Source organism: Microbulbifer aestuariivivens (assembly GCF_039545115.1).
Taxonomy (GTDB): domain Bacteria; phylum Pseudomonadota; class Gammaproteobacteria; order Pseudomonadales; family Cellvibrionaceae; genus Microbulbifer; species Microbulbifer aestuariivivens.
The window spans coordinates 1-57671 of the sequence record NZ_BAABRT010000016.1; the positions used below are offsets into that span (position 1 = coordinate 1).

Below are 57671 nucleotides of genomic sequence, written 5' to 3' on the forward strand. Positions count from 1 at the left end.
AGGAATACCTCGCCGGCACCAATCCTTCTGTGGTGGATACCGATGGCGACGGTGTGATCGACGGCGCGGATATTGCGCCACTGGACAGCCGCTACCGCTTCGACGAGGACGGTGATGGCATGCCGGACGGGTATGAGGCCGCGCATGGTTTCCGCGACTATGAACCCGCTGATGCCTATGGCGATGACGACGGAGACGAGCTCACCAACCTTGAGGAGTACCAGCTCGGGACCGACCCCCGTAACCGCGACAGTGATCATGATGGTGAATGGGATGCCTTCGATCGCTACCCACTGGATGCCCGCTATACCCGTGACGATGACCGCGACACCATGCCCCGTGAATGGGAAGAGCGTTTCGGGCTCTCGGACCAGTACCATGGCGATGCCAGTGAGGATCTGGACGGCGATGGACTGCTGAATTGGCAGGAGTTCGCTGCCGGCACCCGTCCAGACAGCTTCGATTCCGATCGCGATTCCGTGCCGGATGGAGAAGACCTGTGGCCTCTGGATCCGACTCGCGCCCACGACAGTGATGAAGATGGTCTGCCCGATGCCTGGGAGGAGAGCCACGCCCTGTCACCCTACTTCCCCGCCGGTATTAATGACGATAGCGATGGCGATGGCCTCAGCGACCTCGAGGAGTTCGCAGCCGGCACCCGGCCGGATTTTATCGACACCGACGGTGATGGCGTGGTGGATGGTGTTGACGCCTTCCCGGCCGACCCCCGCTACAGCGATGATGTCGACGGTGATGGTCTGCCCACCGCTTTCGAGCAGGCACACCCAGGCTGCCTTTCTGATTATGACCCCGCGGACGGCGGCAGCGACTGCGATGGGGATCGGCGCTCCAATCTGGACGAGTTTACCGCCGGTACCGCCATCGATAATGTCGATAGCGATGGCGACGGCCGGGACGACCGCCTCGATGTGGCGCCCCTCAACCCGTCCTATCAGTTCGATACGGATGGCGACGGCCTGCCCAACGCCTATGAACTGGCCCATGGCTTCGACCCCTACAATCTCCGGGATGCCAGTGACCTTTACGCAGGCGATGACGACCAGCTCACACCGCTGCAGGAATACCAGCTCGGCACGGACCCCAGAAATGCAGACACCGATGGTGACTTCTATTTCGATGGCGACGATCGTTTCCCACTCGACAGCCGCTACCAGCGTGACAGCGATCGCGACTCCATGCCGGATGCCTATGAGGCGTTTTACGGCTTGTCCGGATCCTGGGCTGGGGATGGCGCTGAGGATCCCGATCACGACGGAGTGAGCAATCGCTACGAGTATGCCGCCGGGACCAATCCTCTGGTTGACGAGTTCGGGGATCGAGATGAAGACGGCATGCCCGATTGGTGGGAGCTGCAGTATGGCCTCGATGAGTTCAACAACGATGCCGCCGCAGATGCCGATGGCGATGAGCTGCAAAACCTCGCCGAGTTTACTCTGGGCACTGATCCCACCAACCCTGACACCGATGGCGATACGCTGCCGGATGGTTTTGAGCAGCTGCTCGGCAGCGACCCGCTGATCGACGACGGCAGCCAGTATGGCGACGCCGATGGCGACGGCCTCGAAAATGGCCAGGAGTACGTCTTACAAACCGACCCGCTGAACCCCGACACCGATGGTGACAGCGTGATGGATGGTGCGGATGTCTTCCCGCTCGACCCCGCCGAGTCACAGGACACTGATCAGGACGGTCTTGGCGATATGGCGGATACCGACGACGACAACGACGGCATGCCGGATGTGTGGGAAAGCCAGCACGGGCTCGACCGCCTGAGCGCCGCCGATGCCACGCTTGATCTCGACGGAGACGCCCTCAGCAACCTCGAGGAGTTCCAGGTCGGCACCGATCCCGCCAATAAAGACACCGACGGCGATGCGCTGGCGGATGGCGTTGAGCACGCCGGCCAAACCAACCCGCTCAATCCCGACACCGATGGTGACGGCGTGATGGATGGTGCCGATGTCTTCCCGCTGGATTCCACTGAATCGCAGGACACCGATCAGGACGGTCTTGGCGATATGGCGGATACCGACGACGACAACGACGGCATGCCGGATGTGTGGGAAAGCCAGTACGGGCTCGACCCAATAAGCGCCACCGATGCCACGCTTGATCTCGACGGAGACGCCCTCAGCAACCTCGAGGAGTTTCAGGTCGGCACCGATCCCGCCAACAAAGACACCGATGGCGATGCGCTGGCGGATGGCGTTGAGCACGCCGGCCAAACCAACCCGCTCAATCCCGACACCGATGGTGACGGCGTGGTGGATGGTGCCGATGCCTTCCCGCTGGATTCCGCTGAGTCACAAGACAGTGATCAGGACGGTCTTGGCGATATGGCGGATACGGACGACGACAACGACGGCATGCCGGATGTGTGGGAAAGCCAGTACGGGCTCGACCCAATAAGCGCCACCGATGCCACGCTTGATCTCGACGGAGACGCCCTCAGCAACCTCGAGGAGTTTCAGGTCGGCACCGATCCCGCCAACAAAGACACCGATGGCGATGCGCTGGTGGATGGCGTTGAGCACGCCGGCCAAACCAACCCGCTCAATCCCGACACCGATGGTGACGGCGTGGTGGATGGTGCCGATGCCTTCCCGCTGGATTCCGCTGAGTCACAAGACAGTGATCAGGACGGTCTTGGCGATATGGCGGATACGGACGACGACAACGACGGCATGCCGGACGTTTGGGAAAGCCAGTACGGTCTCGACCGCCTGAGCGCCGCCGATGCCACGCTTGATCTCGACGGCGATGCCCTCAGCAACCTCGAGGAGTTTGTGGCCGGTACCGACCCTTCCGACCACAGCGATCCGGGCAATCCCTTCCTGCACGCGGAAATGTTGCCATCGGTCAGCAGTACTGCCTGGCTGACCGTGACCCTGCCGCGGACTTATGTGGACCCGGTGGTTGTGACCACTCCCCAGTATCCGGCGAATTCTGTGCCGGTGGTGGTGCGGCTTAAGAACGTAGTAGGCAACCAGTTCGATATCCGCCTGCAGCGTGCCGATGGGCTCAGCGGCCCGGTGTCTTTGCCGGTGCACTTTGTGGTGGTCGAGGCCGGTGTCTACAATGTCGCCGACCACGGCATCCTCATGGAAGCGGGGCATTTCAACAGTACCGTTACCGACCGCAAGGGCAGCTGGAGCGGTGAATCATTCACGCCGCAAAACACCTATGGCAGTCCAGTGGTTCTGGGCCAGGTGACCACTTACAACGACAGCCGCTGGTCGGTGTTCTGGAACCGCGGCACCAAGCGCACTAACCCGGCCACAACCGATTCCATCTATCTCGGTAAACATGTGGGTGAAGACCCCGACACCGCGCGCGCCGCTGAAACGCTGGGCTACATCGTACTGCAGGCCGGTAGCGCCTCGGTGAACGATCACCAGCTGGTGGCGGGCCTGGGCGCGGATACCGTAGGCGGGCCATTCAATACCCCCGTCACCTACGCCTATTCAGGGCCTGCGGCCCCACAGGCAACCCTGCTGAGCCAGTCGGGTATGGATGGGGGAGACGGCAGCTGGGCGGTTTTGCGTGATGCCACCACCTCCACCAGCATTGCACCGATGGTGGATGAGGACCAGTTGTCGAACCAGGAGCGCTGGCATACCACTGAGCAGCTGGGGTACCTGGTGATCCAGTAAAACGCCATCTTGTCATTCCTTTTCAGGGGCAGCATCGCTGCCCCTTTTTTATGCCTGAACGCAACGCAATGGTCCGCCTTCCCCGCGCAGTCCCTCCACGCACACCCTCCATACACACCCTCCCCGCAGTCCACTCATAACTGCTGCAAGTGAGCGCTGCCGGCTCCTTGCCGGTTCATCCACTGACAGATCCGGTGCTCGACCCGTTGATTGGCACACCTACCAAAGATTAAACACCGGTGATGCCGGCAGCTCGACAAGAAAGATGCAAAGCCAAACTGCACGACCAGTGCCGGCGGGCTGCGCCCCGCTAACGCTCGGAATTGCGCGCCCCCCCCGCACAGGCTGAGCCGATTACAGCCGGGCCAGGATGCAAGGTGACGTGAACTGCCGGTCGCAAATAAAGCGGCCACGATAGGCATTCAGGTGATCTGCTGCGCACCGCAACCCGTAATGACAATGCGTTTACAAGGAAGGAATGATCAATCTGCGTGAACAGAATGACGTGACTGTTCAGGCAATGTAGTCGGGCGTGTTTTTCCGGTGCAGAAATTCTGCCAGCGCGACTGATTGGCCTAAGTTCCTACTCGCGGACACCACACGCCGGGAAAGACAACCAAAGTCTGCGATAGCAACAAAAACTGGAACCCTGTTTCAATATCACTGAGAAAAAGAAAGACTCTCACTTGCAATACCCATCTTAAAGTTAAGGTCTTCAGCGCAACGATTTTTTTTAGCGTTACTGACAGAGAGCTAAAAAATTCATCAAGAATTTCTCCAGGCTGCGCATCAGTGAGCGGCTTATAGCCCTTTTAAAAAAGCGAAATTCCCGGAATATTTTTGGCCAATTTTTTATTCGTGATTTTTTTGGAAAAGGAATAATTCGCTATTGCATAAGCAGGTTGACGCGCCTATGATCCGCAGCACATTTTGAATAAAACTAAAGTCATCTCGTCCAAAACATTACAGGGAATGGCAACACAGTCTGCAGGGATTTGCAGGTAAGAACTGGCGGTAAGCAGTGACAAAAAAACAGGTCATCACTTACGGCCGCTCTTACTGGGCGAGCAAGCCGGATACAATGATGCCTGACCCTGCAGAGAAGTTGACGGTGGACTTTTTCAGCCCTGCCGACTGTCTTGTTGATATTTTTAGCCGTGCCCTGTCGTACTCGCAGAATATCCACGTAAAAGCCGCCGGCCTTGGCAGCCTGACTTTTTCCGGCTCCAGCCGACGATTCCTCGCCGACACTCAAGACCTCGCTGATTTTTTGCGCCAGCCTCCCCAGCGGGTGCAGGTCAGCGTCCTGTCATCCAAAACCGATCTGCTGGCAGAAAACCCGGCGGCACGCGATGCGGAGGAGCTTCTCTGGCAAGCAGCTTTTTATGGCTCTAATGGCCGACTTCTGCAGGGATGTCACTGGAGTGACGTCGTGCAATTAAAGCGCTGGCCGAACCTGACACGGCTGCCCACAACGAGCAATGCGTTCAGGATTCTGGCCATATTTTACCAGCACCCCACCTCTGTTTACCTGGCTTCGCGCCTGCTGAAAATTCCCGCCGCTGAGGTTTACCAGGTTTACAGCGCCGCACACGCGGCCGGGCTTACCCGCGCGGTCAACCGGGAAATCAGCGAGCCACAGCTCAAGCCCCATCGCCAGCGCGCACTGCTGTCATCCCTACTTGAGCGGTTGTCCATACGGTAGCGAAGTTCATGGAATACAAAATTATATTCGCCGGCCCGGTTGGCGCCGGCAAATCCACGGCCATCAGCACCATCAGCGACGTCGAGGTGGTGAGCACCGAAAGTCGCGCCAGTGACGACGTTTCCCTGCGCAAAGAGACCACAACCGTCGCCATGGACTACGGCCGGCTGGCGCTCGGCAATGGCCAGGCTATTCACCTGTATGGCACTCCCGGGCAAGAGCGTTTCAGCTTTATGTGGGAAGTGCTGACCATCGGTGGGCTGGGGCTGGTGCTGCTGATCGACAACGCCGCCGATGATCCGCTCGCGGATATGGAATTTTATCTCGGCGCCTTTGCAAAATTTATCCGGGAGAACGCGGTTGCGGTTGGGGTCACCCGTATGGACCTGCAGACACAGCCCAACCTCAAACAGTACAACGACAAGCTCATGCAGCTGGGGATTCGCGCACCGGTATTCGAGGTGGACGCGCGCAGGCGCGATGACATTTCCGCACTGCTGCAGGCCCTACTGGTCATGCTTGACCCGAGCATAAAGAGGTGAGCGGTTTAAACGCGAAACCCGCCGATGCAAGCCTGTTAAGCCTGAAGCACTTTGGCGTTGCTTTCGGCGATAAAACCGTACTCAGCGATATCAGCCTGGAGATTGCGGATCGCGGCATTACGGTTTTGCTGGGCCCGAGCGGCACCGGCAAATCGACACTGCTGCGCACCCTGGCCGGCTTCAATGATGCCAACCCGCGCCTGGGCACCTGGGGTTCGGCCCGTTACCTGGGACAACCGCTCGGCGAAGATTCCCGCCCCGCGCTCACCATGCAGAATGCGCGGCTGATGATGGCCAGTATTCTGGACAACCTGATCGCGGAATTGCCCGAGCGCTCCACGCTTTCCCTGCAGCAGCAGCGCGAGCTTGCCTGTCGCCTGCTCGAAGGTGCGGGCCTGGGAGAATTGGTAAGCCGTATTCATGAACCGGTCATCCAGCTCGATCTCGCCCAGCAGAGGCACCTGGCGATCTTGCGCCTGGTGGCGCCGGGGCCGCGCCTGCTGCTTCTGGATGAGCCGACCACCGGGCTGGATGAGCATGCGGCCGAATTGCTGCTGCATTACATCGCCGCCGAAGGTCGCCGCAGGGCCATATTTATCGCCCTGCATAACCAGGCACAGGCACGCCGGCTGGGTGGCAAATCCATTCTGATTGCCGGCGGCGTTATTCAGGAAGCCGGTGATACCCACACTGTTCTGGGCCGACCCACAAGCGCGGCGGCAAAATCCTTTGTGCGCACCGGCTCCTGCTCGGTGGCGTCGCCGGGCGCACCCCCCGAGACCCTTGCGCCGGACTCCTTGCCACCGGCACCGGTGCCGATCGAAAAAGCGCGCTATGTCAGCGACAGTTTCGGCCCCCGTGGTTTTCTATGGCTGATCAAAGGCAAACTCGCCGGCACTCCACGCCCGGGCATTGTGCAGGACATCGCCTACGACCTGAAAGCGCTCAACCGCGTGGGTGTCACCACCCTGATCACCCTGACGAAAACGCCCCCTGAGACAGAATCGATGGCCGAATTTGGCATCCGCAATATCTGGGCGCCAATTCCGGATATGCAGGCACCGCCCATCCCTCTGGCCATCGAGTTGTGCGAAAAAATTGACGCTCTCTGCGCAGGCGACGATGTGGTCGCCGTGCACTGCAAAGCGGGCCTGGGAAGAACCGGCACCATCCTCGCCGCCTACCGAATCTGGCAGGGACATAGCGCCCTCGAGGCGCTCGAGAATGTCAGGCATATAGAACCGAGATGGGTTCAGTCCGAGTGCCAGGTGGATTTTCTGGAAAAATTCGCAAGCTTCCTGGATGAAGCCAGGAGCAACCTTTTTATAAGCAGTAAAAGCAACAACAGGAGTACATCATGTCCAACCTAGATTCAGCCATCCAGGCCGCGCTTTCCACCATCCCCGAGTGTCTGGCCGGTGGCTATGTAGACCTCACCAGCGGCATGCTGGTGGGCGTTAAGACCGTCGATTCTCACCCCGATGAGGTACTGGAAATGCTCGCCGCAGCCACTGCGGATCTGTTCCAGGGCCCCAACGTGGTCACCATCGAAAACATGTTCAAAAAATCCCGCGGCCTGGACCTGGACGACTACCACTACTTCCAGGAAATCATCGTCAACAGCGACAATCTGATTCACATCTTTATGCGTACCCGCACCGAGCAAAACCACGTAGTGTGTTTTGTCTGCCGCCGCTCTGCCAACCTTGGGATGGCGCTGACCAAAGCGCGCGCAGCGTTACCCGGTGTTGAGGCTGCACTTTAATCGTCAGCTCACTGACAGCTTTTTTGTAGAGACAACAACCCAGGATTCTGTGACCGATGAACGCCTTGTACCATTCCGGTGAAGAACAACACCCCATGGCCAGTGTGGCCCGCTCGATTCTAAGAGAGCTGCAAGCTTCCTCAGCGGACATCGAAGCAGCAGCCACAATGACCACGGACGGCTATATCATCGGTGCAGTCCTGGGCAAGGAAACCGATGAGCAGCGTTTCGCGGCGATGTGTGCCTCGCTGCTCGCGCTTGCCGAAAGAGCCGCCGATGAAATTTCACGGGGCTCCATGAAGCAACTGCTGGTTGAAGGCAATCAGGGACTGATGCTGTTGGTGCGCGCCGGTCAGGACAAGGTGCTTGCCGTCGCCGCCAAACCAACGGTCAACCTTGGCAAAATCTTCCTGAGCGCGCGCAGATCCGCGGTGCAGATCGAGCAGAGAATCGGTTGAGCCTGGGCATCAGCCCCTGATCACCCTACGAAGAAGGTCTCCTCTGTCTGGAGTATAATGGGGCGCAAGCTGCGCGATTCCTGAAAAATATGAATCAGGAATAGCGCGGCTACGCTTACGGCATGCCCAGATGGAGTGCTGTATGTTGAGCGGATACATCTGTCGATATTCCCAACGGCAGAGCGCTCTTCATGCCTGCGGGTACATCGCAAAAAAGCGCTGTGCCCGTATTTAAACACCGACAAATGGCATACAGCCCCTGCCGATCTCTGCACACCTGATTGACAGCACCGGCCGGGACGGCGTGTGCAGCGGCTGCCGTGCGGGTCAGAGATTGTCGTAAATCTTCTTGATGTATTTCCACGACCGTATCTGCACCTTACCGGCATTGATGGTTGCCGAAGACAGGCAGGCCAGATAACCGCGGTCGAATATCGGCAATATGGTCACCCCGCCAGATTTGGAACGGATATAAATCTCTTCAATGCTCCCGCGATCCAGCTGGCCGACAATTTTTTCGCAGACGATTTTCAATTCCAGAAAGAGCGCGGCGAAGAGGTCTGTATCAGCAACATCTCCGTGATGGCAAATCATCAGCCCATCGACGGAAACCACCATGGCGAAATGAATGCCCTCATCGCTATCACAGAAATCCTGCAAAAATTTTTTTATCACCATCTCCGACACTTGCTGGACTCCTTCGTTCTCAGGCCAATCTACTGCTGCCGCACTTGCAGGCAAAACTGCGGTGTTCGATCTTATCAGCTTTCCCGGCAAAAGCACTTCCCTCTCCTTATTGCCTCTACCCCCTCAATAGTATTGACCTGTCTCTCAAAACCATCCGGTAACAGCCAACAGCTGACAAGAATTTCCCCATCGCTTCTTGGCTGCCTTAGTGGGTTCACAGTTTTGTGAATCTCGGCCGCATGAACTCCGGGCTTCCGGCTCCATCGCTGAGCATCTTGCCTGTTGCCAGCGGCCAGCCCGATGGCGCTCCGCTTTTATTCCCGCCACTCCTTTGTCTCACTTACTTCCCTCACTTACTTCCCTCCTTCCACTTCGCGCGCGGAAACCCCATCCCCGTCACACTAATTAACCGCGATGCGATGAATAGACGCCTCCCGGCGCAGAGCCGGCGCCTATTGCCGCGCTGTTCCATTTCGCTGTGTTAGGATCGAAGCAGACTATAACTACCCACACTCCGTCTACAGAGCACCCGAAGGGAGTCATCACCACATGCAACGTCCCCTGTTGGCATTACTCTTTACCGTGGCAGCGGCGCTGGTCGCCGCCTGCAGCAAAAGCCCCAATGACACCGACCCGGACTCAACGGCTTCCGCCAGCGCACTGCCCGGCGGCGTGACCCACATCGAAACATTTGCTGGCACTGATGCCGGCGACAGCGCCGGTATCGCCATCCCCTACAGCAAGTACAAACTCGACAACGGCCTGACCGTGGTACTGCACGAGGATGACTCCGACCCGCTGGTCCATGTGGACGTGACCTATCACGTAGGCTCCAACCGCGAAGATCCCGGCCGCTCCGGCTTTGCCCATTTCTTTGAGCACATGATGTTCCAGGGCTCGGTGAACGTCGCCGATGAGGAGCATTTCCGCATTATCCAGGAGGCCGGCGGCACCCTGAACGGCACCACCAACACCGACCGCACCAACTACTACGAAACGGTGCCGGCCAACCAGTTGGAAACGGTCCTGTGGCTGGAGTCCGACCGCATGGGAGTTTTCCTCGACGCGGTCACCGAAGAAAAATTTGAAGTACAGCGCGAGACCGTGAAAAACGAGCGCGGCCAGCGGGTGGATAACCGCCCCTATGGCCGCGCGCTGGAAACCCTGATGGCCGCCACCTATCCGGACGGCCACCCCTACTCCTGGCCGGTCATCGGCTGGCTCGAGGATCTGGACCGCGCCGACCTCAATGACCTCAAGCGCTTCTTCCTGCGCTGGTACGGCCCCAACAACGCCACCCTCACCATCGGTGGCGATATCGACAAAGCCAAAACCCTCGAATGGGTTGTGAAGTATTTCGGCCCCATTCCCGCCGGCCCCGAGGTGAAGGACCTGCCTCCACTGCCCGCCAGCCTCGAATCCGATCGCTACGTCACCCTTGAGGACAACATCCACCTGCCCGCGCTGGCGATGATGGTTCCCACCGTGCACTACAGCCACCCGGACGAACCGGCCCTGGATACCGCGGCACAGATCCTCGGCCAGGGTCAGGACTCCATGCTCTACCAGCGCCTGGTGCAGACTGGCCGCGCCGTACAGGCGAGCGTGTCCCACTCCTGTAAGGAACTGGCCTGTGAGATGTGGTTTATCGTTATCCAGAATCCCGCCTCCGGCGAATCTCTGGCGGAAATGGAACAGGCGGTGCGCGATACCCTCGCCGAGTTCGCCGAGCGCGGCGTCACCGAAGACGACCTGACCAAGTTCAAGGCCGGCTACGAGTCCGGCCGGGTATTCGGCCTGCAATCCGTGGCCGGCAAGGTATCCACCCTGGCCGCGTTTGAGACCTTCACCGGCAGCCCCAAGGGAATCGATGAGGAAATCCAGGCCTACCTGTCGGTGAAAACCGCTGACGTGACCCGCGTGTTCGAGCAGTACATCGCCGACAAGCCGGCGGTGATTTTGAGCGTGGTGCCGAACGGCAAGGCCGAGCTGGCCGCCGCCAAGCAGAACTATGAGTGGAAACGCTCCATTCCGGAAAGCTACAGCGACAAGGACGAGGCCCTGGCCCTGCGCCCGGTGCAGGACGACTTCGACCGCAGCGTGCAGCCGCAAGCCGGCGTCAACCCACAGGTGGAACTGCCGACGATTAAGGATGGCAAACTGGAAAACGGCGTGCGCCTGCTCAGCGTGCAAAACGATGAAACGCCTACCGTCACCGTGTGCGCGGTGTTCGATGTGGGCCAGCGTGACGAGCCCCCCGGCAAGGCCGGCCTCACCGCGCTGATGGCAAGCCTGATGGCAGAGGCCACCACCGAACGCAGCGCCGCCGAATTTTCCGAAGCGCTTAAGCGCCTCGGCGCTTGGATCAGCGTGACCCCAGGGCAGTACGACACCACCGTCACCCTCAACGTGCTGGCCAAGCATCTCGATAAGGCCATGCCGCTGATGATGGAGCGCATGCTCAAGCCGGCCTTTACGGAAGAGGACTTCGCCCGCATCAAGCAGCAGACCATCGAAGGCCTGCAGCAGGCCCGCAAGACCCCGCAGGGCCTCGCCACCCGCGCCGTCGGCGCGGTGATGCGCGGCCCCGAGCACCCGCTCAGCTTCCCCAGCGCCGGCCTGCCGGACACGGTTGCCGAGATCACCCTGGAAGACGTGCAAAACTATTATGCGGCGCACTTCCCCGCGCACCTGAGCGGCGTGACCGTCAGCACCAGCCTGCCGCACGCCACCATCGTCGAGTCACTGCAAGGGCTGGCCAAGCTGGAAGTCAGTGCGGCGTCCCGCGCGCCGCTGGATCTGCACAAACCGGCAATCAAAGGCCGCACCGTTTATCTGGTCAACAAGGAGGGCGCGGCCCAGTCCAGCCTGCGGCTCAGCCAGCACGCCATGCCCTACGATGCGCTGGGCGACTACTTCCTCGCCTATCTCGGCAACTTCCCTCTGGGTGGCAACTTCAACAGCCGCATCAACCTCAACCTGCGCGAAGACAAGGGCTACACCTACGGCGCCCGCACCTACCTGATGGGCGAGCCGGATGTGGGCATCTATCTGTTCAGCTCCGAGGTGAAAAAGGAAGCCACTGCCGACGCCCTCAGGGAAGTGCTTACCGAGCTTGAGACCTTCGACAGCGCGGGCATGAGCGAAGCCGAGTTCAATTACCTGCGCTCCGCCATCGGCCAGCAGGAAGCGCGCAACTATGAAACCCCCGCCGCCAAACTGGGGCTTTTGAACCGCATCCTGCAGTACGACCTGCCGCTGGATTACCGCTCGCAGCAGAACGCCCTCCTGCAGGAGACCGACCGCAAGACCGTCAACAAGGTCATCACCGGTATGCTGGAACCGCAGAACATGGCCATCGTGATCGTGGGCGATGCGACCAGTATCCGCGCAGAGATCGAAGCGCTGGACATGCCCATTGTCGAGCTGGACGAGGACGGATATGTGAAAAAAACCGCGCAGCGCGAAGCGCAGCCGACAGCCGCCGCGGAAGCGGCCAGCCTCTAGGGCAACCGCTCACGGCCGTTGCCGTGCGCATCATCAAGGTTCATCACTGAATCCGTCACCCACCAAGCCCGCCATCCGGCGGGCTTTTTTCGCTTGCCCCGCCACACCTGCCGATACCTGCCAAGCCGCTTTTCCTGAGGCATAATCAGGCCGAAAGTTTTAATGCGGTTGTAAGATGCAGGCCTCCATTGAACGGCTCGGCGCCGAGCGCACGCCCATTGTCGTTATCGACAATGCCCATCCCCAGCCCGAGCTTTTGCTGGAAATGGCCCAGCGGGGCCAGTGGCTGCGGGAAAACCCCTACTACCCCGGCATGCGCGCCCAGGTGCCGGCGGATTACCTGGGCCCATTGCTGGCAAAAGTCAGCGCGGCGCTGCAACAGGCCTATGGGCTGGACACCGGCGCAGGGCTCGCGAGCGCACAGATTCAGAATGCTTTCTGCTGTTTTTCCATGGTCACCAAACCGCCGCAAGCCCTGCTGCCCATCCAGTCCCTGCCCCACTTCGATGCCACCAACGGGCGCCAGTTGGCCATGCTGCACTACCTTTGCGACAAACCCTTCCATGGCACCGCGCTTTTCAGGCATCGGCAAAGCGGCTTTGAAAATATTCTCGATGAGCGCATCAGTACCTATCAGGCGCAGGCGGGTAAGCACCTTGAACAGGTGCAGCCGGGCTATGCCAGCGAATGCGGACAGTGGTACGAGCGCATCGGCGAAGTCGAAGCCAGCTTCAACCGCGTGGCTTTTTACCCCGCCAGCCTGTTGCACTCTGGCATTGTGGAAAATGGCGAGCCGCTTTCCGATCAACCGGCGAGCGGCAGACTGACCATTACCGGGTTTATCGACCTGACAGACAAGCTGGTGTGGTAGGTCGGGGTGGGATAACCACCTTGTAACGCGCCGCGGCGCCCCGGGGCTGCGCGCTCCATTGATCCGCTGAATTGCTACGCTGACTGGTGCCTGGCCGCCCGCGCCGCGTGCAGTTTTTTATAACTCTCGATCAGTCGCAGGTGCTTGTCCAAGCCCTGCAGCTGCATATTGGTCGGCGTCAGGCCGTGGAAGCGCAGGGTGCCATTGACCGAGCCCACCACAGCCTGCATCACTTCTTCTCCGAACATACGCTGCAGGTTTTGCAGGTAATCCCCCAGTTCGAGTTCGTCGTCCAGAGCGATTTCCAGTACGGCATTCACCGCCCGGTAAAACAGCCCGCGCTCAACGGTGTTGTCGTTGTACTGCAGGAACATCTCCACCAGCTCCAGCGCTTCTTCGTGGCGTTGCAGCGCCAGATAGATCAGCAGTTTCAGCTCCAGAATCGTCAGCTGGCCCCACACGGTATTCTCGTCGAACTCGACACCGATCAGGCTGATAATGGTCTCGTAGTTGTCGAGCTGGCTCTCTTCGAGGCGCTCCACCAGCGCTTCCAGCGCACTGTCGCTGAGACGCTGCAGATTGAGGATATCCTCGCGAAAATCCAGCGCCTTGTTGGTGTTGTCCCAGATCAGGTCCTCCACCGGATAGACCTCGGAATAACCCGGCACCAGAATGCGACAGGCGGGCGCGCCCAGGTCGTCGTACTCGGCCATATACACCTCGCGGCCCATATCGTCGAGTATCTGCAACAGCCGCTCGGCTTCGGTCTGGTTGCTGTCCTGGTGCGCGCCGGAAAAATCCCACTCCACGAACTCGTATTCCGCGCTGGCGCTGAAGAAACGCCAGGACACCACGCCGGTGGAGTCGATAAAGTGCTCGACGAAATTGTTCGGTTCCTGCACCGCCATGCTGTTGAACGTGGGCGGCGGCACATCGTTCAGGCCCTCGAAGCTGCGCCCCTGCAGCAGTTCGGTGAGGCTGCGCTCCAGCGCCACCTGGAAACTCGGGTGCGCGCCAAAGGAGGCGAACACGCCGCCGGTGCGCGGATTCATCAGCGTCACGCACATCACCGGGAAACGCCCGCCCAGCGAAGCATCCTTGACCAGGACGGGAAAACCCTGCTTTTCCAGCTCGGCGATGCCTTCAACAATATGCGGATATTTCGCCAGTACTTCCTGCGGCACATCCGGCAATGCGATTTCCTGCTCGATGATTTCCTTCTTTACCGCCCGCTCGAAAATTTCCGACAGACACTGCACCTGCGCTTCCGCCAGGGTGTTGCCGGCGCTCATGCCATTGCTGAGAAACAGGTTCTCGATCAGGTTGGAGGGGAAATACACCACCTCGCCATCCGATCTGCGCACAAACGGCAGCGAGCAGATGCCGCGGTCAATTCGCCCGGAATTGGTATCGATCAGGTTGGAGCCGCCAAGCTCGCCCTCCGGGTTGTAGATCGCCAGTGTGTAGTCATCGAGAATTTCTGCCGGCAGCGCGTCGCCCGCACCGGGCTGAAACCAGCGCTCATTGGGATAATGCACGAACTCGCTGTGGGCGATCTCCTCGCCAAAGTACTGGTCGTTGTAGAAGAAATTGCAGTTCAGGCGCTCGATAAATTCCCCCAGCGCCGAACACAGGGCCGCCTCCTTGGTGGCACCCTTGCCGTTGGTAAAACACATGGGCGAGGCCGCATCGCGAATATGCAGCGACCACACATGGGGCACGATATTGCGCCAGGAGGCGATCTCGATCTTCATGCCGAGGTCCGCCAGTATTTTGGTCATATTGGCGATGGTCTGCTCCAGCGGCAGATCCTTGCCCTCAATAAAGGTGCGGTGCTCGGCATCCGGCTTCACCATCAGCAGTGCCTGGGCATCTTCCGCCAGGTTTTCCACCACCTCGATCTCGAACTCCGGCCCCGTCTGTACCACCTTCTTCACCGTGCAGCGATCGATGGAGCGCAGGATGCCCTGACGATCCTTCGCGGAGATATCCTCCGGCAGCTCCACCTGGATCTTGAAGATCTGGTTGTAGCGGTTTTCCGGGTCGACGATATTGTTCTGCGACAGGCGAATATTGTCGGTGGGAACGTCCCGCGCCAGGCAGTAGACCCGCACAAAGTAGGCCGCGCACAGTGCGGAAGAGGCGAGGAAATAGTCGAACGGACTGGGGGCCGAGCCGTCACCCTTGTAGCGGATGGGCTGGTCGGTGATGACCGTAAAGTCGTCAAACTTGGCTTCCAGCCGCAGGTTATCGAGAAAGTTGACGTTGATTTCCATGGAGGAGACACCCGGATTGGAGAGATTGGCCGGCCACATAGCCTGAGCGCGGCATTATCCAGTTTTCCCCCCGCCGCGTCTTCCCGTCGATGCAACCCTCGCGGTGTTCCTGCGCCCCTGCGGCCCGAGTGGAACAGCGCCGGCACAGTGACCGCACCGGCAACCTGGCGTCTCTGAGTCTGAGTCTGAGTCTGAGTCTGACTCAGGCTCAGGCTCAGGGTCAGGGTCAGGGTCAGGGTCAGGGTCAGGGTCAGGGTCAGGGTCAGGGTCAGGGTCAGGGTAAGGGTCAGGCACTATCCCCGATAGCGACAGCCGAGTCCGCGCGTTGCCAATTCCCGACGCATTTAATCCGGGGCCCACACTGGCCTGCGCCTTAAAAGCTGCTTCGCTGCAAGGCAATCATCTTCTCGAAGGGCAGCAGCAGCGGCGCAAAGTCCTGCTCCGGCTCAAGCTGCGCCAGCGCCATCACGATGCTCTCGATGGTAGACAGGCTGTTGGGCAGGGAAGACCGGCGCACCTGATAGTTGGAGTTCAGCGCGCCTTCAAAGCTGACTCGCGGCAGCCGCTGCAATAATGGCTGTAAATGCAGCATCTTTTTCGACTTGCGCCAGCTGGCATCGATAACCACCAGCTGCTTCAGTTTCTGGGCCGCCGCGTCACCGGCAACAATTTGTTGCACCCGCGGCAGCCAGTCGAGTGACGGATAGAGCAGCGCCGACCCGGGCACCTGCAAAGACGCCAGCTGCGCATCGTTAAGCTGCTCCGCCACCACCAGCTCGCTATTGTCCAGACACAGATTGGCCATACGGCCGGTATTGAACGGATGCCTCTGCTCAAGGGGGTGCTGTATGATCAGCACCCTGATGCGGCTGGCGATATGCACCAGGGCGCCGCAGTAACAGACATTCGGCGGGCGTTGGCAGGTGGGGCAAGTTTGGCGCGGCATAACTGACGGTAGAACAACCCCCACAATAGACTCGGGTACAGGCCTTGGAACCAATCTTCGCGATGCACTGGCTCTCCGAACTGGAGATTCCGCTGGCCAATAAATTTTACCGCACACATAAATTTCGCGGTAAAGCGCGGCGCAATGATCCCTGTGCGGTGGTCCGCGATCAACAGCGGAAGATCATCGCCTGCGGCTATCTGCGCCAGCTCAGCGACGCCCAGCTCCTCGCCGGCGTCGCGGTGGTAGCCGACTTTCGTGGCCGGGGCGTGGCGCGCCTGCTGCTAAACAGCATGGCGGAAGCCTACAACCAACCTACATTCACCTTCCCCTACCAACACCTGATCCCTTTTTACCAGTCACTGGGTTTTGTCGAAGAAGAAGCTGGCCTCCAGCCCAGCGCCATCCTCGATCGCTTTCACACCTATCGTAAACAGGGGCGGGATATTGTGGTGATGCGCTATTGGCCGCAGGGCAGCGTGGAGCATTGATACTGCGCCGGGGGTTTTAGCCTACATATTGTGATGAAAATTGAGTCAAAATCTTGCTCTGACCCCTGTTTTCACATTTTTACCTGTCAATGGTTTTGCCGAAGAAGAAGCCGGCAGCCAGCCCATCGCCATCCTGAATCGCTTTCACACTTATCGCAAGCAGGGGCGGGGGTTGTTGCCACTTTGCACTGAAATGGGGGCCATAACATTATCCTGCCCCCAACTTTTCGTTCTATCTTTCTAACCCGGCAAACTCACCACTGATAACCCATCAAATCAATTTCATCACGAAACAATTCTGAAATAGAACGCCTATCTTCTTCACTGAAGACATCATGATAATCCCTTTTGTCTTTCCGGTATTTTGATTTTGCTTTCGGTAACTCAATTTTCTCTGGCAACCCCACTAGAGTTCTAAATTGATCTAACTCTTCGCTGAGATTTTCAAATTTGCATACCTTATCAACAACAACCTCGCCATTGACTGTGTAATTCCCATACCCCTTGAGCTTCAACCTCTCAATTGCTGTCGACTTTAGAAATTCTTGCATTTCCGGTCTCGGCTCTGACTTATTGACCCAGTAGTATTGGGAAATAACTCTATCCCAAGGATTCCTCTCAAAGCAGAAAGTATAATAATCGTCCCACTTTTCTCTTCCGATGAGATCTATGACCTCTTGCGCTGAGATATGATTATAGAATTTTGGTCTTTTTTTACCCTTGAATACAGAATCCACCGCATCTTTAAATGACATTTTCCATATTGGATTTTTGTAATTTTGTGGCCCCGGGTAACCCAATCTCCTTCTAATCTCTTCATCCTCAGGGGAGATCGGGGTGATAATATCGTCAGGCCCGCAAAACTTGGAAAGCCCTATCTCTATGGACGTCCCAGCTGTCTTGTTAGTCTTAATGAAAATAAACTTATACTTATGGGAGATGATCATACTGCTCTTTTCTCAATTACCTTACGTTAATGTTAACTCACAAAAATTTCTCTCTTAGAAACACAAACCAAGATTTTTGTATTTCTAGCCTTTAATCTTCTAACTTCACAAGAGACCACTAAAAACTAGCAATAGTTTTTGAATAAAAAAATCAACTCAGGGTAACGATATCCTGTACCAAAAACCTGGCAACCTAATTTCTGCTTAGAAAGCCAGGTATTGCCCCAAATCAGAAAGCCAATAAAAATACTATAATCGCTATTTTTCATAGGATTTACTGAGAAGACATACCCTCAATCTCAGCCACCCTTGCTTCATTTTGTTGGCTTATGTATTCGTTAATTTTTGTGTCGAATTCCTGAGCCTCTTTCAGATTAGTGGGCACTTTTGGAGATCCTATTTTTTCCGGAGTCTCCACCCCTCTAGGCTGATTAACTGAATGAGGTCCAATTTGCTGATATACAAGATGTGCAACTATTAGTAGAGAACCAAGAACTATCATAAGCTTCATAAAAAACCCTTAGGATTAGACTTCAGCCTACCCCACTTTATAACCTATAAGTGTGAACATATTCTCTCAGTAATTGGGGGCGCGAGAGGCAATTAGGGCCAGAATCAGATTCAAAATAATTAGCATAATAAGATCAGAGTCAAATTTTAACGCTAGACTTCCCCATATACCGGATACAGATCCCAATGCGTCCACTGTGCTAAGCATTCAGTATGCTTTACAGGTCATCAGGTATTTTTTCGACATAATGAATAAGACACAATAATTTTACTCTGGCTAGGATTATTCTGCGAATTCTAATTATTTGGGACATGCCTCCACTGCGACACATCCCATTCTCGCCTTGTGGGCTGTCCACTTAGCCGTACTGGACTATTTGCAGTGGATTAACCGCGCTGGATATAGCGTGTCAGCGCCTGCACCAGCTGGGAGAAACGCTGGGCCTGCACGCTGCCTGCGGAGGGGGAGAGGTAGTTGGTGTTTGCCTCCAGCTGCACCGCCGGCACGCCGAGGCCGGAGGCGAACTTGGTGATGGTCTCACTTTTTGCTGCGCCGAAGTAGTTGTAGGAGAGGTTATCCAACCCCTCTGCGCGCAGGCTGGCGATCAGCTCATGTAGCAGCGCTTCCTGCCCCAGCAGGGAACGGCCGCCCATGGTCCCCAAGTCGAGGTCGAAGGGGCGGTAGGCGTGGCTGCCGTGAATATCCAGCACATAGCGCGGGCGCACTTCGCCGATCAGGCGGGCCAGCTCGCGCTTGAAGTCGTTGTCATCGTAATAATTGGGGTCCGAGGGGCCCTCGTGGGTGGTGTATATCACATGGGCGCCGGTGAGTTCCGCCACGGCCAGGGCCAGGGCCGCGGTGCCACCGCCATCGGCGAAACGGCGGTTGCCATTGCGCAGCGGCCGGGTGGCGTGGGGCGCGGTGATAATAACCGGAATCCGCCCGGGCACGACCTTGAACCATTCCGCGCCAGCCTCGATGGCGACGCCCTCGCGGGCATCCAGTGCCTGCTCCGTTTCGATGGCCTGGTGGACCAGCTTCGGCTCCACAATGGCCCTCTGCGGCAGCGGCTGCTTTGTTGCACAGGCGCTCAATGTGATGGCTGCCAGCAGCAGCACCCTCTTCTTTATATGCATGATTGTTACTTCCGGTTGAATCCAGCGGGGTTCGCTTCGCCCGTGCGCGATGGCTATGCCTATAGCTATGACTATGGCAAACCGGCATATACCGCGCTGCCGGCGCTGCTCTGCACAGCCTGCAGCGGCAAATCGTATACTTTCTGCCCAGCGTCAGTGGCACGGACGTGCCGATAAGGTACATCTTCCGGTGGGGCGCATGCTAGTATCTGCCCCTCAGCGCTGATGCGCGCACCTAGAAAAATAATCAAGGGCGCCCATGTCTAACGGTATTTTCTCCAATTTTCGCTTCTCCAGCTTTGCCGCGAGCCTGTTGCGGCCCGGCCCGAGTGTCGAGCAGCAGGTCAACGCCCTCTATGGAGAGACCCATGAGCAGTTGCTGGCCAGCCTGTGCCGCATGCTGGAACCGGCCCAGGCGGAAGAGGTGCTGCAGGAAGCCTACCTGAAACTGTTTCTGGCGCTTGAGGAAGACCGCCGGCTGGAGCCCCGCCCCTTCCTGTTCCGTGTGGCCCGCAACCTGGCCATCAGCGTACTGCGCCACCAGAAGGTGGTGGAGCAGCATGGCATGGCCGCCCAGCACCATCCGCAGCCGGCGATTCAGGAGGACGCGGTGGAGAACCGGGTAAGCCGCGACGAAGAGCAGCGCGCGCTGCTGGCGGCCATCAATGCGCTGCCGCCCAAATGCCGGCAGGTGTTTGTGATGCGCAAGATCGACGGCCACTCCCACGAGGAAATCGCCCGCATCCTCGATATCTCTCCCAAGACGGTGGAAAACCACCTGGCCAAGGGCATGCGCCTGTGCCGCGAACATCTGGTGGCCAGCACAGGCGCCCAGCCCGATTCAGCAGCCGCGGAGGGCAGCGAGGAGATCCGACTTGCAGCTGGATGAATGGCTCTGTATCGGCATCCCCGAGGATGTGATGGAGCAGGCCTCCGCCTGGCTGGCACGGCTGGATGCAGACCATGTGAGCCTGGATGAACAGCAGCTGCTGGCGGCCTGGCTGGATGAGGACCCGCTGCACCGCTGGGCCTTTGAGGAGCTGTCGCAGCTGTATGCCCGCGTGGCATCCCTTTCCCATATGCGCGGCCAGATCCACGCGCCGCGGGTGATGATCTTTCCGCAGGTGAGCCCGCCGCCACAACCGCCGGTTACCCAGTACGCCCAGATCCATGCCCCTCACTGGCAATCCGTGCTCGCCCTGGTACTGATTGCCGCTGGCCTGATACTGGCGCTGACGCTGCAGGGGCCCGCCGCCGCCACCGGTAACCCGGGCAATACCTGCACTGCGGACAGCCCCTGCGTCACCAGCGATGCCGCGGGTTCTCATCCAGCCCACCACAACCCACCGACGCCCGCCACCGAACAGTTCCAGATTCACGGCGAATAATCACTTTCCAATAGGGGATTTTCGCGCCTCATGCGTTGAGCTTGTTAGAAGTAAACCAAAAATACCGACTCTAACAATAAAACTGCTCGAAAAATGAGCAATCTGACGATGAGGGAGAAACCCATGAAGCGATCCATGATGCTGCTTTCCGGCATGCTATTGAGCCCGCTGGCCCTGGCCATTCAGGAACAGGCCGCCGCAGCCGGCACCACCCAAGCCCCAGACACCAACGGCAAAGCCCTGGAACAGGTGACCGTGGTCGGCACCCAGATCAAGGGTGCGCAGATCACCGAAGCGCTGGCGGTTTCCGTTGTCGACGCGGAAGACATCGCCAGCATGGGCGTGGACTCCGGTGAGGAGCTGCTGGCGCTGATCCCGGAAAACGGCCAGAACTTTTTCAACGAGGCCGCCAGCATCAGCGGTGGCGTCAACTCCGCCCGCGGTGATATCGGCGCGTTCAACCTGCGCAATATGGGTACCGGCAACACCCTGGTGCTGCTGAACGGCCGCCGGGTGGTGAATGCCGCGGCCTACCAGACCGAAGAAGTGGGCGGCAGCTTTGTGCCGGTGGTGACCGCCAACTCCAACGTGCTGCCCACAACAGGCCTTGAGCGCGTGGAAGTACTGCGCGATGGCGCCTCGGCGATCTACGGCGCCGACGCCGTGGCGGGGGTTGTCAACAACGTGCTCAAGGACGACTTCGACGGCTTCAGCATCTCCGTCAAGCACACCGAGTACGACAACTTCGAGCGCGACACCCAGAATCTGGCCATCGAGTGGGGCGAAACCTTCAACGGCGGCCGCACCAATGTCAGCGCCTTCTTCAACCACTACCAGCGCGACCGCATCGCCGCCTCGGAAGACCCGCGCTGGGCCGACTCCGACATGCGCGACCGCGTCCCGGAAGGCTCCCCCTGGTATGGCGATACCGACTTCCGCAACGACAGCGCCAACTCCCTCTATCCGCAGCTGGATATGGTCAGCGGCAGCATTTCTGGCGTCACCGACAGTCGCGGTGAAATGGAGGTCTACCCGCTGGGCGACGAGCGCTGCCAGTATGTGATCAACGAATATGTCTGTGGCGCCATCGACGGCCAGGGCACCGAACGCTACAACCTCAACGAGTTCCGCGATGTGAGCTCGGAGCTGGAGCGCAGCAACCTGTTCGTATTCGTCAACCACGAACTGGCCAACGGCATGGAGAGCTTCTCCGAAGTCGGCCTGTACAGCTCCTCCACCACCATGCGCCGTCACCCGACCGCCTCTTTCTCAACTTCCGAGCTGATCTTCTCCGCCGACAATCCCTACAACCCCTACGGCGTGGACTTTACGCTGGATAACTATCGCTTCGCCGAGGTACCGCGCATCGTCGACAACGACGGCAAAAACTTCCGCCTGCTGCAGGGCCTGCGCGGCACCTACGGCGACTGGGACTGGGAAACCGCGCTGCTGTGGAACAAGGATGAGAAGTCCGACGTGACCCGCAACCGGGTCTCCAACACCCTGATGCAGGAAGCCCTCAACGACACCACTCTGGATGCCTACAACCCCCTGAGCGGCGGTGTCGACAGCAATATCGAGCGCGCCCTGATCGACGTGCGCCGCGACAGCGAGAGCGAACTCAAGAGCTTCGACGTGAAGTTCTCCAACAGCGCCCTGTTCAATCTGCCGGCGGGCCCGGTAGCGGCTCTGGCGGGCTTCGAATACCGCGAGGAATCTTTCATCGACGACCGCGATGACCGCCTCGACGGCACCATCCAGTTCACCGACGCCGATGGCGATACCTACCCCTTCGTCTCCGATGTGGTGAACTCCAGCCCGACCCCGGACAACAGCGGCGAGCGCACCGTGGCCTCCCTGTTCGGTGAATTGCAGGTGCCGGTATTCGACAATTTCGACCTGCAGCTGGCGCTGCGCCACGAGAATTTCTCCGATTTTGACAGCGCCACCGTGGGCAAGGCGGCCTTCGGCTACCGTCCCAGTGAGATGCTGCTTGTGCGCGGGTCCTGGTCGCAGGCCTTCCGCGCGCCCAACCTGGTCACCATCAACGAAGAAATCATCGCCCGTAACAGCACCACCACCGACTGGGCCTGCGTGTATGCGGCGGAAAACGGCGGCGACCCGGGTCAGGACGTGCTCGACTGCACCTACTCCATCCAGCGTATCGCCGAGGGCAGCGACGAGCTGGAGGCGGAGAAATCCATCAACACCTCCGCCGGCCTGGTGTTCACTCCGCTGGACGGGCTGACCATCACCGCGGACTACTGGACCATCGAGAAGGAAGACACCATCGGCCTGTTTGGCGAGGAGAACCACACCCTGCTGGATCTCTACTACCGCCTGCAGAACGGCACCGCCAACTGCGATGCCGTGGGTAACTCCGCGGTCAACCGCGGCGAGATCGATCCGGACGAGGCGGGCTACTACGAGGCCGCCGGCATCTGTGCCGCCGGCACCATCGACTCGGTCAACGACAAATACGCCAACCTGGACACCCGCACCCTGGCCGGCTGGGACCTGGGCGTCTACTACGACCTGTATACCGACTTCGGTGAGTTCAGCGTGAAGTACAACGGCTCCTTCACCAAGGTGCTCCAGCAGGATGCCGGCGGCGATGCCGCGGTACTGGTCGAGGCGCAGCAGAACGGCGATATCCCCGCCAACTTCCCGGTGGCCGGTTTCGCCAATCTGATCGGCAAGGACGGCAACCAGAAAGAGCGCCACTCCCTGCAGTTGAGCTGGCGCTACGACCAGTTCGGCGCCTCCCTGAGAGGCTTCAATGTCGGCGAGTTCTATCAGGATTCCCTGACTCTGGAAGGCGAAGATGGTGGAATCATCCGCTATAACATCCCGTCCATGACCACTTACGATGCCACCGTCGACTACCGCTTCGACTATGCCGGTGCCAGCAACCGTGTGCGCCTGGGCGTGAAGAACCTGACCGATGAGCGCGCGCCGCTGGCGGACAGCTACTTCGGCTACTTCTCCGACGCCCACAACGACTACGGCCGTTATTACTACCTGAGCCTGAAGTCCAGCTTCTAAAGCCGGGCCTTCACACTCCGGTGTTAAGCCGTCGGTAGCCCGCAGTGCAATGCTGCGGGATACTGGCGGTGACGGTCCGCGCACACTTCCGAGGTAAACTCCATGAGCAATTCCCCAAGCGTTGCCGAAACGTTGCCGAGCGGCGGCGGCAATGCGCAGATAGCCCGCTACCAAAGTATCGGCCTGATACTCGGCCCCGCCCTGTTCGCGCTGATGATGTTACTGGCCGACTATCAGACCACCATGAATCCGGTGGCCTGGAAAGTGGCCGCCATTGGCCTGTGGATGGCCGCCTGGTGGGCCACCGAGGCGGTGCCGGTGCCGGTCACCGCGCTGCTGCCCATCGCCACTTTCGACCTGGTGGGCATCAGCACCATGAAAGAGGCCACCGCCCCTTACGCCAACCCGATCATCTACCTATTTATGGGCGCCTTCGTGCTGGCGCTGGCGGTTGAACGCTGGAACCTGCACAAACGCATCGCGCTGATGATCCTCAGCCGCACCGGCACCGACGGCAAGCGCATGATCGGCGGCTTCATGCTGGTGGCGGCACTGTTGTCCATGTGGATGACCAACACCTCCACCACCATGATGCTGTTCCCCATCGCCATCTCGGTGACGGCGATCATCGTCGAGAATGTGGCCGGCCTGTCGGAGCGGGCCAAGTCCCACTTCCAGACCGCCATGCTGCTGGCGCTGGCTTACGCCGCCACCATCGGCGGCCTGGCGACCCTGGTTGGCACGCCGCCCAACGCCCTGCTGGCGGCCTTCCTCGCCGACAATTACGGCATCGAGATCGGTTTTGCGCGCTGGATGATGATCGGCGTTCCGGTGGCCATGATTCTACTGCCGGTTGGCTGGCTGCTGCTGACCCGCTGGATCTACCGGGTGGACATCCCCGAAAGCGATGAGGTCAAACAGCACCTGCAGAAGCTGCGACAGGACCTGGGCCCGATGAGCAGGCCCGAAGCCCGCGTGGCGATTATTTTCGCGCTGGTGGTGCTGGCGTGGATGCTGCGCCGGCCGCTGGCCACGGCCTTCGGCATCGAGGGGCTGTCGGATACCGGCATCGCCATGGCGGCGGCGCTGCTGCTGTTTCTGGTGCCGAGCGGCGACAGCAAACAGGCACAGCTGATGACCTGGCAGGATGTCAGCCGCCTCCCTTGGGGAGTGCTGGTGCTGTTTGGCGGCGGCCTCAGCCTGGCCGCGCAGGTGTCAAGCTCCGGCCTGGCCACCTGGCTCGGTGAGAGCCTGTCGATGGTATCCGCCATCGGCGTGATCGCGCTGGTGGTGGCTGCCACCGCACTGGTGATCTTCCTCACCGAACTCACCAGCAACCTGGCCACCACCGCCACCTTCCTGCCGGCGGTAGCCGCCATCGCCATACAGGCGGATATTTCGCCGCTGCTGCTGTGCGTGCCGGTGACGCTCGCGGCCAGCTGCGCGTTTATGCTGCCGGTGGCCACGCCGCCCAATGCCATCGTCTACGCCTCCGGCATGCTCACCATTCCGCAGATGGTGCGTGCCGGCGTGGCGCTGAACCTGTTCAGCATGCTGCTGCTGGCTCTGGTGGCCATTCTGTGGGCGCCGCGCGTCCTCGGCTGAACCCGCTGGCGCCCGGCTACGCCTGCTGGCGCTCGGCTATATCCGCTGGCGCTCGGCTATATCCGCTGGCGCTCGGCTTGGCCGGGCGCCCGGGTTTAACCGCTAAACCAGCGGCAACCACACAAAGCCTTGCCAACAAACCCATGAAATAACCATGACAGGAGCCCGATCCACAATGGCAGTCATGCGCAAATTACTTAGCGCCGGGGCCTATATCTGGCTCGCCGGCGCAGCGGCAGTCGCTGCCGCCGGAGAAAAAAACCTCTCCGTGGAGGAGATTTTCTCGGCCGAAAACGAGACGCAAAAGGTACTCGACATCGAGGCCGCCCTCGCCACCGCGCAGGCGCAAGCGGGCATTATTCCCCGCTGGGCGGCGCAGGAGATGAGCGCCAAAGCCAGCACCCGCTACGTCACCCAGGAAGACCTCGCCCACGAGTATTCACTGGTGCGCCACCGCATGGTGGCGCTGCTCAACGTCTGGCAGCGCGCACTGAAACCCGAAGCCGCCGAGTATATGCACTTCGGCGCGACCACTGTGGATATCTACGATACCGCGCTGGTGCTGCAACTGGAGCAGGCCACCCGCGAGCTGATCCGCCAGCTGCGCGGCCTGGAAAAAGTGATGATGCGGCTCGCCGCCGAGCACAAGAGCACCCTCATGGTGGGGCGCACCCTGGGGCAGCACGCATTGCCGATCACCTTCGGCAAAAAGGTCAGTACCTGGCTGGGGGAAAACCGCCGCAACATCGAGCGTCTTAAAGAGGTGCATCGCCGCCTGCTGCACTCCGGCATTCTCAAGGGCGCCGTGGGCAGCTATGTGGGCCTCGGCGAGCAGGGCATCGAGGTGGAGCGCGCCTTCGCCCGCAATCTGGGCCTGCAGGCGCCCTACCCCGATGACTGGCACGGATCGCGGGATGTGCTGGCGGAGTATGCGCTCACACTGGGCCTGATCAGCAAGTCCTTTGGCCGCATCGGCAATGAGCTGTTCCTGCTGCAGATGACCGATATCGGCGAAACCGAGGAAGTGCGCATCAAGACCGCCGTGGGCAGCAGCACCATGCCGCACAAGAAAAATCCCAGCAAATCCGAGGCGCTGGTGTTCTATGCGCGCACGATTCCGCGCACCGCGCAGGTGATCGCCGATGACATGGTCAACGTCTTCGAGCGCGACAACACCTCGCGCACCAATAATCTGCTGGCGGAAATCACCATCGAATTCGATGAGATGCTCTACGCCGCGCGCAAACTGCTCGGCAATCTCAAGGTCAACCCGGAGGTTATGGCCGCGAATCTCGACAAGACCCGCGGCTTGATCCTCTCGCAGCGGGTCACCTTCGCGCTGGCCGACAAGATCGGCAAGACCACCGCCAATGGCGTGCTGCACGAGCTGGCGGTGGAGGCGATGGATAAAAACATCAGTCTGCGCCAGGCCATCGAGGCGTCGCAGGATATTGGCCCGCACTTCAGCGCCGACGAACTGGACCGGCTCTTCGATGCCAGCAGCTATGTCGGCCTCGCCGAAGAGCAGGTCGAGGCGGTGATCGAATACTGCCGCGAGGCCCGCAAGCGGGACTATCCGCTTTAACGGTTTTGTGCAGCTCTATTAACCGTTATCCCGCTTTAAGCGGCTTCTGCTGGCGCAGCCGGCTCTCTTGCAGACGCAGCGCGTTGAAGCGGCATCTGCCCGGCTGAACCAACGTACAATACCCGGCAGCGGCACCCCGGTGCCACTGCCGGGTCGCTCTGCCAATAATTGGCCCCATCACACCACCTTCTTCCCCGCACCGGCTTTGTACCCGCGCCGCCGTCTTCTCATGTTTTCTCTTACCCACCTGCCTATCCATCTCCCCAGCACTTCCCCATGTGCCTGCGCGGGTATTTGTCGCGATCGGCATGCACCCGGCCCGACTATGGCGCACCGCTTTTGTGCAGCCGGGAAAACGGTTACCCACATATTCTCTGGATAGGGTTGTGAATAAGTTTTGAATATCCGCCCCGGGCCACAGGGGCACTGGGCCTGGCAACTTAGGGTAAAAAAACAGCGCACAAAAAAGCACCGGGCAAGCGGAGCCTGGAAAAACTCCGCCAGCAAAGTGCGGCAAGGATCGGGTAGAAAAAGGGTTAGAAAGACGTTCGGGGCGAACTGTGAGAATCACTACGGCGGCAGCTGCCGCCGCGTTTCCCTGTATCAGCGCAGCTGCTGGATAAATGCCGCCAAATGGCGGGCGCAGTCGGCATGCCCCTCAAGCCCCGGGTGCGCGTCGCAGCCATGCAAGGGCACAGAGGGCAGCTCACAATAATGGATACCTCTGCCGAATCCCGGATTATCCGCAACTTCCGCCAGCCACTGCTGCAGTAGCTGGCGCTGGCGGGGGGATTCAGGGTGCGGCACCCCCACCAGCACGAACAGCGGCTCGCCGTGCCACCGGCTGAGGTCGGCGAGGAAGTCTTCCAAGGCGCGACACCAGGCTGCCGCCAGCGCCCCGGCATCGGCGAAAGGCTCGGTGCGGTACTCGTGTAAGGATGTGGAAAAATCGTTGCTACCCAGATTGATCGCGACGATATCCGCCGGGAAATCGTTCCGCGCCGGCGCTGCTGCGTTCTGCCCGCTCTTTCCCATGCCGCGGGTCTGCGCATAAATTTCCGGCATGCAGCGACCGCCGACGCCGGCGTAATTGCGCACCAGGCCGCGGCCGGAGACCGCGCTGATTCGCCAGTCCATCGCCAGCGCGTCGCCGCACAGCGCCGCCATGCCCCGCTGCGAGTCGGTGTGGCTGGAGACGGTGGCCGCCGGCAGGCCATCGCGTTCCGGCGCTTGCTCGGGCAACAGGTTGCCGTAGCCGACAAAGTAGGAATCGCCGATAAATTCGATACGCGCGCGCTGCTGCTGTGGCGGCATTGCCGGCACAGGCAGCAGGCAGCCCGCGCCGATCTCGATTCCGCGCAGCACCATGGGCGTGCCGGCACTTTCCGAGCGCTGGCGCAGCTCCACATTCACCTCGACACCGGCGGGCAGTGGCAGGGTGACAACGCCGCGCGCAATACCCACAAATGAAGCGCAGTCTGCACTGCTATCGCCTTTGGTCTGGCTTCCAGGCTCGGCCCCGGCCAACATGCTGGCTGGAGTCATGCCCCTGGGCGAAAGCCACTGCTTTTCACCATCGATCAGCAGATCAAAGTGCACCCCGTCGGCATCGAGGTGCAGGGCAATACGGTCGCCGCGGCAGCGCAGGCGCATGCGCGCCGCCGGCCCGCAGAAGCGCCGGTGGCCGGCACTATCGATACTGTGACAACCGAGAAATTGTATGGCGGCGTCGCCACCGGCATAGAAGCCCACGGATCAATCACCAGCGCGGCGGAGGATTTCTAGCACCTCCCAGCAGGCGCCGAGGGTGTGGTAATCACACTTGCCGCCGGCGATGCTTTTTTCGTTCGAGTATTTTTCATTGCGACTGTTGAGCAGCCGGTACCAGGCACCGTGGCTGTGGTCGACAAAGTGCTGCCAGCAGTACTGCCAGATGCGCTGGTACCACTGCCAGTAAACCTCTGCGCCGGTGGCCTCGGCCAGAAGCGCGGCGGCGGCGAAGGTCTCCGCCTGCACCCAGAAATATTTATCGTCATCACAGATGCTGCCATCCGGGGCGTGGCCGTAGAGGATGCCCCCGCACTCGTTGTCCCAGCAGGTTTCCAGCGCGCGGTCGAAGAGCTCCCGCGCCCGCTTCAGCATCCACGCCTCGGGCCGCTGTCGGTAGAGCAGCAGCAACAGCTTGCTCCACTCGGTCTGGTGACCGGGCTGGAAACCCCAGGGGCGGTAGAGGTTTTTCGGGTCGTCGCGGTTGTAGTCCCAGTCCACCTCCAGCTTGTCGGTGTAGTGCTCCCACACCAGACCGCCGGCCTTGCCGGCCAGCTCCACCGCCACGGTGTTGGCGAGGGTGTACGCACGGTCTAAAAACTGCGCGTCGCCAGTGGCGGCGTGGGCGGCCAGCAGCGCCTCGCAGCAGTGCATATTGGCGTTCTGCCCGCGGTAGTCGCTAACGCTTTGCCAGTCCGGCGTGGCCTCATCGGCATACAGGCCGGCATGCGAGAGCCAGAAGTGCCGGTTCAATATTTCCCAGGCCCGGTAGAGATCGTCGCGGGCGCCGTGCAGCTCGATCTCCACACAGGTGGACAGCGCCAGGATTACAAACGCCAGACCGTAGCAGTGGTTGGTCTGGTCTTCCGGCACATTGTCCCGCAGCAGCCAGTGATAACCCTGCCGCGCCGGGTCCCAGTGCGCGCTGCGCAGGTAATCCAGGCCATGCTGTGCCTTGGCCAGGTGCGCGGGGTCGCCACTGTGCTGATAGGCCCTGGCGTAGTTGAAGATCATGCGCGTGGAACTGACCAGGTGCTTGAAACCCGGGTCGAAGACCTGGCCATCGTCGAAGAAGTTCTGGTGAAAGCCGCCGCGCTCGCTATCCACCACGTTGGGCCGGTAAAAGGCCAGAATGCTGTCAATGTGCTGCTGGAGAAATTCCGCGCTTTTGAAATCCGGCATATCAACTCCTGTGTGTAAACATGGCCGCGAGGGATTCCTGGCTGGGCAGGGACGGGAAAGCGCCCGGCAGGGACGCGGCGTGGGCACCGCAGCGGCAGGCAAATGCCAGCGCCTCGGCAAAGCCGCTGCCATCGAGCCACTGGCCCAGTGTGTCTGCGGCCACCTGTTGACGGCCCAGCTGATAGATAAAGCCGCCGATAAAGGCATCGCCGGCGGCGGTGGCGTCCACGGTGGTCACCGGCGGTGGCGTCACGCTGCCCTGACCGCCGCGGCTGTGCCAGCGCAATGGACGACCGCCATCGGTGATCAGCAGCAGCTGCGCGCTGCGCAGCAGTTCGCGCTGGTAATCCGAGCGGCCGGCGCTGAGATAATCGAATTCCTCCGCGCTCATCTTGAGCACGTCCGCCATGGCGGCGACGGTCTGCACCCGCTGCCGGTCCGCCCTGCCCCCGGCCCAGAGGTTGTGGCGCAGGTTCACGTCGAAACTCACCAGCCAGCCCGCCGCGCGCGCGCGCTCGATGGCGTAGCCCGTCGTGCCGGCGATCTCGGCCTCGGTCAGGCTGTTGGAGCAGAGGTGCAGAATGCCGCTTCCGGCGAAGGTGTCGGGGTGGAAGTCCATGCGGGTAAAACACAGGTCCGCCGCCGGCGGGCGGTAAAACTCGAAACTGCGCTCGCCCTGCGCATCCAGCGAGACAAAGGCGAGGCCGGTTTTGGCGGCAGCGGTAAAGCGCACGTAATCCGTATGCACGCCCTCGCGCTGCAGCGATTGCAGCAGGAAGCGACCGAACATGTCCTCCCCCAGCATGCCGGCGAAATAGGCATCGCCGCCGAGCTTGGCCACCGCCACGGCGGCATTGGCGGGCGCGCCGCCGGGGAATTTCTGGAACTGCTCTATAGCTCCGCCGGCGCTGCCATTTTGATTGCCGCAACTGCCGTCAGCGCTTGAGAGCATGTCCACCAGCGCCTCGCCAAAGCAAACCACTTTCATCACGGTGCAGCCTTTGTCTTGGTCAGCTCGGGAAAGCGCACCGGCTGGGCGCGATAGGATGCGCGGATGGCATCGGCAAAGGGCGCCAGCCCCTCGTAAAAAAAGAACACCTCGCCCAGCAGTCCGGCACGGCGGTTGGCGGCCAGCATCCCGCTGAACATCGCCTGGCTCGGTAGCTGATCGCCGACACGGATCAGCACTCCGGGGGCAAACTTTTGCCGCTCGGTCTCGGGCACCAGCGCCAGGGTCTGCTGCAACGTGGCTTCATAGGCAGCGAGATCGTGACGGTAGGCCTGTGGAATCAACAGGTCCACATGTCCGGCCTGCAGCCACGCCGGCCAGTCCTGCAGATATTCGCGCTTCGACCAGGGGTAAATGGAGGGTGAAAAGGACACGATCAGGTCCGGACGCACGGCTTTGACCTGCCGGTAAAGGCTGCCTGCATAGTCATTGAGAATGTTCGCCCGCCAGTCGACCCAGCCCGGCTCCTGGCTGTCCTGCGGCGGCTTTGCGCCATTGTGCTCGCGCTGGTAGCGGGCCACCACACCCGGGTTATAGCCTCCTTCAGATGGCATGGCCGGCAGGCGGTCGTCGCCCTGGATACCGTCCACGTCATAGCGGCTGGCCACTTCCAGCACCAGCGAGGTCATAAAGTCCTGCACCTCGCTGTCGAGGGCATTGAGCCAGTCGAAGCCGTTCTTGGTGACCAGCTCACCGCGGCTGTTGAGCGCCTTCCAGTGCGGCTTCAGCTCGCCGATGCGGCCGCCGGCCGCATTGTGGGAAGAGGCAAAACCAAACTCGAACCAGGCGATCACCTTGATGCCCTGTGCGTGTGCCGCGTCGATGACTTCCTGCAGAGGATCGCGGCCGCCGCCCTGCGGGTCCAGCGCCGGGTCCATGGCCACGCCGGTGAAATTCTCCATGACCTGCGACGGATAGAGGGTCTGCCCCTTGTTCCAGGTGACCACGAAGATGGTGTTGAGGCCCAGCTCTTTACACAGCGCCACGGCGCGCTCGATCCCCTCGCGGCTGTAGAGCACATCGCTGGCCACATTGGTGAGCCAGACCCCGCGCACCGCCTGCGGCAGCTGATCCCGCGGTGACGCCGCCGCTGATTCGGCGGCGGCGATACTGCCGGCAAAAGTCAGCCCTACAAAGGCCAGCCATAGAGTGAGTATCCGGTGCACAGCGTCTATCCTTTTCATCCTCAGTGCGCCTCCGCTACCGGTTTGTCCGCCGAGATACGCTTGTCGTTGCCGTCGAACAGGAACAGCTGTGACGACTGCAGCCGCAGGCCCACCGTTGTGCCGGCGCGGGGCAGGCCGGCACCGTGATGCTCGACGCAGAGTTCCTGCCCCGCCAGATCGCAGTAGAGATAACTGGTGGCGCCGAGCCGCTCCACGGTTTTCACCGTCGCCCGCAGCGGGCTGTCATCGGCGAGATCGATATGCTCCGGACGCACGCCGAGGATGAGGCTTTCGGGGCTGGAGGGCATGGCGGTACACGGGATGGTGAAATCCGCCGCGCCGCCGTCACCGGCGAGGGTGACGGTCACCTGTTCGCCGCAACTTTGCCCGAGGCCTGTGCGCAGGAAGTTCATTTTCGGCGAGCCGATAAAACCGGCCACAAACCGGTTGGCCGGATTGGCGTACAGCGCCATCGGCGCGCCCACCTGTTCAATGCGGCCATCCCGCAGCACCACGATGCGATCCGCCAGCGTCATCGCCTCGGTCTGGTCGTGGGTGACATAAATCATGGTGGCGTCGAGGCGCCGGTGCAGGTCGGCGATTTCCGCGCGCATTTTCACCCGCAATTCCGCATCCAGATTCGACAGCGGCTCGTCGAACAAAAACACATCCGGTTCCTGCACCAATGCCCGGCCGATGGCGACCCGCTGGCACTGACCGCCGGACAACTCCCCGGGTTTGCGCTGCAGATAGGGCTGCAACTGCAGAATTTCGCTGGCGCGCTGCACCCGGCGCTGGATCTCGTCCTTGTCCACCCTGCGCATGCGCATGCCGAAACTAAGATTCTGTTCCGCCGTCATATGCGGGTAGAGGGCGTAGGACTGGAACACCATGGCGATTCTGCGCTGGCTCGGCGGCAGGTCGGTGACTTCGCGGCGGGCGATGTGGATGCTGCCCTCGGTGACGGTTTCCAGCCCGGCGATCATGCGCAACAGGGTGGACTTGCCGCAGCCGGAGGGGCCCACGAAAACCACGAACTCCCCCGGCTGAATCTGCAGGTCGATGCCGTGGATGGTCTGTGTTTTGCCAAAGGTTTTCTTGATGGAGGCCAGCTGTAAATCTGCCATTGACTCTTTCCTCAACCGTTCGCGGTTTCTGTGATGGCCAGTGTTTGCGGCCAGTGCAGCGGTATGCCGCTGTCGCCGAGCTGTTGCTGCAGCGCCACGACTTCTGTGGGGTCTTGATACAGGTCTGCCGGTGTCAGCCCGCGCTCCAGGCACTGCGCCGCCAGCTGGCCGGCCACCTCGCCCACCAGCCACTCGATGGGGTGCACCCGCGTAGCCGCATTGACCAGGTGGGTAACGCTGATGTTCTTGCAGGCCGGCAGCAGGTTGTCGGCATCCGCCGGAATAAAAATCCCCAGCGGCAGTTCAAACGGCCGCACCGTGGCATTGCTGCCCATGCCGGAGGTGCAGGTGGGGTGAATATCCATGTTGTAGAGGCCGATGCCGACGCTGCGCTCGCAGCCGGCCGGCTGCCAGGCTGCATCCCCAAGCAGTTCAATATCGCCCTGACTGAGGGTGTCGAGGCCGACGATGCGGCGCGACTCGCGCACATAAACCTGCTGGGCGAAACCGTCATCGCTGCCGAGCAGGTCGGTGGCCAGCGCCAGCTCGGGGAAACCCTGCCCGGTCTCGCCGATCCAGCTGCGCGGCGCCTCGTGCTGCAGCCAGTACACCAGGCAACGGGTCTGCTGTTTGGCCGCGGCGATCACTTCGTCCATCGAGCGCCCGGCGCCGTCCAGCAGCGGGTGCAGGGCGTAGTCGTTCTGCGCCCAGTTGATCAGGCTCGCGTCGGCGCGCGCATCGCGCCAGTTGTGCGCGGCGACCACGCGCCGGTAGCGCCACAAATCCAGGGTCTGGCCATCGCCGAACAGCGGCAGCACCACCGAGGAAAAACCCTCGTGGCCGGGAATGTGTTCGCTGAACAGCGGGTAGTCGTAATGGGGCAAGCGGTAGCTGCGCCAGAATTCGTAGCCCTCGGGCCTGGCCAGCAGGTGCGCCGGGTCCGGCTCGGTTTTGCGCAGGGCGACGACAAAGGTCACCGGTTGCTGATCGGTGATATCCGCCTGTTGTGGCGCCTGGCGTTCATTGAAGGCACTGCGGGATTCCTTGCCCAGGCGGTAGGGCAGGTCCGCCTGCGCCAGCAGTTCGCCGGTGTCGGTGGCATCGAGAAAATAGCCGGCGCGGATCTCTCTTACTTCTTCACCTGTTCCGCCATTCCCTGCATCGCCATTCCCTGCCACCAACGTCACAGACTGAATGCGGCGGCCATCGCGGCGGGTTTCCAGCGGGCGCACGCCCTCGATCAGCTGCAGCAGGCCACTGGCGAGAAAAGGCTGCAGCAGGTCGCGCAGGTAGCGCTCGGCCACGGCGGGTTCGAAGCACAGGCGGCTCACCCAGCCGTCGCCGGGATTACAGCCCTCGGTCATGACGCTGTTGTCGATAAACTGCGGCTGCGCCAGATAGTGGGCGCGCACGGCGTCGCGAAAGCGGTAGTAGCTGGCACTGGCGCCAAAAGATTCGATATAGCGGTGCTCGTCCGGCGGCACCCCCTGGCTGGTGAGCTGGCCGCCGATCCAGTCGAATTCGCTGGTGAGCACTGTGGGAATTCCGCGGCAACACAGCTGGTAGGCGGCGAGCACGCCGCCGAGGCTGGCGCCGATCACCGCCGCGCGGGTTTCAATCACGCTCACAGGGCACCCCCGGCGCTGTCGCCAACCAGCGAAGTGCGGAGGCCGATCTCGAAGCTGCGCTGCCAGGGCAGGTAGATATCTTCCAGCTCTATTTCCGCCAGCTGCTGTTGCCGCAGCCACTGCCGGGCGCGCTGCAGATACAGTGCCTTCAGGCTCTGCAGCAGGGTTTGCGGGTCGGTTTGCTTTTCCACATGCTGGCGGCGCAGCGCCTGGCGCACTTCGGCCTGGTACAGGTAATCGTCCAGCAGGCGGATGGCGAGCAGGTGGCGGTTGTGCGCGCTGTGGACTGTATCGGCCGAGTTGCCGCTGTTGGCGCCAAGCGCCAGACACACCTGCGCCACCAGGCTGCCGATACTGTTGCTGGCGGTGTTCCAGGCGGCGTAGGCCAGCAGCCGCGACAGTTCGATGGGCAGTCCCGCCAGCAGTTGTGGGTCGCCGCCGTTGGCGTAGGCCAGGTCCAGCAGCGCGACGGGTTTGTTGATCGCCGCCAGTTGCGACAGCCAGCGCTCATCGAGCGCCTCCGGGTCCGGCAATGGCGCCTGCATGGCCCAGTCGCCCTGGGCGCTACCGCGGCTGTGCACCGCGATCACCGCATCGGCGGAGTCGATATCTTCCACCAGCACCGCGCCGGCGGCGGCGATCTGGCTGCGGATGGATTCCAATAGCGGCCGGTCCTCGTAGCGGGCCACCAGCCCGGCGATGCTGTGCGGCTGATGCAGGCTCAGGGCCAGGCGCACCGGTGCCGCCGCGCCGAGACCCTGCAGCTGGTGCGCCAGCAAGGTGTAAATCACCTCGTCGGCGCCCGGGTAAATCAGCACGCGGTCATCGAGGCCGTGGCTGGCCACCCGCGCCTGCAGGCGGCGCCGCTCGGCAATATTGAAACCGTATTCGGCGGTGTCGTCCTGGGGCAGGATCAGGCGGTCGATGACCCCGTCCGCCACCAGCTTCAGCACCTGTTCGGTGACGGTAAAGTTGCGCGCGCGGGTATCCAGGTAATCCCGGCGGATGTCCTCCGGGATCAGCGCCTTGGCCATGCTGGCCCACTTCTGGTCTTCCTCTTCGCCGAGGCATTCGAAACGGTCGCTGTGATAGGACCAGCGCCAGATCAGCTCGCCGTACTCGGACCAGTAGAGTTTTTCCTCTTCGTTTTCATTGTTGTTGGACAGGCGCATGGTGGCGCAGAAGCCGTAGATGGGCTTGTCCGGGTAGCGCGTGCGCAACTCCCGCAACAGTTGCAGGCGTTCGATCAGCGCGGCGGCGCCATCGTCGATAAAACGCGACGGCACCAGCCCGCCGTAGACGAGCATATCCACGGAAAAAATAAATCCGTCCGCCTGCGGCGCCTGCTCGCGCAGCCAGCGCGCCAGCGCGTTGCGGTCTGCCGGTTCGCGGAAATAACCCAGCTCACTGACGGCCGGGCACAGCACCTCACAGCCGGCAATGCGACCGAGCAGTTGCACCTGCTCGCGGGTCACCGGGCGACCATCCACCGGCAGGGCGATAATATTGCGTTCAGTCATCGATCCGGCCTCCCGCCGCTACATCTTGTTGAAACCCCACGGGAATGCGGAAAGTGGCGATCTGCCGTGGCGCCACTGTGCTGTCAGCGCTGATGGCGGCACCGGCGAGGTCCGTGCGCACGACGCCGTCGCGGTCGAAATCCGCCCTTACCGGCTGATCGCTGGGATTCCACAGCCGCACTTCGATGCCGGTACCGCGGCGGCGCACGCTGGAAACCTGCAGAGCCCCGCAGTGCAACTGCAGCGTCTGCGGTTCCCGCGCACAGCGGCCGCGCAGCTTCTGTACCGGCCTGCGGAAGTTGGCGGCGCTGTTGAGCAGCGTCACCGCCTCCGGATCGCACAGGTTCAGGGCAAACTCGTAGTCGTACTCACCCAGGCACTGGGCAGCGGGGGTTTGCATATCCGGCCCGGCGCCGAGACCGCGGGTTTTGAGGTCGCGCCGCGACAGCCAGCCGACACTGCGCAGCAGCGTGATGGCCAGCAGGTCCTCGCTGCCGGCGTCGATCACTTCCGCTTCCTGCAGCCCGCGGTGCACAAAACCGGCGCGGCCGGCTTTAATCGCGGAATAAGTGGGCAGCACCGCCACCGCGGTTTCCTGCTGCCCCTCCACCGGCGCCGAGGAGCGATAGACGGTATCCCGCCGCACCCAGTCGAAGGCGGAATCGGCGGCGCTTGCCGGCGCTTTTTCCTGCAGCGGGATATGCAGGCGCAGGCGCTGGTCGCGGGCGCGGTTGTGCCAGTGCAGCTGGCAGAGGGCCATGGGCTCGTCCGGCAGCAGGCGGATACTGAGCACACCGCTGCTTGCCACCGTTTCGCCCTCGCGCAGCTGGCGCTCTGCATCCAGGCCGGCGGGCTGACGCAGGCACAAATCCAACTGCAGTTCACTGATGCCGCCACCGTACCGCTGCACCCGCGCTGCGCTGATGGCCGCCCGATAGCGGGCGTCCCCCAGCGGGGAGAAGTTATAGCTGTCGCCTGCATCCACTTCGCTGACCAGCGCCAGCACGTCCCGGTAGATGCGCCCGTCGCGCTTGTTCTGCCACAGCAGGCGCTGCTCGCCGTCCACGCCGATGCGATAAAAATCGTTTTCGATTTCCACGCTGTCGGCGCTGGGGGCTTTGCGCGCTTGCCTGCCCTGCGCTGCCGGTTTTGCTCCACCCTCGCGCTGTGCGCGGCAGGCGAGTATCTGCAGTCCATCCAGTTGCGTACGAATGGCGACGGTGTAGCGCTGTCCCTGAACAAAATCCGGGAAGTCGTCGGTGGGGGAGTGGAATTCGCTCGCGTCCTCGCGCTTCAGCACCACCGCGTCCAGTGCGCCGCCGTCGACGCGCTCGACCACCAGCCCGTCGTTACTGTCGTTACTGTCGCCACTGTCGCCGTTGCCGGCGAGGAAAATTTCCACCGTGCTCCAGCCCGAGAAAGCCTTGGGGGAGGGATTGAACAGGCTGAAGTCACTGTCGTCGGCGAAGGGGCTGGGGCGGCCCTCCTCGCGATGCAGGGCCAGCCGCTCGTTGACCATGCCCAGCGCCGCCTGAGCCCCTTGCGCCAGCACCGCGAGACGCTGCTGCAACTGGCGGAAACGCACTTCCATTTCCTCGTGCACCGCGTCCACACTGCAGCCGCAAATCGAGTCGTGCGCGTGCTGCTCGATCAGCAGCTTCCAGGTCTGCTGCAGATAATTGGCCGGGTACTGCTGCGGGTCACTGACCGCCAGCAGCGGTTCCACCAGGCCGTTGAGGCGGTCTTCGATCAGCTGGTTGGCCTGCTTCAGATACACCCGCGTGGACAGCACATCGGGCAGCACGAAAGCGCGCTGGTTGCCGCGCAATTCGCCGCTGATCTCTGCGGTCCGGTCGGCGGTGTTTTGCCGCAGGCGCGCGATATGTTCGGCCAGAGTGGTCTGCCGCAGCCGGTAGCGCGACTGAGCACTGTTGAACGACTCCATGCGCGACTGCAGGGATTCGCTGGTCAGCAGGTGGTCGCCGCCCTGGGTCAGCAGCAGTTCGCCGTCACTGCGCGTGGCGATCTTGTCCAGGTAGCTGGTCAGGTTGGCCTGCCAGTCGGCGGTGTTGAACGGGTGCTGGTAATAACCCTCGGTCAGAAACACGGTAAACACCGCGCTGCCGTCCGCCGCGCGCCACTGCACTTCCGCCCGCTCGGCGTCGATTCCGCGCCAGGCCACGGCATTGTCGATGCCGAAGCCGCGCAGCAGTTGCGGCATCTGCGAAATATGCCCGAAGGTATCCGGCAGATAGCCCACCTTCTGGCAGTTGCCGTGGGCGCTGGCCCGCGCCGTACCCAGCTCCAGGTTGCGCACCAGCGATTCGCCGCTGCATAAAAACTCGTCCGCCATGATGTACCAGGGGCCGATAATGATTCGCCCCTCGGCCACATAGGCGCGCACCTTGCGCGCCAGTTGCGGCTCCGCCTCCTGGTAAAAATCATCGATGGCCGATACCTGGCCGTCGAACAGAAAATAGTGCAGCTCGCCGCACTCCAGCTGCCCGACCACCTGCTCCATCACCACCAGCAGGCGGCCGAGGAATGTCTGGTGGGGGAAGTACCACTCCCGGTCCCAGTGCGTCTGCACTACGACGGCCACATCTCTGGTCAATGCTTGCTGATCCACTGGTTACCCCTTGACCGCACCGCGCATGGCGCCTTCGATAAAATATTTCTGGCTGAATATGAACACCACCAGAATCGGAATAATGGAAAAAATGGCCCCGGCCGCCACCAGCCGCCAGTCCATGGAGAAGGTGTTGGCGAGGCGGTTGACGCCCAGCGGCAGGGTGTAATATCCGGGGTCGTCGAGAATGATCAGCGGCCACAGGAAATCCCCCCACACCGCGATAAAACTGAACACCGCCAGCGTGGCCAGCGACGGTTTCACCAGCGGCAGCATCACGTGCCACCAGATCTTCAGGCGGTTCACCCCCTCGATCATGGCGGATTCCTCCAGCGCGCGGGGAATGCCGAGAAACGCCTGGCGCATCAGGAAAACCCCGAAGGCGGTGCAGGCGTGTGGCAGCACCAGGCCCAGATAACTGTTCTGCAGGCCCAGGTTGATGGCGATGTTGTAAACCGGAATCATCAGCAGCTGGAACGGAATCATCATTGAGCTGAGCAGCACGATAAAAATCAGGTTCTTGCCCTTGAACTCCATGCGCGCGAGCGGGTAGGCGGCCAGTGAAGCGAGCAGCAGGTTGGCGGCAACTGACAATACCGCCACCAGCGCGCTGTTTTTCAGGTAGAGCAGAAACGGCTGCGTGGCCAGTACGCGGGAAAAATTTTCCAGCGTCGGCGATTCCGGCAGCAGCGCCGGCGGGTACTGGAAAATATTTTCGCTGCCGGATTTCAGCGCCGTGGACAGCAGCCACAGGAAGGGGCCCATGGTCAGGAGTGCCACAGCCAGCAGAGCGGCATAGCGCCCGACAATGGCAAGGGGTGTGCTTCTCATCGGTCTTTCCTCAGTACCAGCAGGTTGATCAGTGACAGGCACAGGGTCAGCAGGAACAGCACCACCCCCGCCGCCGAGGCATAACCCATTTCAAACTCCTCGAACGCGCTCTGATAGATGAAATACACCAGCGTCTTGGTGGCATCCAGCGGGCCGCCCTGGGTCATCACATACACTTCCTCGAACACTTTCATGGCGGCGATCGAGGACATCACCGCGACCACGGCGATGGAGGGTTTGAGCAGCGGAATGGTGATATACAGGGTCTGCCGCCACTTGGAGATGCCCTCCACTTCGGCGGCCTCGTACAGATGTTTTGGAATCGACTGCAGCCCCGCGAGATAGATCACCATGTAGTAGCCGAGACCGGTCCAGATGGTGACCGCCATCACCGAAAACAGCGCGTTGGCCGGATCGGTGAGGAAGGCCACCGGGTTATCGGTGATGCCGCTGGCGGTAAGGAAATAATTGAGAATGCCCTGCTCCTCGTACACCCACTTCCAGATCAGCCCGGTCACCACCAGCGAGGTGATCACCGGCAGATAAAAAATCGCGCGGAACACTTTCACCCCCGCCAGGGATTTATTCACCAGCAGGGCGAGAAAGATCGGCGCGATTACCAGAAACGGCACCACCACCAGCAGATACAGCAGGGTGTTCTTGAGGCTGTTCCAGAAAAACGGATCGCGGGACAGCTTTTCATAATTGGCCAGCCCCACGAAGCGGGATTCGGTGATCATGTTGTAATCGGTGAGACTGGCGGCGATGGCGTGCAGCATCGGGTACAGCACAAAGGCACCGATAATCGAACAGGCGGGCACCAGAAACAGGTAGGGGACCAGGCTGAACTTTCTTTCCATCAACCTTCTCCGAGTTGTTGCCAGATAAGCTGGGCGGCACCCTGGGTACCGGCATCGTTAGCGAGTGCGGCGGGCCGCAAGGGGAGGTTGCACTGGCGCGCGGCGAGGGCGGCTTGCAAAGCCGGCCACCAGTGCGCGCGGGCTTCCGTCAGGCCACCGCCCAGCACCACCGCGGCCGGGTCCAGTGTCCAGTAAATGTTTTCCAGCACCATGGCCAGCAGGGCGGCGAATTGATCCCGCGCCGCGGCGGCGTGGCTATCGCCTTCCGCCAGCGCCTGCAGTACCTCGTGGCCATTTTCGAACTGCTCCTGCCCACACAGGTGGTTGGCGATATTGGCCAGACCGGTGCCGGATACCAGCGCGTCCAGCGGCGTCATCAGCCCCGGGGTCCAGGGGTCCGGGACGCGGCTGCGGCCAAAATGCCCGGCCACGAACTGCCGACCCGCCCGCAGGCGCCCGTCTTCGGCGATGGCGCCACCGAGGCCGGTACCGAGCGTGAGCATCACCACCATGCCGCGGCGCAGGTCCGCGTCCGCTGCAAGCTCGCCCGACTTACACAATTCACCTAACAGCGCCGCTTTTACATCGTTCTCCACCGCCACCGGCAGGCCAAACGCCTCGCGCAAAAGCGCCGCCAGCGGCGTGCCGCGCCACTGCGGAATGGCGTCGGTGGCATCGGCAATCACCCCGCGGCCCGCATCCACCACACCGGCGGTGGAAATGCCGATGCCGGCGGCGGCGAGGCCCTGCGCCTCGGCCCAGGCAGCCGCCTGTTGCAGCGCCGCGCACAGCGAGTGCACCACCGCGTCGCGGCCGGCACTCACATCAGTAGGCCGCTGCAGGGCAAACAGGCAGCGGTTGTCGCGCCCGAACACGCCGGCGCGAATCTTGGTGCCGCCCAGATCGGCGGCCAGCACGCAGTTGTGCCGCTCAGTCATGATCATTCCCCAGGAACAGCTGCCAGGTCTGTGCGGTTTCCGCCAGGGCCTCATCCACCGGTGCGCGCCCCACCATGGCGGACTGCAGGTTGAAGACGAAACTGGTTCTCAACTTGCTGTAGTTGGGCAGCGGTGTTACCAGCACCTGGCCCTGCAGCACCTGCTGTGCGGAGATCTGCCGCGCGCGCTGGAACAGCGAGGGTTCGCTGCCGAGGCGTTCGGCCTGGTCATCGCGGTAACCGCCATCGGCATAACCGCCGGCGGTGGACGGCAGCAACGGAATGCGCCGCGCCAGCGCCATCTGGTTTTCGTTATTGGTGACAAAGTGCGCGAAGCGGAAGGCGGCCTCTTTATGGGCGGAGCGCTTCGGTACCGCCAGGTTCATGACCGCCACGTTGTAGGCGCTGCTATCGGCTTTCAGCTGCGGGGCCACACTCACCTTGCGGAAAAGATCCGGCGCGTTGATGCGGATGGTTTCGAGAAACTGCATGCCGGTGGTGATCAGGGCCACCTCGCCGGACTGGAACAGCTCCACCGCCTTGTGATGCCCTTCGGTCAGCACATTGCGCGGCACCAGCTCCTGCTGGTAGAGGTCGCGGTAGAAATTGAAATAGGCGCTGCCGATGGCGTTGTCGAAGCCCACGCGGCTGCCGTCGCCGGCCACCAGCTCACCGCCCATCGCCACCAGGCCTTCCAGCGGGCGGCTGCCATCCATGGCCGGGAAATAGGCGTATTTGCCCAGCTCGCTCTTGATGCGCCGCGCCGCCACGAGCAGCCCGCGGTAATCCCGCGGCACTTCCGCGCCGGCGGCCTGCAGCAGCTCGCGGTTGTAGATGGTGATGGCGGTGGACAGGTACCAGGGAATCGCAAAGGTCTCGCCACGGAAGCGGTTCGCCGTCCAGATATTGGGCAGGTACTGGGCGACCTCGCCTTCACTCAGGTAGTGCTCGGGATTGGCCAGCGCGCCGTACTGGGCCAGCTTGGCGGAAAACTGCGGGTTGAGGTTCACCACATCCGGCGCCGTGCCCGCCGCCACCGAGGCGAGCATTTTCTTTTCCATTTCTTTCCACGGCACATCCACCCACTTGACGCGGATATCCGGGTTTTGCCGCTCGAACTCGGCGATCACCCCGTTCACGTAATCATCGTGAAAGGGAGACAGTTGCATGGTCCAGAACTGGATCTGGGTCGCCGCGCTGGCCGCGCCGGCGGTCAACAGCGGCGCGATCAGGGTGATCAGCTTTAACGGCTTCGACAGGAGAGCCTTCAGCCATGCAGACTGAAAAGCCCTCAACCGCGTCGAAAGGAAAGTCTTCATTATTCTGTTTCCGGCTGGCTTCCGGTTGATGTTGGCACGACTTTAAACAAATTATTTTCCCCTAGCAAACCATTTGGTATGGTCTTGAAAAAATTGGAATGATATTATGCGACCAAATTGTGGTATTGGTCGTTTATCGCCCGCTGGAGCCCACCTATGGCCATGACGCGCAAACAACAGAAACTGCACCAACAGCTGCTCGAGCTGATCGAACAACAGGCACCGGGGACCAGACTCCCCGGTGAGCGCGAGTTGAGTGAGCGCATGGAGGTGTCCCGCGATACCCTGCGCCGCGCGCTCAAGCACCTCGAAGAGCTGCAGCGCATCGAGATTCGCCAGGGTGCCGGTATCTTCGTGCTGGCCACACCACTGGCCAACCAGCTCAAGCTGATGTCTTTCAGTGAGGAGATGCACCAGTTGGGGCTCAAGCCCTCCAACAGGCTGCTGTTTAATGATGTGGTGCAGGCGGACGTCAAGCTGGCCAGCAAGATGAACCTGGCACCGGGCGCCGAACTGTTTCTGGTGCGGCGCCTGCGTCTCGCCAACGATGCGCCGGTGGCCATAGAAAGGGTCTACCTGCCCAAGGCCATTTTTCCCGATCTGGCAATCCACCAACTCAGCAACGGTTCCCTCTACGAACTGCTGCACGAGCAGTATGAAATCGTTGTCGATCAGGCCAGACAGCAGATCAGCGCAACGGTGGTCAACGAAGAAGAGGCAGCGCAGTTGCAGATTCCCCCGTTCAGCCCCGCATTGATCGCCGAGCGCACCGTCTACGATGAACAGGGCCGCATTATCGAGCTGGCCAAAAGTCTCTATCGCGCCGACCGCTATCGCTTCAACGTGCTGGTGCAGCGCAACGGCACCCGCCTGGCAACGGCGTACGAATCATGAGCGGCGACAAAAAATTATCCATCGCCGAGATCGACCGCCAACTGGCCTGCGGGCTGATCGTCTCCTGCCAGCCCGTCGACAACGGTCCCCTGGATGACGATGAGATCGTTGTCTGCTTTGCCCGCGCCGCCCTCGCCGGTGGCGCCGACGGCCTGCGCATCGAAGGCGCCAGACGGGTGGCCAAGGTGCGCGCGGCACTGCCACAGGCACTGATCATCGGCATCGTCAAACGCGACCTGCACGATAGCCCCGTGCGCATCACCCCCCTGCAAACCGATGTCAGCGCACTGGCCGAGGCCGGCGCCGACATCATCGCCGTGGACGCCACGCGCCGCCCCCGCCCCGCTGCAGTGCGCGCGCTGATCGACGAAATCCATCGCCACAGCAAACTGGCCATGGCCGACTGCAGCTGTTTCGAGGATGCCGCACAGGCACACGGTTGCGGTGCGGAAATCGTCGGCACGACTCTTTCCGGCTATACCGGCGGCGAGGTGCCCGAGCGCCCGGACTTCGCCCTGCTGGAAAAAATGGTGGCGGCATTCCCCCGGGTCATGGCCGAAGGCCGCTTCAATACCCCCGCCGACAGCGCCCGCGCGCGGGAACTGGGGGCCTGGGCGGTCACCGTCGGCACCGCCATTACCCGCACCGAGCTGGTCACCCAATGGTTTGCCGAAGCGCTCAAAGTGCACGGCAAGGACAGCGCTCCCGCCTGACCCAATCGCCAGTTCCAATTCGGCCGTTCCAACCCGCGCCGCAGTGAGCGGTCGCGTCGGCGCCTTAGCCCGCGCTGTTCAAAGCCGCTATAACCCACAACAAAAAGGCCGCTCACCAGGCTAGTGAGCGGCCTTTTGTCTTTATTGATCTCTATATCGGCCTTTATATTGACCTCTATCGGTGCGCATAAAGGACCTGCGATTCACAAGGCCCACAGCGCTGACGCCAGCGCTGCGCGCCCAGCCGGCTTCAGTTCACTTCCACAATCAGTTGCTGGTTGGTGGTGATCAGGCCCGGCACATACAGCTCAAGGTTGATGGTTTGCGCACCACTGGCAGGCAGGGTGTAACTGGCCAGTGTCTGCGCGGGCTTCTGCGGCGTGACATAAATGTTTTTCAGCTGTCCGTTCAGCAGCGCGGGACTGTTCCAGGTAAACGAGGGCCCGCTGCCGGTGAGATTGGAAGCAAAGGTAAAGGTGGCCGTGCGCGCCACGCTGGCCGGATTTCTGAGATGCAGGGTCACCTTGTAGTGATGCCCGTAATTGCCGTGGGTGCGATCGGAGGAATCCCCCAGATGCATTAGCGCCGCGGAAGTCTGGTCCTGCAGGTAGGTGTAGATTTTATTGGTGGTATTGAAATTAAAAGCGATATGCCCGGGGCCCTGGGGCAGCTCCACCACCTGCACGGCACTGATGCCTGAGCCCTGATAGATACCCGCCTCACGACCAAATTTGTCCACGTCCGGTCGGGCAATATAGCCCGGCGCCCGACCGCTTTGCGACAGGTTGATGGCATCGTTGCTGTCGCCGGTGCTGGTGGCCACGGTATACAGATAAACCCCCTGATCGGTGCACAGCTCGTAGCGTCCATCGATCATGCTGCTGAGGGGAACACGCACCAGCTCGGTGGCGCTCAGGGGCGGGATGCTGCTATTGAAAGTGCTGCGCGGCGTGTCGAACAGCCAGTCATAGGCCACCTGATAATTCAGCCCGCCGCCGATGCCTACCAGGGGTTCTTCGCTGTTGTTGTACATGGAGCCGCTGCCGGTCAGGGTCACACTGCTGCTGTTGGGGTTTGACGCCAGCAGGTGCACATACTTGGCCGAACCGGAATTGTTGATGTGGAACAGATAAACGTCGAAGCAGCCGCTCAGGGGCGTGGCTGCGCCGCCTCTCTGCGCATCTGCGCGGCTGTTCTGCATTAACCAGCCATCACCGTCCACCGTCTCCGGGTTGTTGCTCTTCCAGATTTTGCGCTGATCGATCTCCAGCGCCAATGGCTGCAGCAGGGTCGGATCGACAATATCCCCGGACAGGGAGCCAGTCTGCCAGTCCGAAGCGCTGGTACAGGGCTGGTCACTGATAATCACCGTGCGCCAGAGGCCGTTCCAGCTCACATCGGCGCCGGTGGCCTGGGCGATAAAGGCCACAGGCACCATGGTGCGATTGTAGGGCGTGGCGATAAATGGCGCGGCATCGAGAGTGACGGCAACGCCATCGACGTAAGCCGTGGTACTGCCGATCCACAGTTCAATCGTGGTGCCATCTTTGCTGCCGGTGACTTTCTGGGTGGCGCCGTCCCACTGCAGGCCGATGCCCATAGCCGCGAAAATCCCGTTGAGCTCGACGAAGGTACGCCCTTCGACAATCAGCGGCGGCACATCGAAGCTCAGGCTGCTGCAATTGTAATTCACCGCGACCGGCTGCTGAGTGGCGAGAATGGCATCCGCATCGCGGCTGGTCACCTGCGCCACGCTGGGCAGGCTCCCCCAGGCCAGAAGAAGTGTGAGCATTATTTTTTTCATTATGGATTCCTCATCGGGACCTTTTTGGTTTTTTTGATTTTTTTACCAAGCCCGGCGGCCGCTGGCTGGGCTGGGCTGGGCTGTGAAATTTTCTAACTGGTTATACACAGACCTGATAGTGCATCTGGAAACAATCGCGTTCAGACAGGGTGATAAAGCCCGGCTTGGCACTGATCTCCAGTGGCGCATCGCGGCTGTCGTCGGTGGTGAGCCAGGGCTCAACACACAGATAGGGCGCGTTGGGTTTCGCCCACAGACCCAGATGCGGCGCGCCGCCGGTATCGAAGGTCAATAACCGCTCGCCGGCGGCGTAAAGCGACAGCCTGCGCGAACGCAGATTGCGCAGAATAATTGCGTCTTCGGCGAAGGTGTCAGCCCGCAGCATAAGCCTCCGCTCTGCCAGGCATAGCGGCTCCGCATCTCCCAGCAGTCCGTCGCGAATGCGGTGGCAAACCCCCTCTTCTTCCCGATCAAAATGCAGCTGCGCCGCTGCCTCGCCCATGCTTGCGGCGGGCAGCGCGAATGCCGGATGTGAGCCGAGGGAAAAGATCAGCGGCTCAGCGGCCGGGTTTGTCACTGCATAGTCGATGCGGATGGTGTTTTCGATCAGCTCAAAGCGCACGCGCAAATCAAATGCGAAGGGATAGACCGCGCGGGTGGCGGCAGTGTCCGACAAACGCAGGGTGACGGCGCTCGGCGAACGGGACTCGATGGAAAAATCCCTCGCGGCGGCGAAGCCGTGTATCGGCAAGTCATAAAACTGCCCGCGGTAGCGGAAACCGCTCTCGCGCAATCGCCCAACCGCCGGGAATAGAATCGGCGCTGTGCCCGACCAGACCGCGGGATCTCCCCGCCACAGCAATTCCCGCTGGCGCACAGTGTCGTTGAGGCTGCACAGTTCGGCACCGCGCAGACGAATGCGGGCGCTCAAATGCGGATTGGCGATGGAAATGGTTGGCATCGAAGTTTGAAACCCCGTTTGCTCACAAACCGGTCTCAATGCTGCTTGAAGTTGTGGGCAGGTCAGTGCCGGTTGATGAAAAAGATGGGCTGAAAAAAAGGGGGCAAATGCCCCCCAGCGAGGAAGCCTGAGGCCCGTAAACAGGCCTCAGTGAGAGAACAACAGATCAGTCCAGCTGATAGGTCACACCCAGCACAAAGCGGGTGTCGTTCTCGTACAGGGACGCCAGCTGGCTCTTCTCGATGTGGTACTGACGGATTTTCTCTCCGGTCAGGTTCACGCCTTCGAAGTTGACGGTGATCTGGTCGGTCACGTCGTAGTTCGCGGAGAAATCCACCTGTCCGTAGTCGTCAGTCCAGTACTCATTGCCATAGAAATGGACATTGTCGAGATAGGAGGAGCGGAAGTTATAGGACAGCCGCGCACTGAACTTCTCGCTCTCGTAGAAGGGCGCGATGTTGAACATGTGCTCGGAGTTACCCATCACCACGCCGGAGCCGGGCTTGTTGAGCGGATCACGCTTTTCGGAACTCTGCGCGTCGGTGTAGGTGTAGTTGGTCACCACGCCGAAATCGCCGAAGGTCTGCTGGTAGCTCAACTCCAGACCCTGAACTTCCGCACCGAGTCCGTTCTGCAGCTGGGTGAACTCGACATCGATATTGGAATCGGTCATCGGGTCGTAGCGTTGCTCGATGCTCTTGGTCGCGGTCAGGTTGTTGCTGATGTCCTTGAAGAAGTAGGTGGCGGACACATAGGACGCATCGCCGAAATACCACTCGTAGGCGAAGTCATACTGGTTGGCCACAGTGGGGTCCAGCTGCGGGTTGCCGCGGGTGCCACTGCCGGTGAGGGTCGAGTAGCTCTCCTGAAAGGCGATGTCGTTGAAGGTCTGACGGGCCATGGTGCGGCTGGCGGAGAAGCGCAGCTTCATGTCTTCGTTCAGCATGAACGACAGGTTCAGGTTCGGCAGCAGGTTCCAGTAGTCGTGGTCGACGGTTTCCCACTGCAGGTTGTATTCCTTGTCAGCGGTATCGAGGTTTGTATCGTAGCCGCCCACCAGCTGCCCGGCGACAAAGACATCATCGCCGTTCTGCCAGGAGTAACCACTGGAGGCCAGGTCGGTGTACACCAGTCGCACACCCAGATCACCGGAGATGCGCTCTTGCAGATCGAACTCGGCTTTCACGTAGGCCGCGGAAATCTTCTCGTTCATCTCCCAGGTCTGGGCCAGCACCGGCACCCGCGCACCGGTAAACGGCGCGGTTGGATCGAAGCGCTTATAGGCCTCCGCCACATTAAATACCGGATAGCCGTCGATCACGTCGCCGCCGGCGGTCAAACCGCCAAGGGTGGTTTGCTCGCCGTTCCACTCGGTGAACCAGCGGCTTTCACCGTCCTTGATCTCGCCCAGCTCGTCGTACTGGTCATCGCGCCACCAGTGGAAGGAGGTCAGGTACTGCTCCTGGCCTTTGGTGCGGTCGCGCAGGAAGATACCGGTTTTCAGGTTGCGGAATACCTCGCCGTCGAAGCGGAACTCCACATCGACACCGCCGTAGGTTTCCTCGTCCTCATAGAGGGTGCCGATCTCGTTGAACCAGGCCAGGGCGCGCTGGTCGCGCTCTTCCGCGGATTCCTGGCGGTCGGGCTCGATATACAGGCCCAGGTTCAGGTTCTCATCGAAGGTCACGTGATCCATGTAGTTGCGCATCAGCATATAGCGCTGGCGCGGGGTGCCGCCGTCCGAGGCGCTGTGGCCGAGGCGGCCGCTGACTTTGTAAGCGTCGGTGTCGTAGTCGAGGGTGAAGTCGTAGGAGCTGGTCTCCATGGAGGAGTCGCGACCGAACCACTGGGTATGTGCTTCCGGGCCGTTACCGAGGCTGTCATCTTCTTTGACACTGGGGATGGCCTGGCCGGCCACCACACCGCCGTCCACTACCTTGGCACTGTCGACGTCGAACATACGATCGCCGCCGTCATTGAAGGTGGCCAGATAGGAGTAGTTCTGGTTGTTGGCGTCGAGTGAGGTATTGAGGATATTGAGGGTCGATTCCAGATTCTCGGTGGGCCGCCACTGCAGCGACGCCAGCGCCGTTTCGCGCTTGCGGTCCTGTACGAAGATCGCGTGGTTGACGGTCTTCGGGTACCAGACCTTGCCATCCGCGGCATCCCCCTCCACGCCGGGGATTTCTGTGCGCGCATAACCCAGAGTCTCGCGGCCCAGGCGCGTGAGGGAGCGCTCCTGCTGCGTCAGCGAGATCAGGGCGCCGAAGGTCTCGTCGTCATTTTTCCAGGAATACAGGCCGGTCAGCTGCGGATCCACCTCACCGGAGATATCCGAGTACTGGGCCTCGCTTTTCAGGGACAGGGTGTTGGCCTTGAGGTCCAGCGGCTTGCGCGTCTTCAGGTACACGGTGCCGCCCAGAGAGCCCTCCTGGATATCCGCCTGCGGGGATTTGTACACCTCAAGAGAGGAGACCACATTGGAGGGCAGGATCGAATAGTTGAAGGCCCGTGTGGCGCGATAAAGGGTAAACCAGTCCACGGAGGTGACAGAGGCACCGTTCAGCAGCACGCGGTTCTGGCTCGGGTCGGTACCGCGCACGGCCACCTTCTCCCCTTCACCGAAATCCCGCGTAACGGCAACACCGGTGATGCGGGAGAGGGACTCCGCCACGTTCTTATCCGGGAACTTGCCGATATCTTCAGCGGTAATGGCGTCGACGATGGAGCTGTTGTTCAGCTTGCTGTTGACGCTGCTCTGCAGGCTGCCGCGGATGCCGGTTACGGTGATCTCTTCCAGAGAGGCGCCCTGTTCGCCTTTGTCGTTACTCTGGGCAAACGCCAGCGGGCTGCCCGCAATCGCCAAAGAGATACAGGCCGACAATATTGTTCGTTTACTGGTTGGAATGGTCACGGTTCTTCTCCCATTGCAGCTGAAGCTGTTGTTATTCATTAGTCCTAGCCAACTCTTTTGTACCATCGGTATTACCAAGACCTCATAAAAATACCAATTGGTCTGACTCAAGAGTGCCACAATTTTCGCGGAATTCAACCGGGTTTTTAGCCCCCTCACCGCTGGGATTCGTCCAATTATCCCCCCCGCTGAATTGCCACAGTGCCCACCCAGCCTGCACGACACTTTAATTCACTGAAATATATAGTTTTTTTATGACTTCACCCGACAAGAATAAGGGTTATCCACTGGTCTAAAAAAATCTGCAACGGCTTGTCCGCTATCAACCAGAATCCGGGGCCTTTAGGACAGTTTCGACACACTGGACCGAGTTTGCACATAAAACAAACCGTTATCCGGGAGTTTTGGTGGGCCAGATCCACTTGCCGCCCCATTAAAAGCGGGTTGCTGGTGGGGTTTGGCCGTTGCCGCCAACAGGCGGCGCAGCTGATAACAGGATCAGACGGTTATTTTCATACCAACTGACCTGCCCTAGGCGATGCGACCTGCGCGCCAAACCTGCTTGCGAGCCCTTTCTCGAACCCCTCTTGCGATCCGCACGGGAATAACCCCCGTGGGAATAAACCCAGAGGAAGACAACCCGGGGAGGACAACGGGATGCGCAAGCCGACTCAACACACCCCTGAATGCTTCCGTAACAGCGCGCAGATAAAGCCAACAGAGGCAACAAACATCAGGCAAAGATACGGCGGTGGCAGAGAGATACGGCCAGCGAGAGCGGGTAGAAAGCGGATAGAAAGCGGATAGAAAGCGGGTAGAAAGCGGGTAGAAAGCGGGTAAGGAGAGCCCAAAGAGAAGCCAAACCTCCAGCCCGTCAGGAATAACCCCTGCAGTGCAGCCGGTGGCCAAATTGTGGGGCCGGTTGCCGCCCTGTATGCTGGCTGGCAACATTCTCCGCCCCATCGCCACCGCCTTCGCCGGCGCCCGGATTGGGCGCTATCCCTCTGTAGCCAGGCAAAGTTCTGCGGTCGGGAAATCTTGAGAGGGCAGCGCATATGCAAGAGACACACTCGTGAAAGATATTGTTGTCAGCGCCATACAGATGGTCAGCGGCGATTCCGTCGCGCACAACCTTGCCCGCGCCAGGGCGCTGCTGCAGCAGGCGGCCGCCGGCGGCGCGCAGCTGGCGCTGCTGCCGGAAAACTTTGCCCACCTGTCGGGGCGGGGCAGTTATGCGGTGGCCGAGACTTTTGCCGGGATCGATGACGCAGGCTCAGAAGGCTCCGGTGGTATACGCGTCGGCGAAAACCGGGCCAGCGCCGAGCAGCAGCCAATCCAGCATGCGCTGCAGCGCTGGGCGGCGGAGCTGGGAATCTGGCTGGTGGCGGGCTCGGTGGCGCTGCGCGAGCGCGCCGACGGCTCAGCGACCGAGGGCTCGCGCAGCCGCTCCGCCTGCCTGGTCTACGACGACCGCGGCAGGCTGCGGGCCCGCTACGACAAGATCCACCTTTTTGATGTGGAGGTGGACGATGCCGCGGGCCGCTACCGGGAATCCGCCAGCATCGAAGCCGGCAATGCCATCCGGGTGGCCTCCACCCCCTGGGGCGATCTCGGCCTCAGTATCTGTTTCGATCTGCGCTTTCCCGAGCTCTACCGGGCGCTGGCCATGGCCGGTGCGGAAATGCTGGTGGCGCCCTCCGCCTTTACCCACACCACCGGGCAGGCGCACTGGATGACGCTGCTGCGCGCCCGCGCCATCGAGAACGGCTGTTTTGTGATCGCCGCCAATCAGGGCGGCCAGCACTCGCCCAACCGGCGCACCTGGGGACACTCAGCGATTATCGATCCCTGGGGCCAGGTCCTCGCCGAAGCGGACGAGGGCGAGGCGGTGGTGACGGCCAAACTGGAGGCGGAGACCCTCGCCAGAATACGGCGGCAGATGCCGCTGCTCTCCATGCGCAGGCTGTAAGCCTGCTCCCAGCGCAACGGCATGCCCGGCACAATTGCGAAGAAACCGCACAAATAACAAAGGCCACCCAACCGGGTGGCCTTTGGCATTGCCGGCGGTTTTCAGGTTTTTTCAGGCTTTTTCCACCACCTGCTCGATACGCCCGAAGATGGAGCGGCCCTGATCGTCGAACATCTCGATGGCGATGCGATCGCCGAAATCCATAAACGGCGTGCTCGGCGCGCCAGTGCGGATGGTTTCGATCATGCGGATCTCGGCGATGCAGCTGTAGCCCACGCCGCCCTCCGCCACCGGTTTGCCGGGGCCACCGTCGAGCTGATTGGACACGGTGCCGGAGCCGATGATGCTGCCGGCGCCCAGCGGGCGGGTTTTGGCCGCGTGCGCCACCAGCTGGCCGAAATTAAAAGTCATGTCCACGCCGGCGTCGGGGCGGCCGAAAATCCTGCCGTTCAGTTCCGACACCAGCGGCCGGTGCAGCTTGCCCTGTTGCCACTGATCCCCCAGCTGTTGCGGCGTCACGCACACCGGTGAAAAGGCACTGGAGGGCTTGGACTGGTAAAAGCCGAAGCCCTTGGCCAGCTCGCCGGGGATCAGGCCACGCAGGGACACGTCGTTCACCAGCATCACCAGCTTGATATGGCCGAGGGCCTGCTCCGGCGTCACCCCCATGGGCACGTCGTCGGTGATCACGGCGATTTCCGCCTCGAAGTCGATGCCGAAGCCCTCGCTCTGCGGCATGGTGATCGGCGCGCGCGGGGCCAGAAAGGTATCGGAACCGCCCTGGTACATCAGCGGGTCGCTCCAGAAGCTCTCCGGCATTTCGGCATTGCGCGCCCTGCGCACCAGCTGCACATGGTTCACATAAGCGCTGCCATCCGCCCAGTGATAGGCGCGCGGCAGAGGCGAGTGGCAGCGGTGTTGGTCAAACGGCTCGCCCTCGACTTCAGCGCGGTTCAGTTGTCCCTGTAACGCCTCCAGCCTGTCTGAGACCGCCGCCCAGTTGTCGAGGGCGCTCTGCAGGGTCGGGGCGATGGCGGCCGCGGAGGCCATGCGGGTCAGGTCATCGCTGACCACCACCAGTTGGCCGTCGCGGCCGGATTTCAGGCTGGCTAACTTCACGCTGCCCTCCTCTTGCGTTCAGTCGGTGAATTAAGGGTCCAGGGGTTTGAAGTCGGCGTCGCCGTGCATCCACGCCGCGTGGCGCGGCGCTTGTTTGGTGCGCGACCACTCATCCAGCATCTCTTCCGCCACGCGCTTCAATTCTGCGTGCATGCCAGGCCTGGCGGTGTTGGCGGCCAGCTCGATGCGGTGGCCGTTGGGATCGAAAAAATAAATCGACTGGAAGATGGTGTGGTCGACGGGGCCGAGCACATCGATACCCGCGTCTTCGAGTTTGCGCTGCATGGCGATGAGTTCGTCCACGCTTTCCACTTCCAGGGCGATATGCTGCACCCACTCCGGCGTGTTCTGGTCGCGGCCCATGGGCGGCGAGTTGGGCAACTCGAAGAAGGCCAGTACGTTGCCCTGCCCGGCGTCGAGAAAGATATGCATATAGGGGTCCGGCGCGCCGGTGGAGGGCACCCGGTCTTCGGCGATGGCCAGCTGGAACTCCATGCCGAGCAGGTCGCGGTAGAACTGCACCGTCTCGCGGGCGTCGCGGCAGCGGTAGGCCACATGGTGAATGCGCTGGATGCCCATTTCAGGCCTCCGGCTTGTTTGCGGATTTTTTATTCTTGTCAGCGATCACACCGCGCTGCAGCTGGTCCCGCTCGATGGACTCGAACAGCGCCTTGAAGTTGCCCTCGCCGAACCCCTCATCCTGCTTGCGCTGAATAAATTCAAAAAACACCGGGCCGAGCATATTGGCGGAAAAGATCTGCAGCAGCAGGCGCGGCTGGCCGCCCTCGGTGGTGCCGTCCAGCAACAGGCCGCGTTTTTGCAGCTCGGCGGTGGGTTCACCGTGTCCGGGCAGGCGCTCTGCCAGCATGTCGTAATAGGTCGCCGGGGGCGGGGTCATAAACTCCATGCCGCGGGCCTTGAGCCGGTCCCAGCAGGCGATCAGGTCGTCACAGGCCAGGGCGATATGCTGGATGCCCTCGCCGTTGTATTTCATCAGGAACTCTTCGATCTGCCCGCCTCCCCCGGCCGCCTCTTCATTCAGGGGGATGCGGATCTTGCCGTCCGGCGCGGTCATGGCCTTGGACAGCAGGCCGGTGTACTCGCCCTTGATATCGAAGTAGCGGATCTCGCGGAAATTGAACAGGCGCTCGTAGTAATTGGCCCAGTACTCCATGCGCCCGCGGTAGACGTTGTGGGTCAGGTGATCGAGGGTATGGAAGCCGCAGCCCTGCGGATGGCGGTCGACGCCGTCGAGCCACTCGAAGTCGATATCGTAAATGGCGCTGCCGTCCTCATAGCGGTCGATCAGGTATAGGGTCGCGCCGCCGATGCCCTTGATGGCGGGCAGGCGCAGCTCCATCGGTCCGGTGTGCACTTCCACCGGCTGCGCGCCCTTTCTCAGGGCCTCCGCATAAGCGAAGCCGGCGTCGCGCACCCGGAAGGCCAGGCCGCAGGCGGAGGGACCGTGCTCCTGGGCGTAGTAGTCGGCGTGGCTCTTGGGCTCGTAATTGGTGATGAAGTTGATATTCCCCTGGCGCCACAGCTCGACATCTTTGGAGCGGTGGCGGGCCACGCGGGTAAAGCCCATGGCGTCGAAGACGTTTTCCAGGATGCCCTTCTGCGGCGCGGTGAACTCCACGAACTCAAAGCCCTTCAGCCCCATCGGGTTTTCAAACAGGTCCGCCATCGGTGCCTCTCTCTTGCGTTGGGTTCTATCGCACTGGGTTCTATTGCATTGCGTTCTATGCCGCTGCTATGTATCGCCCTGCCGCCAATACCGCTGCATTCAAGCGCGGCGCTCGCTCGGTTGCCTCAGTTGCAGTGCGTTCTGCTGGCTGCCGCAGCCGCCCCGGTGCAGGTGCAGGTGCCGGTGCCGCGCGCAGATTGGTTGCAATTGTAACCATAATGGTTGCATCTGCAACTAACTCATTGGGCGCCAGCTGAACCAGGGCGGCGCCATGCATGACCCAAAGTGACCAGTTTTGCCGGCAGGGGGCCGATAGAATGCGCCGGGCCAGCCTGCGCTAGCCGCTGAGGCCGCCGCCCCAGACCCAGACCCAGACCCAGACCCAGACCCAGACCCAGACCAGATCCTCATGAAAAAAATCATCGCCACTCCACTGCTCACCCTGATCCTGCTCGCTCTGCTGGGCTTGGGCGCCGCCCTGCTGGCGCCGCGCCTGCTGGGTTTTTCCATCACCGAGCTGGGCAGCGCGGTGCGTGTCGCCACCGGCATGGGGGCCAAGCTGGCCTGTTCCGCGCGCTATGTGTCGGGCTTTGAACCGGCGCGGATCGTCGACGACCTGGCCTCCTACTCACCGGCCAACCGCCTGCTGAATCTCGACTACGACGACAGCCGCAAGCGGGTGCGCGCGGACCTGCTGGGCCTCGCCGCAGTGAGCGCCCGCTACCGCGACGGCCTCGGCTGCGCGCTGGAAATCGGCGATACCACGGCCCTCGACCGGGTGACCGCGGCCCCCATCAGCGGCAGTGACCAGCCCTGGCCCCGGGGCGGCGCCACACCCGCCATCGACCCCATGCTGCAGCAGCAGCTCGACAGTATGCTCGCCGCGGATAACGCCGCCGGCCGTGAAACCCGCGCCCTGCTGGTAGTGCAGGATGGCAAGCTGGTGGCGGAATCCTACGGCGCGGGTATCGGCCCGGACACACCGCTGCTGGGCTGGTCCATGGGCAAGAGCGTGACCGCCATGCTGCAGGGGCGGCTGGAGACCCTCGGCCACGGCGAGCGGCAGGCCAGCGGACTCTTTGCCGAATGGCTCGACGATGAGCGCCGCAACATCACCCTGGAGCAGCTGTTGCAGATGTCTTCCGGGCTGGACTTCGACGAAACCTATGCCCCGGGCAGCGACGCCACCCGCATGCTGTTCCGCGCCCACAGCGCCTCCGCTGTAGCGCTGGCGAGTCCGGCCGCCTTTGCCCCGGGCACACATTTTTCCTACTCCTCCGGCACCACCAACCTCATTGCCCGCTGGCTGCACGGGCAGCTGGGTGACGATGTGCAGGCCAGCATCGACTTTCTCCAGCACCAGCTGCTGCAACCGCTGGGCATGGCGAATACCGTCTTTGAGGTGGACCCGAGCGGGGTGCTGGTGGGCAGTTCCTACGTCTACGCATCGGCGCGGGACTGGGCGCGGCTGGGCCAGCTGATGCTGAACCGGGGGGAGTGGTATGGCCAGCGGCTGTTGAGCGAGGAGTGGGTGGCGCGCGCCTCGGCGCCCAACCCCAGCGACAATGACCCCCGCTACGGTTACCAGTTCTGGCTCAACGGCCATGGCGCGACAGGTGGGGCCGAGGCGCTGCGCTTTCCGCAGCTGCCGGCAGACGCCTACTTTATGCTGGGCAACCGCAAGCAGGTGGTGATGATCTCGCCCTCCACCAACACGGTGGTGGTGCGGCTGGGCTGGTCGGCGGGCGACTACCCCACCGGCAGTCACTTTGCCGGGCTGTTGCCCGCCCACTAGCGCCTCCGCCGAGGCTTGTCCGGGGCCATGCACGACAAATCAGGCCCGGCTGCGGCGCGCTAAACAGAAGCCGCCGCAGAGTTACTTAAGCGCGGCGACTAGGGCGCATCCCCGCATTTGCCCGCTTCAATATCGCACGCCTTGCCCTCGTGGAATTCACCATCGGTCTGCAGGCATTCCTGCTTGTAGGCCGGTGACGCGCAGGCATCCGGCCCCTCCTGACAGCAGCCTACCGGGCCACTCTCCATACCTTCCGCCTGAGGGGCGGACAGGGGCGCCTCCGCCTCAGTCAGCGCCTCTTTCTGTTCCTCCTTCTTCGGGCTGCAGGCGCCAACCGCCAGCCCGAGGACACAAATGGCGAGAATACTGGTCTTCGTCGGAAATTTTTTCATGGGTAACACCTGCTCACTGCGAGATTTCAATTACTCCTTCAGCTTAGTTCAACTGCGGTGGGCGACAGGCGGCAACACCCCCGCCTGAGAAGCAGAAAAACCGGGTTTCAGTCAGAACCGGGCTCTGAGGGTGAGGCAAAAAACGCGAGTGGATGACTAAACGGTGATAGCGGCGATCGCGGCGACCACACCATGGGCAGCAGCGCCGGCGGCTTGAAAAAAGCGCTTATTGCAATAAAAGAGGGGCCACAAACGCCGGAGGAATCAGGCCGGAGAAATTAGACCGGAGAAATCAGACCGGACTCTCAA

General features: G+C 61.3%; 42 protein-coding genes and 1 pseudogene (1 of these 43 running past the window's edge). 18 read left to right on the plus strand and 25 right to left on the minus strand.

Annotated features, from left to right (window positions below; all coding sequences use genetic code 11):
- The 6 genes and pseudogenes from ABEA58_RS10265 to ABEA58_RS10290 form a co-directional block, all read left to right on the plus strand.
- Positions 1–3674, plus strand: a pseudogene (locus ABEA58_RS10265) (hypothetical protein); the annotation flags it as partial.
- 1021 nt (positions 3675–4695) lie between these two features.
- Positions 4696–5379, plus strand: a complete 684-nt coding sequence (locus ABEA58_RS10270; RefSeq protein WP_345551213.1) for a hypothetical protein — start codon at positions 4696–4698, stop codon at positions 5377–5379.
- Positions 5380–5387: 8 nt separating this feature from the next.
- Positions 5388–5921 carry a GTP-binding protein gene (locus ABEA58_RS10275; RefSeq protein ID WP_345551215.1) on the plus strand — a complete coding sequence of 178 codons (534 nt, stop codon included), beginning with the start codon at positions 5388–5390 and terminating at the stop codon, positions 5919–5921.
- The gene (locus ABEA58_RS10280; RefSeq protein WP_345551217.1) at positions 5918–7291 is read left to right on the plus strand and encodes a phosphatase domain-containing putative toxin; all 1374 of its coding nucleotides are present in this window, start codon (positions 5918–5920) and stop codon (positions 7289–7291) included. The genes ABEA58_RS10275 and ABEA58_RS10280 overlap by 4 nt, the downstream gene beginning before the upstream one ends.
- Positions 7279–7686, plus strand: a complete 408-nt coding sequence (locus ABEA58_RS10285; RefSeq protein WP_345551219.1) for a hypothetical protein — start codon at positions 7279–7281, stop codon at positions 7684–7686. Before ABEA58_RS10280 ends, ABEA58_RS10285 begins: the two co-directional genes overlap by 13 nt.
- Positions 7687–7781: 95 nt before the next feature.
- On the plus strand, positions 7782–8144 hold the full coding sequence (locus ABEA58_RS10290; protein ID WP_345551221.1) for a roadblock/LC7 domain-containing protein: 363 nt from the start codon (positions 7782–7784) through the stop codon (positions 8142–8144).
- A gap of 327 nt (positions 8145–8471) precedes the next feature.
- On the opposite strand, the gene ABEA58_RS10295 is transcribed toward ABEA58_RS10290, so the two are convergent.
- Complete coding sequence (locus ABEA58_RS10295; RefSeq protein ID WP_345551223.1) at positions 8472–8921, minus strand: roadblock/LC7 domain-containing protein; 450 nt, start codon at positions 8919–8921, stop codon at positions 8472–8474.
- A 459-nt stretch (positions 8922–9380) separates the two neighbouring features.
- On the opposite strand from ABEA58_RS10295, the gene ABEA58_RS10300 reads away from it, so the two are divergent.
- Positions 9381–12338 carry a M16 family metallopeptidase gene (locus ABEA58_RS10300; protein WP_345551225.1) on the plus strand — a complete coding sequence of 986 codons (2958 nt, stop codon included), beginning with the start codon at positions 9381–9383 and terminating at the stop codon, positions 12336–12338.
- Positions 12339–12513: 175 nt separating this feature from the next.
- Complete coding sequence (locus tag ABEA58_RS10305) at positions 12514–13209, plus strand: DUF6445 family protein (RefSeq protein WP_345551226.1); 696 nt, start codon at positions 12514–12516, stop codon at positions 13207–13209.
- Positions 13210–13283: 74 nt separating this feature from the next.
- Here the strand turns inward: ABEA58_RS10305 and ABEA58_RS10310 are convergent, their stop codons facing one another.
- Together ABEA58_RS10310 and ABEA58_RS10315 are read right to left on the minus strand one after the other, a co-directional pair.
- A complete protein-coding gene (locus ABEA58_RS10310; RefSeq protein ID WP_345551227.1) occupies positions 13284–15485 on the minus strand; it encodes an OsmC domain/YcaO domain-containing protein in 2202 nt (733 codons plus the stop codon).
- A gap of 373 nt (positions 15486–15858) precedes the next feature.
- On the minus strand, positions 15859–16431 hold the full coding sequence (locus ABEA58_RS10315) for a tRNA-uridine aminocarboxypropyltransferase (protein WP_345551228.1): 573 nt from the start codon (positions 16429–16431) through the stop codon (positions 15859–15861).
- A gap of 44 nt (positions 16432–16475) precedes the next feature.
- On the opposite strand from ABEA58_RS10315, the gene ABEA58_RS10320 reads away from it, so the two are divergent.
- Entirely contained in the window at positions 16476–16922 is a 447-nt protein-coding gene (locus ABEA58_RS10320; protein ID WP_345551229.1) for a GNAT family N-acetyltransferase, read from the plus strand.
- Between the two features lie 254 nt (positions 16923–17176).
- On the opposite strand, the gene ABEA58_RS10325 is transcribed toward ABEA58_RS10320, so the two are convergent.
- Positions 17177–17869 (minus strand): sulfotransferase family 2 domain-containing protein, encoded by a 693-nt coding sequence (locus ABEA58_RS10325; protein ID WP_345551231.1) that lies wholly within the window; start codon positions 17867–17869, stop codon positions 17177–17179.
- A gap of 897 nt (positions 17870–18766) precedes the next feature.
- Positions 18767–19516 carry a hypothetical protein gene (locus ABEA58_RS10330; RefSeq protein WP_345551232.1) on the minus strand — a complete coding sequence of 250 codons (750 nt, stop codon included), beginning with the start codon at positions 19514–19516 and terminating at the stop codon, positions 18767–18769.
- A 259-nt stretch (positions 19517–19775) separates the two neighbouring features.
- Here ABEA58_RS10330 and ABEA58_RS10335 point away from each other — a divergent pair, with 259 nt between their 5' ends.
- The 5 genes from ABEA58_RS10335 (at position 19776) to ABEA58_RS10355 (ending at position 27139) form a co-directional block, all read left to right on the plus strand.
- Positions 19776–20405, plus strand: coding sequence for an RNA polymerase sigma factor (locus tag ABEA58_RS10335; protein WP_345551233.1), 630 nt, complete (start codon positions 19776–19778; stop codon positions 20403–20405).
- Positions 20392–20904 (plus strand): FecR/PupR family sigma factor regulator, encoded by a 513-nt coding sequence (locus tag ABEA58_RS10340; protein WP_345551234.1) that lies wholly within the window; start codon positions 20392–20394, stop codon positions 20902–20904. Before ABEA58_RS10335 ends, ABEA58_RS10340 begins: the two co-directional genes overlap by 14 nt.
- A gap of 123 nt (positions 20905–21027) precedes the next feature.
- Positions 21028–23949 carry a TonB-dependent receptor domain-containing protein gene (locus ABEA58_RS10345; RefSeq protein ID WP_345551235.1) on the plus strand — a complete coding sequence of 974 codons (2922 nt, stop codon included), beginning with the start codon at positions 21028–21030 and terminating at the stop codon, positions 23947–23949.
- Between the two features lie 102 nt (positions 23950–24051).
- The gene (locus ABEA58_RS10350; protein ID WP_345551236.1) at positions 24052–25554 is read left to right on the plus strand and encodes an SLC13 family permease; all 1503 of its coding nucleotides are present in this window, start codon (positions 24052–24054) and stop codon (positions 25552–25554) included.
- A gap of 175 nt (positions 25555–25729) precedes the next feature.
- Entirely contained in the window at positions 25730–27139 is a 1410-nt protein-coding gene (locus ABEA58_RS10355) for a lyase family protein (protein ID WP_345551237.1), read from the plus strand.
- Positions 27140–27742: 603 nt separating this feature from the next.
- Here ABEA58_RS10355 and ABEA58_RS10360 read toward each other — a convergent pair.
- From ABEA58_RS10360 to ABEA58_RS10415, 12 genes are read right to left on the minus strand one after another with little or no spacing between them, the layout of a single operon-like run.
- Positions 27743–28891, minus strand: a complete 1149-nt coding sequence (locus ABEA58_RS10360) for an SGNH/GDSL hydrolase family protein (protein ID WP_345551238.1) — start codon at positions 28889–28891, stop codon at positions 27743–27745.
- Between the two features lie 3 nt (positions 28892–28894).
- Positions 28895–30088 carry an AGE family epimerase/isomerase gene (locus tag ABEA58_RS10365; protein WP_345551239.1) on the minus strand — a complete coding sequence of 398 codons (1194 nt, stop codon included), beginning with the start codon at positions 30086–30088 and terminating at the stop codon, positions 28895–28897.
- Between the two features lies 1 nt (position 30089).
- Complete coding sequence (locus ABEA58_RS10370; RefSeq protein ID WP_345551240.1) at positions 30090–31076, minus strand: carbohydrate kinase family protein; 987 nt, start codon at positions 31074–31076, stop codon at positions 30090–30092.
- Complete coding sequence (locus ABEA58_RS10375; protein ID WP_345551241.1) at positions 31076–32281, minus strand: glycoside hydrolase family 10-like protein; 1206 nt, start codon at positions 32279–32281, stop codon at positions 31076–31078. The genes ABEA58_RS10370 and ABEA58_RS10375 overlap by 1 nt, the downstream gene beginning before the upstream one ends.
- A 2-nt stretch (positions 32282–32283) precedes the next feature.
- Positions 32284–33390: an ABC transporter ATP-binding protein gene (locus tag ABEA58_RS10380; RefSeq protein WP_345551242.1), complete on the minus strand. Its 1107-nt coding sequence runs from the start codon at positions 33388–33390 to the stop codon at positions 32284–32286.
- 11 nt (positions 33391–33401) lie between these two features.
- Positions 33402–35018 (minus strand): FAD-dependent oxidoreductase, encoded by a 1617-nt coding sequence (locus ABEA58_RS10385; RefSeq protein ID WP_345551244.1) that lies wholly within the window; start codon positions 35016–35018, stop codon positions 33402–33404.
- Positions 35015–36538: a DUF4127 family protein gene (locus ABEA58_RS10390; protein WP_345551246.1), complete on the minus strand. Its 1524-nt coding sequence runs from the start codon at positions 36536–36538 to the stop codon at positions 35015–35017. The genes ABEA58_RS10385 and ABEA58_RS10390 overlap by 4 nt, the downstream gene beginning before the upstream one ends.
- Positions 36531–39167, minus strand: coding sequence for a glycoside hydrolase family 38 N-terminal domain-containing protein (locus tag ABEA58_RS10395; RefSeq protein WP_345551248.1), 2637 nt, complete (start codon positions 39165–39167; stop codon positions 36531–36533). Before ABEA58_RS10395 ends, ABEA58_RS10390 begins: the two co-directional genes overlap by 8 nt.
- Before the next feature lie 3 nt (positions 39168–39170).
- A complete protein-coding gene (locus ABEA58_RS10400; protein ID WP_345551250.1) occupies positions 39171–39998 on the minus strand; it encodes a carbohydrate ABC transporter permease in 828 nt (275 codons plus the stop codon).
- Positions 39995–40858, minus strand: a complete 864-nt coding sequence (locus ABEA58_RS10405) for a carbohydrate ABC transporter permease (RefSeq protein ID WP_345551251.1) — start codon at positions 40856–40858, stop codon at positions 39995–39997. Before ABEA58_RS10405 ends, ABEA58_RS10400 begins: the two co-directional genes overlap by 4 nt.
- Positions 40858–41796 carry an ROK family protein gene (locus ABEA58_RS10410; RefSeq protein ID WP_345551253.1) on the minus strand — a complete coding sequence of 313 codons (939 nt, stop codon included), beginning with the start codon at positions 41794–41796 and terminating at the stop codon, positions 40858–40860. The genes ABEA58_RS10405 and ABEA58_RS10410 overlap by 1 nt, the downstream gene beginning before the upstream one ends.
- The gene (locus ABEA58_RS10415) at positions 41789–43114 is read right to left on the minus strand and encodes an ABC transporter substrate-binding protein (RefSeq protein WP_345551254.1); all 1326 of its coding nucleotides are present in this window, start codon (positions 43112–43114) and stop codon (positions 41789–41791) included. The genes ABEA58_RS10410 and ABEA58_RS10415 overlap by 8 nt, the downstream gene beginning before the upstream one ends.
- Positions 43115–43270: 156 nt before the next feature.
- Between ABEA58_RS10415 and ABEA58_RS10420 the strand changes: the two genes are divergently transcribed.
- A complete protein-coding gene (locus tag ABEA58_RS10420; RefSeq protein ID WP_345551256.1) occupies positions 43271–44008 on the plus strand; it encodes a GntR family transcriptional regulator in 738 nt (245 codons plus the stop codon).
- Entirely contained in the window at positions 44005–44721 is a 717-nt protein-coding gene (locus tag ABEA58_RS10425) for an N-acetylmannosamine-6-phosphate 2-epimerase (protein ID WP_345551258.1), read from the plus strand. The genes ABEA58_RS10420 and ABEA58_RS10425 overlap by 4 nt, the downstream gene beginning before the upstream one ends.
- Before the next feature lie 250 nt (positions 44722–44971).
- On the opposite strand, the gene ABEA58_RS10430 is transcribed toward ABEA58_RS10425, so the two are convergent.
- The 3 genes from ABEA58_RS10430 to ABEA58_RS10440 all read right to left on the minus strand — a co-directional run bounded on the left by ABEA58_RS10430 (position 44972) and on the right by ABEA58_RS10440 (position 50370).
- Positions 44972–46513: a DUF3370 family protein gene (locus ABEA58_RS10430; RefSeq protein ID WP_345551260.1), complete on the minus strand. Its 1542-nt coding sequence runs from the start codon at positions 46511–46513 to the stop codon at positions 44972–44974.
- Positions 46514–46625: 112 nt separating this feature from the next.
- Positions 46626–47486: an aldose 1-epimerase family protein gene (locus tag ABEA58_RS10435; protein WP_345551262.1), complete on the minus strand. Its 861-nt coding sequence runs from the start codon at positions 47484–47486 to the stop codon at positions 46626–46628.
- Positions 47487–47652: 166 nt separating this feature from the next.
- The gene (locus ABEA58_RS10440; RefSeq protein ID WP_345551264.1) at positions 47653–50370 is read right to left on the minus strand and encodes a TonB-dependent receptor; all 2718 of its coding nucleotides are present in this window, start codon (positions 50368–50370) and stop codon (positions 47653–47655) included.
- Between the two features lie 1102 nt (positions 50371–51472).
- Between ABEA58_RS10440 and ABEA58_RS10445 the strand changes: the two genes are divergently transcribed.
- Positions 51473–52369 (plus strand): carbon-nitrogen hydrolase family protein, encoded by an 897-nt coding sequence (locus tag ABEA58_RS10445; protein ID WP_345551266.1) that lies wholly within the window; start codon positions 51473–51475, stop codon positions 52367–52369.
- Positions 52370–52480: 111 nt separating this feature from the next.
- Here the strand turns inward: ABEA58_RS10445 and ABEA58_RS10450 are convergent, their stop codons facing one another.
- Genes ABEA58_RS10450 through hppD form a run of 3 tightly spaced genes read right to left on the minus strand, consistent with a single transcriptional unit; the run spans position 52481 to position 55175 of the window.
- On the minus strand, positions 52481–53488 hold the full coding sequence (locus ABEA58_RS10450; protein WP_345551268.1) for a fumarylacetoacetate hydrolase family protein: 1008 nt from the start codon (positions 53486–53488) through the stop codon (positions 52481–52483).
- A 30-nt stretch (positions 53489–53518) separates the two neighbouring features.
- The gene (locus ABEA58_RS10455; RefSeq protein ID WP_345551270.1) at positions 53519–54067 is read right to left on the minus strand and encodes a VOC family protein; all 549 of its coding nucleotides are present in this window, start codon (positions 54065–54067) and stop codon (positions 53519–53521) included.
- A gap of 1 nt (position 54068) precedes the next feature.
- Complete coding sequence (hppD, locus tag ABEA58_RS10460) at positions 54069–55175, minus strand: 4-hydroxyphenylpyruvate dioxygenase (RefSeq protein ID WP_345551272.1); 1107 nt, start codon at positions 55173–55175, stop codon at positions 54069–54071.
- Positions 55176–55584: 409 nt separating this feature from the next.
- Here hppD and ABEA58_RS10465 point away from each other — a divergent pair, with 409 nt between their 5' ends.
- Entirely contained in the window at positions 55585–56970 is a 1386-nt protein-coding gene (locus tag ABEA58_RS10465; RefSeq protein ID WP_345551274.1) for a serine hydrolase domain-containing protein, read from the plus strand.
- A 98-nt stretch (positions 56971–57068) separates the two neighbouring features.
- On the opposite strand, the gene ABEA58_RS10470 is transcribed toward ABEA58_RS10465, so the two are convergent.
- Both ABEA58_RS10470 and ABEA58_RS10475 read right to left on the minus strand, forming a co-directional pair.
- Positions 57069–57362, minus strand: a complete 294-nt coding sequence (locus ABEA58_RS10470; RefSeq protein WP_345551276.1) for a hypothetical protein — start codon at positions 57360–57362, stop codon at positions 57069–57071.
- Between the two features lie 292 nt (positions 57363–57654).
- A protein-coding gene (locus tag ABEA58_RS10475; protein WP_345551278.1) for a tyrosine-protein phosphatase crosses the window boundary here: on the minus strand, positions 57655–57671 show its 3' end. 868 nt of this gene lie beyond the right edge of the window; the window shows 17 of its 885 coding nt (coding positions 869–885); its start codon lies off the right edge, out of view — the gene reads right to left on this strand; its stop codon occupies positions 57655–57657.

What these genes read in the sequence shown, in the direction of transcription:
- ABEA58_RS10410 (WP_345551253.1), bottom strand. Translation starts at nt 41,796, where the DNA reads ATGACTGAGCGGCACAACTGCGTGCTGGCCGCCGATCTGGGCGGCACC.
- ABEA58_RS10330 (WP_345551232.1), bottom strand. Translation starts at nt 19,516, where the DNA reads ATGCATATAAAGAAGAGGGTGCTGCTGCTGGCAGCCATCACATTGAGC.
- ABEA58_RS10335 (WP_345551233.1), top strand. Translation starts at nt 19,776, where the DNA reads ATGTCTAACGGTATTTTCTCCAATTTTCGCTTCTCCAGCTTTGCCGCG.
- ABEA58_RS10285 (WP_345551219.1), top strand. Translation starts at nt 7,279, where the DNA reads ATGTCCAACCTAGATTCAGCCATCCAGGCCGCGCTTTCCACCATCCCC.
- ABEA58_RS10290 (WP_345551221.1), top strand. Translation starts at nt 7,782, where the DNA reads ATGGCCAGTGTGGCCCGCTCGATTCTAAGAGAGCTGCAAGCTTCCTCA.
- ABEA58_RS10465 (WP_345551274.1), top strand. Translation starts at nt 55,585, where the DNA reads ATGAAAAAAATCATCGCCACTCCACTGCTCACCCTGATCCTGCTCGCT.
- ABEA58_RS10345 (WP_345551235.1), top strand. Translation starts at nt 21,028, where the DNA reads ATGAAGCGATCCATGATGCTGCTTTCCGGCATGCTATTGAGCCCGCTG.
- ABEA58_RS10300 (WP_345551225.1), top strand. Translation starts at nt 9,381, where the DNA reads ATGCAACGTCCCCTGTTGGCATTACTCTTTACCGTGGCAGCGGCGCTG.
- ABEA58_RS10365 (WP_345551239.1), bottom strand. Translation starts at nt 30,088, where the DNA reads ATGCCGGATTTCAAAAGCGCGGAATTTCTCCAGCAGCACATTGACAGC.
- ABEA58_RS10380 (WP_345551242.1), bottom strand. Translation starts at nt 33,390, where the DNA reads ATGGCAGATTTACAGCTGGCCTCCATCAAGAAAACCTTTGGCAAAACA.
- ABEA58_RS10435 (WP_345551262.1), bottom strand. Translation starts at nt 47,486, where the DNA reads ATGCCAACCATTTCCATCGCCAATCCGCATTTGAGCGCCCGCATTCGT.
- ABEA58_RS10430 (WP_345551260.1), bottom strand. Translation starts at nt 46,513, where the DNA reads ATGCTCACACTTCTTCTGGCCTGGGGGAGCCTGCCCAGCGTGGCGCAG.
- ABEA58_RS10420 (WP_345551256.1), top strand. Translation starts at nt 43,271, where the DNA reads ATGGCCATGACGCGCAAACAACAGAAACTGCACCAACAGCTGCTCGAG.
- ABEA58_RS10405 (WP_345551251.1), bottom strand. Translation starts at nt 40,858, where the DNA reads ATGGAAAGAAAGTTCAGCCTGGTCCCCTACCTGTTTCTGGTGCCCGCC.
- ABEA58_RS10355 (WP_345551237.1), top strand. Translation starts at nt 25,730, where the DNA reads ATGGCAGTCATGCGCAAATTACTTAGCGCCGGGGCCTATATCTGGCTC.
- ABEA58_RS10310 (WP_345551227.1), bottom strand. Translation starts at nt 15,485, where the DNA reads ATGGAAATCAACGTCAACTTTCTCGATAACCTGCGGCTGGAAGCCAAG.
- ABEA58_RS10325 (WP_345551231.1), bottom strand. Translation starts at nt 17,869, where the DNA reads ATGATCATCTCCCATAAGTATAAGTTTATTTTCATTAAGACTAACAAG.
- ABEA58_RS10400 (WP_345551250.1), bottom strand. Translation starts at nt 39,998, where the DNA reads ATGAGAAGCACACCCCTTGCCATTGTCGGGCGCTATGCCGCTCTGCTG.
- ABEA58_RS10415 (WP_345551254.1), bottom strand. Translation starts at nt 43,114, where the DNA reads ATGAAGACTTTCCTTTCGACGCGGTTGAGGGCTTTTCAGTCTGCATGG.
- ABEA58_RS10350 (WP_345551236.1), top strand. Translation starts at nt 24,052, where the DNA reads ATGAGCAATTCCCCAAGCGTTGCCGAAACGTTGCCGAGCGGCGGCGGC.
- ABEA58_RS10305 (WP_345551226.1), top strand. Translation starts at nt 12,514, where the DNA reads ATGCAGGCCTCCATTGAACGGCTCGGCGCCGAGCGCACGCCCATTGTC.
- ABEA58_RS10370 (WP_345551240.1), bottom strand. Translation starts at nt 31,076, where the DNA reads ATGAAAGTGGTTTGCTTTGGCGAGGCGCTGGTGGACATGCTCTCAAGC.
- ABEA58_RS10425 (WP_345551258.1), top strand. Translation starts at nt 44,005, where the DNA reads ATGAGCGGCGACAAAAAATTATCCATCGCCGAGATCGACCGCCAACTG.
- ABEA58_RS10455 (WP_345551270.1), bottom strand. Translation starts at nt 54,067, where the DNA reads ATGGGCATCCAGCGCATTCACCATGTGGCCTACCGCTGCCGCGACGCC.
- ABEA58_RS10470 (WP_345551276.1), bottom strand. Translation starts at nt 57,362, where the DNA reads ATGAAAAAATTTCCGACGAAGACCAGTATTCTCGCCATTTGTGTCCTC.
- ABEA58_RS10275 (WP_345551215.1), top strand. Translation starts at nt 5,388, where the DNA reads ATGGAATACAAAATTATATTCGCCGGCCCGGTTGGCGCCGGCAAATCC.
- ABEA58_RS10315 (WP_345551228.1), bottom strand. Translation starts at nt 16,431, where the DNA reads ATGCCGCGCCAAACTTGCCCCACCTGCCAACGCCCGCCGAATGTCTGT.
- ABEA58_RS10375 (WP_345551241.1), bottom strand. Translation starts at nt 32,281, where the DNA reads ATGAAAAGGATAGACGCTGTGCACCGGATACTCACTCTATGGCTGGCC.
- hppD (WP_345551272.1), bottom strand. Translation starts at nt 55,175, where the DNA reads ATGGCGGACCTGTTTGAAAACCCGATGGGGCTGAAGGGCTTTGAGTTC.
- ABEA58_RS10390 (WP_345551246.1), bottom strand. Translation starts at nt 36,538, where the DNA reads ATGACTGAACGCAATATTATCGCCCTGCCGGTGGATGGTCGCCCGGTG.